Below are 57,671 nucleotides of genomic sequence, written 5' to 3'. Positions count from 1 at the left end.
GCAACGGTCGCGATCAATTATCGCAGCCGTCCGGAGGAAGCGGCGGAAGCGGTGCGGGCCGTCGAGGAGGCCGGCGGCGTGGCGCGTCCCTTTCAAGCCGATGTCGCCGATATGGCGGACATCCGCCGGCTGTTTGCCGAGGTCGATACGGCCTTCGGCGGCCTCGACATCGTGGTCGCCAATGCCGGGCTGCCGTTCATCGGCGTGCCGGTCGTCGACGTGAAGGAAGAGGATTTTGACCGAATTTTTGGTCTCAATGCCAAGGGCTCGTTCTTCGTGCTCCAGGAGGCGGCCAAGTGGGTGCGGGACGGCGGAAGGATTATCGACATCTCGACCTCGACCACCGCGTTCACGGCACAGGGCATGGGCCTGCACGCGGCCTCGAAGGCCGGATCGAAGCTGATCGTCGAGGTTCTGGCGATAGAGCTGGGTCACTGCGGGATTACCGTTAACTCGGTTATGCCCGGCGCAACCAACACCGAGTTCATCAAGGATGCGCCGCAGGAAGAGCGTGACCGGATTGCGGCCGGGTCGCCACTCGGACGCCTTGGCGAACCCGACGAGATCGCCGATGTCGTCGCCTTCCTAGCTTCCGACCAGGCACGCTGGCTGACGGGGCAGCATGTTCTGGCCAACGGTGGAGCACGGGTATGAGCAAGAGCTATGTCGCCGTCTATACCGCGACCCTTGCCGCAAGCTCGGAACGGATCTGGTCCGTCGTTCGCGATTTCGCAGCGGTCGCCTCGTGGAACCCGATTGCCCGTGAAAGCCGTCAGGTCGCCGACGGAGAACGGGAGCTGGTCACGACCGACGGGACGACCGTCCGCGAGCGGCTGATATCCAGTGATGACGGGGCGTGTCATCTCACCTACCAGATGGTGACGTTTCCGATCCCGGTCAGCGAGCAGACGAACCAGATCCAGGTTCGTCCCGGCGAGAGCGCCGATGAAGCCAGCATCCGCTTCGAGGCGTCGTTCGTCCCGGTGAATGGCGTCGATTCGGAGGTGGTGATGGGGATCAACCTCTCGGCGTTTGCGGCGGCATCTAGAGGGCTGGCCCATCATCTCGGGGTTGCGCTTGTCAGGGCGTCTCTCTAATGCTGGTCGTGGTCTCCTTGGAATTGGCCCATCAAAAACGGCCTTTGGCGGTCTTTGCGCCGATCTCGTAAAGGGACTGAACCCGTGCTCGACCTCAATGATTTCCGTACCTTCGTCCAGGTCGTCGACAGCGGCGGCCTTACAGCTGCAAGCCGCAGCACAGGCGTTGCAAAGTCGACCCTCAGCCATCGGCTGCAGCAGCTTGAAGCCGCCCTCGGCGTCCGGCTGATCAATCGAACGTCACGGGTGCAGACGCTGACCGAAGCGGGCACTCTCTTCTATCGCCACGCGCTTGTCATGCTTCAAAACGCCGACATCGCGGAGAACGCGGTGCGCCAGAGGCTGGAGGAGCCGACGGGGGTCATCAAGTTCACGACGGCGATCGCGACCTCAGTCTATGTCCTGCGGCAGATCATACCGCAGTTCGCAATCGACCACCCGAAAATCCAGCTCGTCCAGCACACGGGCGACGAGCAGACGGACATCATCGGCGGCGCCTTCGATCTCGCGATCCGGGCTCACGAGGGGCAGATGACCGATTCGGCCCTGGTGCAGCGGACGCTTTCTCCGGCGCCCTGGTTCATTTTCGCAGCACCGGGCTATGTTGAGCGTCGCGGCGAGCCAAAGACACCGGACGACCTATCGGAGCATGACCTTCTGGCGATGCACCGTGCCGGGCAGGCAACCGTGTGGAAGCTCAGCCATCCCGTGATCGGCGACCGGGTGCTTTCCGTCCAGCCACGAATGGCGGGCAACGACCTGATCATGCTGAAACAGGCTGCGGCAGACGGCATCGGGATCGCGGCGCTTCCCGGTTACATCTGCCGGGAAGACGTGGCTGAGGGCAGATTGCAAAGGGTCATGCCGGAATGGCTGGCCGGCAAGGCGGAGATCACCGCCGTCCTGCCGTTCCGGGATTACGTACTGCCATCGGTGCGCGCTTTTCTCGACTATCTCATCATCGAGCTGCCGAAAGTGGTCAATCCGGATTCTGATCCCGTTTGATCCGCCTTTTCGTCAGCATTCTCATTTGGAGCCTTTATGTTTGAACCTAAGCCGCTGCACTTCGTGACCCTTCTCGGAAGCCTGCGTCATAAATCCTACAATGCTGCAATCGCTCGCTCCCTGCCGTCTCTCGCCCCCGAGGGCGTGACCATCACGGCACTCGGCTCGGTCGGCACGTTCCCGCTCTACGACGAGGATGTGCAGGCGGCAGGGTTCCCCGCTGAGGTGACGGCGATGGGTGAGGCGATCCGTCTCGCCGACGGCGTAATCATCGTCACGCCCGAGTACAACTACTCGGTCCCGGGTGGCATCAAGAACGCGCTGGACTGGCTTTCACGGCTGCCGAACCAGCCGTTTGCCGGCAAGCCGGTGGCCATCCAGACGGCGTCAGCCGGCATGCTCGGCGGCGCCCGGGCTCAGTACCATCTCCGACAGATCCTCGTTTATCTGGATGCCGCCGTTCTCAACAAGCCGGAGGTCATGATCGGGTATGTGGCAGCCAAGGTGCACAGCGAAACGCTGGAACTGACCGATGCCGAAACCCGTCACTTCCTGGAAAAACAGGTTTCGGCCTTCGCGCACTTTGCGCAAAGGTACCGAGTCTCAGGCTGAACGCCGCCTGCAACGCGTGCGGATAACCGACGGACCAGGCGCCTTTTGGCTCAGTAGGTCGGAACCCGCATTTTCGTCGCCTTGTCCTCCGGCGGATACGGAAAGGCCGCCTCGGCAACCGTCGCTTTGAGAAACGACCTTTTGCTCAGGCCGAGAGGCGTGGCTTCACCTCGCGGCCGAGCATTTCGATCGACCGCAGCATCGCCGGCTGGTCGCTTGCCGCGGAGCTCATCTGGAACGTCAGCCGGTCGATGCCGCCGAGGTCCTCGGACGTCTGCCGGATCTTTGCCGCCACCGTATCGGGATCACCGACGAGGAACGCGCCGCCGGGCCGAACCAGGTTGTCGAACTGCGCGCGCGTCGACGGTGCCCAGCCACGCTCGAGGCCGATCTTGGTGAACATCGCCTGCCAGCCGGGGAAGAAGCGATCCTCCGCCTCGCGGTCCGTCTCGGCCACGAAGCCGAGCGCATGAATGCCGACGCGCAGTGCTTCGGGCGCGTGCCCGGCGCGTGCTCCGGCCTCCCGGTAGAAATTGACCAGCGATCGAAACCGCCGGAATTCCCCGCCGATGATCGCCACCATCAGCGGAAGACCAAGGATACCGGCACGGGCGAAGGATTGCGGCGTGCCGCCAACCCCAAGCCATATGGGCATCTTTGGCTGGGCAGGACGTGGGTAGACACCCTGGCCGTCGAGTGGCGCCCGAAACCGGCCGGACCATGTCACATTGGTCTCGTCGCGCAGGGCAAGCAGCAGTTCCAGCTTTTCCTCCGACAGGGCATCGTAGTCGTTGAGGTCGAGACCGAACAGCGGATAGGCCTCGATCGAGGATCCCCGACCGACGACGATTTCAGCCCGTCCCCGCGAGATGAGGTCCAGCGTCGCGAACTCCTGGAAGACGCGGACGGGGTCTGCGGCGCCAAGCACCGTTACCGCGCTGGTCAGCCGGATCGACTTCGTCCGCGCGGCGGCGGCGGCAAGGATGACGGCCGGTGCGCTGTCGAGATAGTCGCCGCGGTGGTGCTCCCCAATGCCGAACACGTCGAGGCCGGACGTATCGGCCATCTCGATCTCGTCGAGCAGGAAACCCATGCGATCCATGGCGCTGACACCCTTGACGGTTGCCGCAAAACTGTCAATTCCGATTTCCAAAACCATAGTTCCTTCATTTGCAGTCGATCGCCGGTGATGCGCTCGTTTTAAGTCATGGGCTCCGGCATCAGAAGGGACACGAGCAGGACGCTAAGTCCAGCACGTTGGACAGAGGCAAACGCCGCAAGCGCCATGTCAGAGGGATTTCGCGGCAGTCGCCGATAGCTCTTCCAGATCGAGGTCCCGCTCCAGGTCATGCAGCGTTTCGTCACTGATCTGGTGGGCGCGATGAAGGCGCACGAGTTCGGCCCGGCCGGCCCTTACCGCCTCGAGGACGAGGTCGTAGTGGGCCGTGATCTCGTCTACGAAAGTGTCTTCATCGTCCGCGTTCTGCAATGCCTGGTCGGCGCGCCGCTGGAAGCCCTCGAGCAATCGCGGGTGGGCAAGCGTTCCGTCGTCGGTATAGGCCTGCGACCGGACGGCGACGAGCTGGGCTGCTGCGACCGCCGCTTCCGCCTGTGCAAGGCTCAATGCCGGGCGCACGCCCCGATCAGACAGGTTCGCCGCGCGGATAACCAGCCCAAGCGTCGTCCCCTGGAGAAGAACAGTGACGAGAATGGCGGCGAAAGCTGCGACCAGCATGAGGTCGCGACCTGGCATTGTTTCGGGGACGGTCAGGGCAACAGCGAGGGTGACCACGCCACGCATGCCCGCCCAACTCATCACCGTCGCGGCCCTCGGGCCAAGCGGGTCGTCGATGGGAAATCCTATCCGGTTGAGCAGCGCAAGAACGGCGTCACAGCCGAAGATCCAGACGAAACGCGCCAGCGTCATCGCGACGATCACGCCCACGACCGGAACCGCCATGGTGGCAAGGACAGTCTCGAATCCCCCGACGCGTTCCAGCACGCCACGCAGCGAAAGACCGATGAGGATGAAGATCATGGCCTCCATCAGGAACACCATGACGTGCCAGAAGGCGCCGGCGCGGATGCGAACGCTCGCGGTAAAGACGACGTGCTGGTACCAGCCGAAAACCAGGCCCGCGGTGACTGTGGAGATGACGCCCGAGACGTGGACCGCTTCGCCAGCCAGATAGGCGGCCCAGCCGAGGATCAGGGAGGCAAGGATCATCAGGGTCTCGTCGCCCAGCCGCCGGAGGAGGAAGGTCCAGGCCCCACCCACGACGGCGCCGACCACGACGCCGCCAATCGCCAGGAAGCCGAACTCGAGGCTCGTATCCACGGCATCAAAACTTCCCGTCAGGGCTGCCGCGACAGCGAAGCGGAAAAGCACCAAGCCGCTGGCGTCGTTCAGGAGGCTTTCACCCTCGAGAAGCGTTGTCAGCCTGCGGGGAAGCTTCACGCGCTGCAGAACCGCCCGTGCCGAGACGGCATCCGGTGGCGAAACAACGGCGCCAAGGGCGAAACAGGCGGCCCAGGGCAGCGCCGGGACCAGCCAGTGAACAACAAGTCCCACCACCAGGGTGGTGAAGACGACCGCGCCGATGGCCAGCGACAGAATGCCGGCGCTGTGGCGGCGGAAGGCGGCAAGCGCGGTATAATAGGCCCCGTCCATCAGGAGCGGCGGCAGGAAAAGCACGAGAACCAGCTCGGGATCCAGCTCGATCACCGGCAGTCCGGGAAGGAAGGCCAGGGCCCCGCCGCCGACGAGAAGGGCGACAGACGGCGGAAGCTTGGCGCGTTCGGCAAACCAGTGCAGGGCGAGGATCGCGAGAAGCAGGGTGAAAACCAGTTCGAACGTTTCGGCCGGATGCATCTCTCTCTCCCCAAGGTGCCAATCTCTCTGATGGCGGCATACCTCCAGAGTATAGGGCCAGTCGCCCAAAATTTACGGTATGTAACAGATCAATGGATGTGCATTGCTGCTCCTGCACCCGTAGGTATTCGAACAGCTGCTTAAGGCAGTTACTCTGAGCATTTGCGACATAGCAAGAACGGCCGCCTGATCCCAACGCTGCTGATGAACCGACCATGTGGTTCGTCGCGGGCATGCAGACCAAAAGATAGGATGGGTCGCGATAGCGGGCCACACCTGATCAAGTTCGCGGTGCCTCAGGCGGGTTGGATGCCGGCTGACGTCCTGATCGATGGGCCGTCAGCCTTGTTGTGTGCAGTCGAGGGATCAGCGGGCGATGAAGCCGCCGTTGATGAAGAGGGTCTGCGCGGTGACCCAACTGCCGCCTGGGCTGACCAGGAACTCGATCAGCGGGGTGATCTCGTCGATTTCGCCGAGCCGGTTCTGCGGGCTCATGCCGGAGAGGAAGGCCTTCGATTCCGCGCTTTCCACCGGGTAGAAGAAGGAGGTGTTGAGCGGGCCGGGTGCTACGGTGTTGACGGTGATGCCTCGGTGGCCGATCTCCTTGGCAAGCGCGCGCGTGAAGTGTTCGAGCGGCGCCTTGGAGCCCGCATAGATCGCGTATAGCCCGGTCGTTGCCGCCTGCAGCGTCGTGCCGATGTTGATGATACGGCCGTTGTCGGCGATCCTTTTTGCGGCTTCCTGCATGCAGAAGAACGCCGCCTTGCTGTTGATTGCGAAGCTCTGGTCGAAGTCGGCCTCGGTGATCTCGACAAAGGGCTTCTTGACCACCTTGCCGACCGTGTTCACGACGATGTCGAGCTGGCCGAACGTCTTGTCGACCGCGTCGAACAATCTCGCGACATCGGCGACTTGGGTCAGGTCGGCGCTGAACAGAAGGGGCTCGGCACCGTGATGCTTGATCTCGGCGGCAGTTTCTTCCGCTTCGCCGCGGGAGGCCTCGCCGTGATAGTGGACGGCAACGCCGCGGCAGCCGTTGCGCGCCAGCATGACGGCATAGGCCCGACCCTGGTTGCGCGTTGCACCCATCACCACTGCAACCTGGCCGTCGTTATTTTTGATCATGTCGCTGGTCGTCATTGTCTTTCTCCTTGTTGATGACCAAGGAATAGGCGACATGGAGGGGGTGCGGCTTTCAGGATACGCGCATCGTTGTTAGTAAATCCGCACGCTGGACGGGAAACAGCCATGTCAGATGCCATTCCGCCCGAAGCACCGCATGTCGCCACTGCCGACACGCCGGTGCCGAACTGGGGTCGGCTCGTCCGGTCGGAATTCGGGACGGCGGCGTGGAACCGGCGGAACGCAGGCGAGATCAGCCAGTCGATCCCCCATCATCTCGTGCTCTTGTCGTTCAAGCCCTTCAGCAACCGCGAGTCACGCCTTGGCGGGACGCGGATCCGCACCGCCTCGGCTGCGAGCGGATGCTGTGAAATCGTTCCGGCAGGCGCAGATTACTGGGCGCGCTGGCATGAGCCCAAGGAAGTGGCGGCATTCTCGCTGTCGCAACCATGGCTCGACGGTCTCGCCCAGTCCGACCTCAACCTGCCGGCCGCAACCGTCGTCGCGGATGCCTTGCCGGTCGTCGACCGCCGCGTCGGACTGCTGGGCGGCATGCTGCGTGAAGAGCTGCGTTCAGGCACGCATGGCACGATGGCCGGCCTCGAGCTTGATTCGCTCCTCAACCTGCTTGGCATCCACCTCATCCGGCAATATGGCGTAGCCCGGCCCCAGAGGGATCTGGGTGGGCTGTCTGACCGGCAGTTCCGGCAGGTGCGCGATCACATGCAGGCGCATATGACACTCGGTGTCAGGCTCGAGGACCTGGCCTCGCTGGTCGGGCTTTCGTCGAGCCAGCTGCTTCGCTCGTTCAGGCGTCGAACGGGAACGAGCCCGCACCAGTACTTCACCCGACTTCGCCTCGACGAGGCCCGTGCACTGATCGTCAACGGACCGCTGCCCCTGGCAGAGATCGCACTTACCTGCGGCTTCTCCAGCCAAAGCCACCTGACGGCCATCATGCGCCGGGAAGACGGCCTCACCCCCGGCGCGCTGCGGGTGTGATGAGGTCCGGATTAGTGAGATTTCCGACGGTCTCATGCTTTGCAATTCAGCCGGTGAACGGCCGAAGTTCGCGGCGCAGGTTCTAACGATCTCGGGCAAGCCAGCGGGAAGGTCGCGTTGATCGGCTCCAGCGCGGGCGACATCGGGACCAAAGGATATGGCGTCTACGGAGCCACAACGACTGATGTGCGCTCCTTCACCCGCACCTGGGCCAACGGGTTTGCTCCGAAAGGCATCCGTGTCAACGTCGTAAGCCGTGGCCCAAACGATACGGCCTTGATGGCCGCAGCCCCGCAAGAGATCCGGGATGCGCTTCTCCGGTATGATCCCGCTAGGGCGCATGGGCCGGCCAGACGGGGTTGCCGCCGCCGTCCTACCGGGAGCGTGGATCAAGCGCGTCGCGCAGACCGTCGCCGAGCAGATTGAACGACAGCACGGTCATGAAGATTGCCATGCCAGGCCATAGCGCCATCCAGGGAGCGTTGCTCATAAACCGCTGGGCGGAATTCAGCATGGAGCCCCAGGATGGTGCCGGCGGCTGCAAGCCGAGGCCGAGGAAGGACATGCTGGCTTCGGCGATAATCGCGGATGCGATCGTCAGGGTCGCCTGTACCATCAACTGGGGAAGGATATTCGGCAGGATATGGCGAACCGCGATCCGCCAACGTGGATTGCCGACGGCACTTGCCGCTTCGATATACTCTTCGGCCCGGATCGAAAGAACCTGACCGCGGGTCAGTCGGATAAAGAGCGGCATGGCGGTGATGCCGATTGCGAGCATCGCGTTCGTCAGGCTTGGACCGAGAAAGGCGGCCAGTGCGATTGCAAGGATCAGGAACGGACAGGCGAGCATGGCATCCGTAAACCGGCTGATAAAGCCATCGACCACGCCGCCGAGAAAACCTGCCGCAAGCCCGAGGGGCACGCCGATTGCCATCGCGATCCCGACCGAGGTGAGTCCTGCCAGCAACGAAGCGCGGGTGCCCCAGATGATGCGGGAAAGTATGTCGCGGCCAGCCTCGTCCGTGCCGAACAGATGCGCCATTGACGGTGCCTTGCGAACCGCCGTCCAGCTCTGGGCTGCCGGGTCGTAGGGTGCAAGCAGGGGGGCAAGAATGGCGACGGCCACCACGAACAGCACCACGAAAAGGCCGACGAGCGCACTCTTGCGCTTCGACAGGCGTCGCCACAGGCGACCATGGAAAAAGTTCGTGACGGGGCTGATCTTGGGGGAGACAGCAGGTTTGGTCGTTGCGATCGTTGGCACGGTCAGCCTCTCAGTCTCGGGTTAACAAGGATATACCCGATGTCGGCCAGCAGGTTGAGGGTGATGTAGAACAGCGAGGTGACAAGCACCACGCCTTGGACCACAGGATAATCGCGGGTGAAGACCGCATCGACGATCAGCTTCCCGAAGCCGGGGATCGTAAAGATCTGTTCCGTCAGCACGGCGCCGGATAGCAGGGCGCCGAACTCCAGCGCACCGAGCGTGATGATAGGCGTCAGCGCGTTACGCATTGCGTGCTTAAATACGACGACCCACTCGCTTAGACCTTTGGCCCGGGCGGTGCGGACATAGTCGCTTTCCAGCGCCTGCAGCATGGCGCCGCGGGTATGGCGCATGATGACGCCGGCAATCCCGGTGCCCAGAACGAAGGCGGGCATGATCGTCGTCATAAGGTTCATCTTCAGGTCTTCCCACGGGCTGACGAAGCCGGAGGCGGGAAGCCAGCCAAGGTACACCGAGAAGAACATGATCAGCATGATGCCAAGCCAGAAATTCGGCAGCGAGATGCCGGCCAGCGAGACGACATTGGTGGCGTAATCGACCGGAGTGTTCTGGCGCAGCGCCGAAATTACACCTCCGGTAATGCCAAACACCAAAGCAAGGACAATTCCCATCACGGCGAGCTGCAGTGTCACGGGCAGCTTCAGAAGGATAAGTTCGAGAACCGGGCGATTATGGCGCATGGATTGCCCAAGGTCACCGGTCAGGACGCCCTTCACCCAGTAGAGATATTGCACGAGCAAGGGCTGATCGAGATGATACTGGGCGCGGATTGCGGCAAGCGTCGCTTCATCCGGACTTTCTCCCGCAAGCACAAGCGCCGGGTCACCAGGAAGCAGATGCTGGAGCGAGAAGATGATCAGCGACAGCAAGACGATGGTCGGAATGAGCTGCAGCAGACGACGTGCAAGAAGCGAGGTCAAGGGTTTAGCCTCCGGTCACGGTTGAGGAGGGCGTGGTCGTCATCCGGGCTGCAGCCATCGCTTCGAAGGCTGCAAAAAGCTTTTCCAGCTTCGGATCGCGAGGTTCGCGGGTGATCTCGGCCGTATCGAGTTCGGGTAGCTCTCGCCAGAAGGCGCACGCATTCGCATGGCCGCTTGCCTCAACATCGAGCTCCATGCTGACCGCCCTGCATTCGGGTCGCGCGTGGGGACACCGCGTATGCAGCCTGCAACCTTGCGGAGGCGACATCGGGCTTGGCAGATCGCCATGCAGGCGCGCTTCCTTCGAACGCTGCTGGCTGGGCGGGGCGGCGACCGGTATGGCAGACAGCAACGCCCGGGTATAGGGATGGCGCGGGGTCGCGAAAATTTCGTCCGACGTCCCGATCTCGACGATCTTGCCGAGATACATGACCGCAACGCGGTCGGCGATGTGTTTCACGACGCTCAGATCGTGCGAAATGAAGATGAACGCCAGACCCAATCGGTTCTGCAGGCTCTTCAGAAGGTTCAGGACCTGCGCCTGGATCGACACGTCGAGGGCAGACACGGCCTCGTCGCAGATGATTGCCTTCGGTTCGGAGGCAAGCGCACGCGCAATCACCACGCGCTGACGCTGGCCGCCGGAGAATTCATGCGGATATCGGCTGGCCTGCTCTGGACGAAGGCCGACCATTTCGAGCAGTTCCGCAACGCGTCGAGCGCGCTCGTTTGGCGGCACGATATCGTGCAGCATCAGCGGTTCGCCGATTGTCTGGGCAATCGTCATGCGCGGATTGAGCGAAGCGTAAGGGTCCTGGAAGATCAACTGCACATGCCGGCGCTGGCGGCGCATCGCCGCATGGCTGATGTTGGTGATATCCTGACCATCGATCAGGACCTGACCGTCGGTCGGCTGGATGAGGCGCATCAACAACCGGCCGAGCGTCGACTTCCCGCAACCGGATTCGCCGACGATTGCCAGCGTCTCGCCGGGCATCAGTGACAACGACACGTCGTCGACAGCGCCGACGGACGCCAAGGGCCGGCCGAAGACGCTGCGTTTGACGACGAAATTCTTGCCAAGGTGACGCGCCTCGATGATCGGCGTCTTGGCTTTCAAGAGGGCTTCAGTCATGGGACGAGGTCCTGCAATGGCGCACGCCAGCAGCGGCTGAGGTGACCTGGGGATATTTCCATCAGGGTGGGCATCTCGGCGCATTTGTCGATGCTGAACGGACATCGCGCCCGAAACCGGCAGCCGGACGGTGGGTTGGCCATGTCCGGGACCGTGCCGGTGATGGCGACAAGCTGTTCTCGCTTCTCGTCCAGACGCGGCAACGAACCGAGAAGACCAACGGTGTAAGGATGCTGGGGAAAGGTGAAGAGGTCTTCGACCGAGCATTGCTCGACAACCTGACCGGCATACATGACGATCACGTCGTCGCAGGATTCCGCGACAACGCCAAGATCATGGGTGATGAGAACGATGGCAGTTCCGGTCTTCTGCCGCAGTTCCCCCATCAGTTCGAGGACCTGGGCCTGGATCGTCACGTCCAGCGCCGTCGTGGGTTCGTCGGCGATCAACAGTTCCGGCTCGCAGGCAAGCGCCATGGCAATCATCACGCGCTGGCGCATGCCACCGGAGAGATTGTGCGGATACTGGCGGTAACGCGTTTCCGGTGATGGGATACGCACCAGCTTCAGCATGGCGATGCCGCGCTCTGTCGCCTCTTTCTTCGAAATCTGGCGGTGACGCAGTATGACTTCGTTGATTTGCTCGCCGACCGTATAGGACGGATTGAGAGAGGTCATAGGCTCTTGGAAGATCATTCCCATCCGGTTGCCGCGCAGGCTGCGCATACCGCTCGTCGTTTCCTCGAGCAACTCGCGACAGGCGAAATTGATGCTGCCGGACACGCGTGCTGTGTGTTCGGGGAGGAGGCGCATGACGGCCAGGGAGGTCACGCTCTTGCCGCTGCCGGACTCGCCGACGATCGCGAGCGTGCGCCCTTTTCGAACGTCAAAACTCACGCCGTCGACGGCAGTGACGGTACGCGTGTCGTCTTCAAAGACGACACGCAGATCATCGACCCGCAGCACCAAGGCCGCGTGGTCGTCAGCCCGATCCGATCGGGCTGACTTGTCTTGGATGAGATCAGATGAGGTGCTCATTACAGCCTTAAGCCATCAATTCTTCCGGCTCACACCACTCAGGCGGATGATGCCATCCGGAGCGGGCGCAAGGCCGGTGATGTTGGAATTGTGCGCGAAGATCCACTGCGAATGATACATGTAGACGATCGGAAGGTCCTGCTGGAGGATCGCGATTGCCTTGCTGTATTCTGCCTTGCGGGTCTCGACGTCTCCCGATGCGCGGGCTTTCGCCAGGATCGCGTCGAGTTCCTCGTTGCAGTAATGCGCGTCATTGGTCGGAGCACCGCAGGACAGCATCGGCGTGATGTTGAGGTCTGGATCGACGCGTCCGCTCCAGCCGACGAGATGCGATTGGAACTTGCCCTGGCGAGCAACGTCGAGCAGTGTCATCAGCTCAGTCGGCTTGATCGAGACGTTAATTCCGACTTCGGCAACCATCGCTTGGATGAGCTGGGCAACCTGCTGACGTTCGGCATCGGTGGGCACCAGAAGTTCAAGATCGACGGATTCGACGCCGGCTTCCTGCATCTTCTTTTTGGCAGCGTCCAGATCCCGCTGCGGAATTGGGAAGTTCTTATCGTAGTACTGATTGGAAGGCGGGAACGGCTGGTTGCCGATGCTCGCCTGACCATCGAATACGACATCGCTGATGGCCTGGCGGTCGATTGCAAGGCTGAACGCCTCGCGGATTGCTGCCTTCTTGCCGGCATCGAGGTTAGCCCCCTCGCCACCAATGCTGAATGTCACGCCGTAATATCCAAGTCCGACGACCGGCTCCACGGCCAACGATGAATCCGCCTTCACGGCTTCGACTTCGGTCGCAGCGAGCCGTTCGATCAGATCGAGCTGGCCGGAACGAAGGTTGAGCAGCCGCACGTTCGAGTCGGGCATGCCGCGATAAACGAGCCGATCGAAGTGGTATTTGTCGGCGTTGTAGTATTTTGGGAATTTCGCAAGGACAATGCGGTCCTGGATCACGCGTTCGGCGAAGGTGTAGGGGCCTGAACAGACGGGAGCATCGGTGAACTTCTCACCGAGCTTTTCAGCTGCAGTCGGGCTAACGATCATCCCGGCACGGTCGCTGAGAGCTGCCAGCAGTGGTACCGATGGCTGTTTCAGGTTGATCTGGACGGTTGTCGGATCGACTACGTCGACGGTGCTGATGGAGCTGATTTCGGGTTTGCGGCGCGAGAACTTGGCATTGAGAGCCCGCTCGAGATTGTACTTGATTGCGGCGGCGTCGACCTTGGTTCCGTCGTGAAAGACGGCATCGTCGCGCAGTTTCAGCGTCAGTGTCTTGCTGTCGTCACCCCATTTCCAGCTGGCAGCCAGCATCGGGATGATCTCACCCTTCTCATCGATATCGACGATCTTGTCACACAGCGACTGAAGAACGTGGCGGCCAACGAAGCTCCAGTTGGTTGCGGGATCAAGCGTATCCGGATCGTCCTGCAGGCCGATATTGAGCGTCGATTGAGCAGCCGCCGGGGCGGCCGTTGCCTGAATGCCTGCAAGCGCCAGTGTGGCGGCCAGTGCGAGATAGTGTGGTTTCATCGCTATTCCCTCTCTTATTCGAAAAGTCTCATTCATCGTGCAACGGCGTAGCCCTGTACGCCCCGCGGATTGGCGCCGGCCTTTACGAGTTGCACGTCACCGTCCATTTCGCGGGCAACTGCCGACAGACGCCCTTCCGACCATGCGTCGCCCACTGTGATCTTGTGTCCGCGTGCTGCCAGATCCTCGCAGACCGTTTTGGAGAAGCGTGATTCAAGCGTCACCGCACCGAGGCTGATTTCTCGCGGCCAGAAGGAGCTCGGCAGGTGATCGGTATGGAATGACGGAGCGTCGATCGCCTCCTGCAGGTTCATTCCGTTGTGCAAGTGGCGCAGCAGCATGATCAACTGCCACTGGTCCTGCTGATCTCCGCCCGGAGTTCCCAACGCCATGTAGGGCTTGCCATCGCGGAAGACGGTGGTGGGCGTTAAGGTCGTGCGGGGTCTTGTCGATGGCATCAGCGACGAGTTGAGACCCTCCTCCAACCAGAACATCTGGCCGCGGGTCGTGAGGCTGAAGCCGAGACCTGGAATGACGGGGCTCGATTGGAACCACCCGCCGGACGGCGTGGCAGAAACCATGTTGCCCCATCGGTCGATAGTGCTGACTTGCACGGTATCGCCGCGCTGAGCACCCTCGCGGGTCAGCGCCGGTTCACCCTGCCGGTCGTTGGGCAACGGCTGCTCGCGCGCGACCGTCGGCTCGCCGCCGCCAAGCCCGGGCTGCATAATTGTACCCACAGCGCGCAGGGGCGGCAGGTTGGGGTTGCGACCGTCAGGCGAGCCTGGACGCACCTCAAGAGATGCAGAGCGACCAATCAGAGCGCGACGGATGTCGGCGTAATCTGCAGACAGGAGTGTCGCCATCGGCACGTCGACGCTATCGCCATACCAGGCATCGCGATCGGCCATCGCAATCTTCGCGGTTTCAACAACGAGATGCACGAACTCTGCGCCCATCGGGTCAAGGTCCGCGATGTCGGTTCCCTTGAGGATCTGCAACATCTGCAAGAGGACCGGCCCTTGAGACCAAGGTCCGCATTTGAACACTTCACAATCGCCGTAAGTTACCGACACCGGCTTCTCGATCGATGGCGTATAGTCTGCCATGTCCTGCGCTGTGATCAGGCCCTTGTGTCGTCGGCCTGAGACATCCCATACTTCCTGCGTTTCGCAGAACTGCTCGATCTGTTCGGCAACCGGTCCGCGATACCAGAAATCCAGGGCGGCATTGATCCTCGCCTCGCGGCTGCCGGCCGATTTCGTCTGATCGAGGATCAGTTGGTACATGTCGGCAATGTGCGGGTTACGAAAGAGCTTGCCCGACTGGGGCAGGGCACCGCTTGGCAGATAGACGGCGGCCGATGTTGGCCAGTGCGTCTGAAACAGCTCCTGCATCGATGCGATCGTGTTTGCGATGCGCGGCACCAGCGGGTGACCAGTCCTTGCATAGTAGATCGCCGGGGCAAGAACCTCCTCGAGTTCAGCCTGTCCGTAGTCCCGCAAAAGCGTCAGCCACGCGCCAAAAGCGCCCGGGATACAGGCTGCGAGAAGCCCTGTCCCGGGAATGATGTCCAGACCAAGTTCCTTGAAATACTGAATGGTCGCCCTCGCAGGAGATGGGCCCTGACCGGAAATGACAACCGGAGCATCGGCGCCCGCTGGGGTGACGATAATGGGAACTTCGCCGCCGGGGCCGTTCAGGTGCGGCTCCACCACCTGCAGTACGAAACCAGCTGCCACGGCCGCATCGAACGCCGTGTGCCCTTTTTCGAGAATAGACATACCAACGGTCGAAGCCAGCCAGTGGGTCGACGAAATTGCCCCAAAGGTGCCGCGCAGTTCCGGTCGAGTGGTAAATGTCATTTGCTTCACTCACTCCTCGTGTGAAGGCGGCAGCGGAGACAGGACCATTGTCTATCTCCACTCAAATTGCCTCCAACGTCCCTTTGGGATACAATCCCGTCCTCTGTGGACACATTGTATATTATTCGGGTGCATGGCAAGTCAGTTGTGTAATTTACTTTCGTCGCGATAGGATGGTGTGTGACCTTGTGGGGAAGGAAACCTATGCTGGATGGACGGACGCCACTGAAAAAAGCTCGTAGCGATGTTATCGCCGACCAGCTGGAAGAAGCTGTGATTACCGGGGAAATTGCTGCTGGATCGAGGCTCGACGAGAACTCTCTCGCGGTCCAGTTCCAGGTGTCTCGCACGCCCGTCCGTGAGGCTCTTCGCATCCTGTGCGGCCGGGGACTGGCCGAGCGGGAAGCATTTAAGGGCGTCATTGTCACCCAGATTTCTACGGAGCGCATCGACGAAATGTTCGAGGCCATGGCGGAACTGGAAGCGACATGCGGCAGGCTGTCGTCCCAGCGCATGACGATGCGCGAACGGGCTGAGCTGGAAGCCATGCATCGTGAGATGAACGGCCTCGCACAGGATGGAGACCACGTTGGCTACAACGCCGTCAACACGGAGTTTCACAGCCTGCTGTTTCAGGGTTGCCACAACAGGGATCTGATCAGTGCAGCGCAAACGCTGCGGTTGAAGCTTGCACCCTTCCGGAAATATCAGCTGAAGGACGTGGGGCGTCTGAAACGATCGTGTGACGAGCATCAGCAAATCGTTGACGCGGTTCTCGAGCAGGATGCGAAAGCCGCCGAAAACGCGCTGAGGCGGCATTTGGTGTCCGCTGCGCAGGAGGTTTTGGTCAGGCGTCAGCAGCAGAAGGTAAAGACCATCCAGGACAATGATCCGCTGGATAATAAGGAGGCTCATGATGACGCAGGATGATGAAAAACAGGCCATCCGCGACGTCATTGGCGTCATGCAGCAAGCGTGGAATACCGGCAACTTTCATGGCTACATGGCTGGCTTTGCCAACCCGGATGTCGTCTTTGTTTCCCGCGGCCGCGTCCAGAAGGATTGGCAGGCGACGCTCGACCATTACATCAGCGATTATGGCGGGTCCGAGGGTTCGCAAGGTCAGCTGACCTTTTCCAATATCCGCATCGAAATCCTGTGCGATGACGCAGCGCAGCTCATCAGCAACTACGAGCTGATCCGCCCAGCGGGAAATCAGACGGGAGTGAACACGCGGCTGATACGCAAGCGCGAAGGAAGGTGGCTGATCGCCCTCAACCACGTTTCGCAGGTCGAGATGTAATATATGGCGTATGCTTGTTCGCTCAGTCGACTTGTTGTCGCTACCGATCTGACATCAAGGGATAACAGGCAAGCTTTGCTATTGCCGACTGGGTTGCTGATCGTCAGGCGCGCGCCCATGGTAGCCGTCGGATCTAAACCTACGCAGCGGGATGGCTGATGCGCGTTTTTCTTGTTCGCCACGGCGAATCCCTCGGTAACCTCGACGAACGGGCTTACAGCCAGTTTGGCGATCACAACGTACCGCTGACGCAATGGGGACATCGCCAGGCCGCCGAAGCCGGGGCTGTGATCGCGGCCTATATGTCCGGCCTGACCGGGCGGGGGGTGCAAAAGCTGCGCGTATGGTACTCACCGTTCCTGCGGACACGGCAAAGCAAGGAGGCGCTCCTTGAAGCCTTGCCTGTCGAACGCATTGGCAAGGTGCGCGAGGACTATCTGTTGCGGGAGCAGGATTTCGGCCTCTTTACTGAAATCTATGACCACGCCGAGCGGAAGCAAAAGTTTCCCGACGAATTCGAGAAGTGGGCGAGACTGCGTAGCAACAGCGGTAAATTCTACGCCCGGCCGCCGGATGGCGAAAGCCGCGCCGATGTTGCACAGCGCATGCGGTTGTTCCTGCAGACGATCATGCACGAGGCCCGACACGGCCACGACAACGTGGTGATCGTCGGCCATGGTGTCACCAACCGGGCCTTCGAGATGAGTTTTCTGCAGCATCCTGTCGACTGGTTCGAACGTTCGGACAATCCCGGGAATGCTGACATCACTCTGATCGAGGGAACGCGCGAAATGGGATACACCTCGACGCTGTTGCACCAGGCGACCGACCGTCAGCCTGGTCAGAACGATCTGCGACAGGCGTATGGCGCAGAGCTAACGATCAGGCCAGAGCCGGAGGCCTGAAATGCCTTTTCCAAACTGGACCTCGTTTTCGACGACGATAGATATCAAGCTGGGTATGCGTATCCCGATAACACCCACCGAATGACCCTGCAGCTCGATAACCGGGCTCGCTTGTCGGGTACCGCGAGCGGTGGCTGGTTCCGTTCAACGTCCCGCACATCAGCGATGGTGACGTACTGAATGCCGGTGGCGGCAAATACCAGCTTACAATCGACTAATCGCTATTTTGGGCATTTGCCTTTGATATCAATTGTCATCGATGAGATTCTAGGCACGGTAACCAAGCCTCAATACGTTTTCTCTATCAGGTTCGGTATCGTCCTACCTTTGAGCCTTGGCAGTTTTCCTGCAGCTCATTCAGCAAGATATCGAGGCCTACGTGAGGTTTTTTGGAAATTTGAAAATAAGGACGCGGGTCGTTCTCGTAGCGTCGATCCCGACCATTGCGTTGATCGCTGCTGTCGTACAGGACAATATGAAGCGCCTTGAGCAGGCTTCGGAAGCGCAATCTGTCGCCGAAATTTCTTCGATGGCGCCCGTTATTGGCTCAGCCATCCATGAAATCCAGAAGGAGCGCGGTGCTTCCGCTGGTTTCGTCGGTGCCAAGGGCCTCGGTGAGTTCGGGTCGCTCCTGGAGAAGCAGCGTCTCGCAGCGGATGCAGCACTCGCCAGTTTCAAGGCCTTGAACCTGACGACCAGCGAAGCTCCGGGTGGCCCTGAATTGCAGCAGCTTGCGCTCTCGGCCCAAGCCAAGCTCGACCAGCTCAAGACAATGCGTGACGAGGTTACGGCGTTAAAGGCAGGCGTGCCTGATATTGCGTCCTATTTCGAGGATACGATAGGTAGCCTCATCAAACTGATCGGATCCATGAGTTCGCTCACCAGCGACAGCACGATCTCAAACCGGATTGTTGCCTACTCGGCTCTTCTGCAGGGTAAGGAACGCGCTGGTCAGGAACGCATGATCGGCACTGCAGCATTCGCGGCCGGTAGTTTCTCGCCGGAAGGATATCAGCAGTTCGTGAAGTTTGGCGTCATGCAGAACGTCTACTTTGCGGATTTCAACAGCTATGCAGGCGCACCGCAGCGTGCCGCGCTTCAGACGGCCCTTGCGAGTGATGCCGGTCAGCTTGTCGAGAAGCAGCGCAGCGTCGCGCTGAAGGCTCCGTTCGGCGGACAGATGGGTGGAATTTCCGGTGAAGACTGGTATAAGGCTTCGACCAACCGCATCAACGCGCTGAAGACAGTGGAAGACCAGACCGGTCTGGAGCTAAAGGATTATGCGTCCGCTTCGGCTGCGGTTCAGCACAGGAATTTCCTGATTTCGGTCTTCACCTCGCTGGGCGTTCTGGCGGTCGTTGCTGTTCTCGCGACCATCGTCACCCGCTCCATCACCCGTCCCGTCACGCGGATCGTGCAGACGATGCGTGAGCTCGCGGCCGGCAACGCACAGGCTGAAATCGATGCCATTGCAGATCGAAGCGAAATCGGCGACATGGTCAAGTCTGTTGCCGTCTTCAAGCAGAACGCGCAGGACACCTTGCGCATGGAAGCGGAAGCGCAGGCTAACCGTTCGATGTCCGAACGTCAGCGCCTCGAGCAGCACGAGCGTCAGGCGGAAGAAGCAGCCGAAGTGCAGTTCGCAGTCGATACGCTCGCCGTTGGCCTCGGTGCCATGGCGAATGGCAAGCTGAACCATCGGATCGACCAGGCGTTTGCAGAACGCCTCGACAAGATCCGCGTCGACTTTAACGGTGCGATCGAGCGTCTCGAAGATGCGATCGTGGACGTCAGCGGCAACGCGCAGGCGATCTCGGCCGGTTCGAACCAGATCCGCTCCGCGGCTGACGACCTGGCAAGGCGCACCGAACAGCAGGCAGCATCTGTCGAGGAGACCGCAGCAGCCCTTGAGCAGATCACCACCACGGTTGCCGACACGACGCGTCGCGCAGAAGAAGCAGGTCGCCTGGTCAGTGAAACGCGCAAGAACGCCGAGCACTCGGGCCTCGTGGTGACGAACGCAATCAACGCAATGAATGCGATCGAAGCGTCATCCAACGAGATCTCCACCATCATCGGCGTCATCGACGAAATCGCGTTCCAGACCAATCTTCTGGCACTGAATGCGGGCGTGGAAGCGGCCCGGGCAGGTGACGCCGGCAAGGGCTTTGCAGTCGTCGCACAGGAAGTTCGCGAACTTGCGCAACGGTCCGCAAGCGCCGCCAAGGACATCAAGAGCCTGATCGCCAAATCCGGTGAACATGTCAGAAGCGGCGTTTCCCTTGTCGGCGAAACGGGCGAGGCGCTTGGGCAGATCGTCGATCAGGTCAAGGCAATCAGCGTGAACGTCCTCTCGATCGTGGAAGCCTCGCGCGAACAGTCTACGGGTATCAAGGAAATCAACCATGCCGTCTCGTTGATGGATCAGGGGACGCAGCAGAATGCCGCTATGGTGGAAGAATCCACCGCAGCGAGCCATTCTCTCGCGAGAGAAGCCGAAACGCTCTTCCAGCTCGTTGGTATGTTCGAGACAGGATCAGTGGCAGGTGGCATTCACCACTCGCATCAATCCGGCGACGCTCCAGCTCCTTCGAACCGGTTGATGACCCGAGTGACCTCGTCCTTCTCCAGACGCGTGGCATAAGCTTCACGGCATCCCGGCTAACCTCCCAAAGCACACGCAGAGAGTGAACCGTAAAAGCCGCCGAAGAAATCCTTTCGGCGGCTTTTGTATGAGGCTGATCCGTGCTGGTTGGTGAAAAGAAGCTTCCAGCTGTCACGACATCTTTCGCTTGATCTGCAGCCGCCAAGACACCCCCAGCCACGTGCTCGTGTCATCGTGGCCGCGATGGACGAAGTGACAGTGAGAGACGCGTTCCTCAAACATCTTCTCATGCTCGCGCAAGATTTCGGCCAACGTCGCCAATCTTCAGCGAGATGCCGTCCCGTCGAAGGTTTCTCGCATCGCCTTGAGGATCACGACCGCGGAGGCAGCGCCCGGGTCGATATGGCCAAGCGAGCGTTCGCCCAGTCTTGCGGCGCGACCACGAAGCGCGATCATGGATTGCGTTGCTTTGGCGCCCAATTCTCCCGCTTCGCAGGCCGAGGACCAAATGTGTCCGGGTTCGCCGGATCTCGCCTCCGCCGCATCGGCTGCCGGCATCCAGGCATCGAGCATGGTCTTGTCTCCGCGCATTCCTTTGCCCCGCTGCTGAATGCCGGTTGTGATGGCTCTCAGCATCGCGACCTGGCCAGCGGCATCGAGAGGTCGATGTGCGTTCATACGATCGGATGCATGGAGAAAGCCGGTCGCATAGAGCGGGCCCGTGGATGCGCCTACCGCATCGAGAAACGTGGTCGCAGCAGCCGTCATGACTTCGGCGGCAGTCATGCTGTCGAGATCGCTCCGCGACAATTCACTCGCAACAGCGCTGAAGCCAAGCGACATCGTGATGCCGTGATCGGCGTCTCCGATCGCCTCATCAAGCTCGGTCAGGTAATCCTTCTCCTTGGCCACCGCATCGGAGATCTTGTTGAACATTCGGCTGAGTAAGCGCGCATCGTTTCCGTGCACCATGTCCCTCCAACTGTTGCACTGTGCCATTGAAAGCCTGCCTTACCCTATTTTCAACGCCGCAGTGTCGCAGGGATGATGGAGCAGAGTAGACAGATCGTCATCGAGATGAAGGATTGAGATCGAGGCGCCGACCATATCCAATGATGTGCAGTAGTGGCCAATCCAGTTTGCTTCGATCTCGATGCCCTTGGCCTTCAGCCTCTGCTCGACACGCCTGAACAGAATATAGAGCTCCATCAATGGCGTTGCACCGAAGGAGTTGACCAGTACGGCGACACGGCTGCCTGCGATCGCCCCCATCTCGTGAAATATGCGATCGATAATCTTGTCCGCAATCGCGTCGGCATTCTCGATCTTCTCGCGACTGACACCCCGTTCGCCATGGATGCCGATCCCGAACTCCATCTCGTCTTCCCCGATCTCGAAACTCGGACGGCGCGTCTGCGGCATAGAGCCGGCTTCGAGTGCGACACCCAGCGTGAATGTGCGGGAGTTGGCCTTGCGTGTCAGTGCTTCGCACGCGTCGAGGGAGTGACCGCGGTCGCAGGCTGCACCGGCGATCTTGAAGGTAAAGAAATTGCCGGCGACACCACGTCGGCCGTCCCGGTCTTCCATGGAGGACGACGCGACATCATCGGTGGTCAGGACCGTGCGCACCGCGATGCCCTCGGCCTCGGCCATTTCTGCCGCCATCTCAAAGTTCATGACGTCCCCGGCATAGTTGCCGTAGACGAAAAGCACACCGGCATCACCCGAAGCGGCCCGGGCGCAATGCAGGATCGGCATCGGCGGCGGGGAGGAAAAGACATTGCCGACGGCGACCGCATCCGCCAGCCCCTTTCCCACATAGCCGAGAAAGCAGGGTTCATGACCGGAGCCGCCGCCGATGACAAGACCGACCTTGCCGGGCCGCGGACCTTCCCTGGCTATCAACGCCCGGTTGGATTTTCCGGCGGGCATCAGATGTTTCTGATGCGCCCGAACGACGCCTTCCAGCATTTCCTCAACCACATGATCCGGATCATTGAGGAACTTCTTCACGCGATTGCGCGTCCGCGTCCCTGTCCCTTGGCTAGACGGGCTTTCCGAGCGAGGGCGCTGCGCAAGCATCTGGTCGATCACGGTCACGCCGTCGGCATTCAGAATACCCCGTCCGGTCGCCGCATCGGTGATCAGCACGTTGACATAGCCGCCGCGCAGGGCAGCGAGGATCGCTGGCACCTTGTCGAATCCTCCGGCCGCAGCAACGCGGAGGCCGACCGATTTGAGCATGTCGAGTGACATGCCGATCAGGCGCTCGTCCAGCGGCCCTGCCACCGGACGCCCCTGGCCGTCGATGAAGCGGCCAGAGACGGCGCCGACGGCGCCCTTCGCGAGATAATCCTGCAGCGCCACGTCTTCGAAAAAGCCGCTTGTGTGAATGGTCGAATTCGGCCTCAGTGACGAGATGCCAAAAAGTGCCTTGTTGGCACGCGACAGCATGCCGAACTGATCGGCCACCAGCGGCTCTTCCAACAGAGCGTCACGCATCGTTCGAGACGAGAGGATGGCGGGGGCGGATATGTTGACGAGCCTGCCGCCAACGGCCCCGGCGACAGCCGCTGCGCAAAGCTCCGGCGTATAGGAAAAGCTTGCCCGTGTTCCGCCCGCCGCCTGAATGACCGTGACATCCTGCAATCCGGGAACATGGGCAGCTTCGCCGATCGCAAGCATTGTGCGCCCCCAGGAAACGGCGACTGTATCGCCCGACTTGATCAGACGCTGCAATGCCTGGCCGCCGGCAGCACCGATCCGTTCGATCAGCGATTTGCCGGTTTCTTCGCTGGGGACGACAAGACAGTCGACGAGCCCGAAATGCCGCTTGAGTTCGCGCGCGATGGTCAGTGACGCAAGCCGGGCGGGTTCGATGGCGATGTTGACGATGCCGCGCTCACGCGCCTCTGCGAGATAGTTGTTCACCGTGGCGCGCGACACACCCATCGTGGCAGCAATATCGCCTTGGGTAAGACCATCCTCGTAATAGAGCCAGCAGGCCCAGACGAGGGGGTCGTCGCCATATCTCAGAGACATGCCCTCGCGGGCGTGTTCGACATCGTTGGTGCCGATCATCGCCTTGCCGGACTGCTGTGTCTTCACTGGTGTCAATCCGAAACGTGCTCCGACAGTCGATACGGGGCCGAGCTATCCGGGCCGCCGGAATTTTTTAGGACAATTTATCGATGTTGGCTTCTTATTTCTGGAATTCGACGGCGACCTGCCCGAAAAGGCAGGTCGCCCGGTCCTGGGGGAGGTTTGCTGAGTTCAGGGCGCCTGCAACTTGCCTGACACGCCCTTCGCGATTTCCTTGAGGATTAAGGCGCATGACGTGGCACCGGCATCGAGAACGCCAAGCGAGCGTTCGCCGAGACGGCTGGCGCGCCCGATCTTCGCGACGAGGTCGATGGTGGAATCACGTCCCTTGTCGGCGGCTTCGGTCATCGCCGCCAGCGCGTCAGCAAAGGACTGTCCGCCTGCGACCGTGCTGTCGAACGCTTCGATGGCCGGCACGAACGCGTCGATCAGCGTCTTGTCGCCAACCTTGGCAGAACCGATCGACTGAATGCCGGCAAGGCCCATATGAAGCATTGTCGAGAAGAGGCGAGCGTCAACGACATCCTTGCCTTCGAGCGTTTCTGCGAACTCGGTGAACATCACGCCGTAAAGCGGACCCATAGAGCCGCCAATCTCCGTCATCAACACAGTGCCGAGCGTATCGAAGGCTTCGGCCAGCGACACGTCTTGGGTCTTGAGGCGCTCGGACGTCATGCCGAAGCCCTTGGCCATGTTGACGCCGTGGTCACCATCACCGATCTTGCCGTCGATCTCACTGAGATAGGCGCGGTTTTCGATGATGCGGTCGGCGATCGCAATCACGATATCGCCCGCGTGGGCATTGAGGAAAGTCTGCATCGCCAGGTCCTTAAAGCAGCATGGTGCAGCGCGTCTCGAGATCGAGAAGCGGCTTAGTTTCGTCGTCGAGCGCCATGACCGTCAGGGTCGCTCCCACCATTTCGAGCGACGTGAAATAGTTGCCGATGAAGGTCTTGTAGACCTTCAGGCCACGTGCGGAAATCTCGGTTTCGATCGTATCGTTGAGGATGTAGAGTTCGTTGAGCGGCGTCGCGCCGAGGCCTGACACGAGCACGGCGACTTCGACGCCGGCCGGCAGGTCATGATCGTCGAGCACGATCTTCACCATGTCCCTTGCAACGTCTTCGGCTTTTTTGAGCGGTTCGACCCGCACCCCAGGCTCGCCATGGTGGCCGATGCCGACTTCCATCGTGCCGGGCTCGATCTGGAAATTGGGATGGCCGACGGCGGGAAGTGTGCAGGGGCCAAGGCCGACCCCGATCGACCGGCAGTTGTCGATCGCCTTCTGCGCGACGGCGCGAACCTCCTCGAGCGAACCGCCCTGGCTGGCCTTGGCGCTGCCGATCTTCCACATGAAGATCTCACCGGCGACCCCGCGGCGCTTCTCCCGCTCGGACAGGGGAGCCGAGCAGACGTCGTCGTTGGCGACGACCGTCAAAACCTCGATTCCTTCCTTGGTGGCAAGCTTGGTTGCCATCTTCACGTTCATGTTGTCGCCGGCATAATTGCCGTAAAGGCACACCACTCCTGCGCCTCCATTCGCCTCGCGGAATGCGTCAGAGAAGCTCTTGGCCGTCGGCGAGGAGAAGAGTTCGCCAACGGCGACCGCATCCAGCATGTTCTTGCCGGTGTAGCCCATGAAGGCGGGTTCATGACCCGAACCGCCGCCGGTGACGATGCCGACCTTGCCTTTGACGGGGGCATTCTTCGCCACGACGACACGTGGGTTTTCCGCAAGCCGGACGATATCGGAATGGGCCTTGACGAAGCCCTTGACCGTATCTTCGACGACAAGATCAGGATTATTGACGAAACGCTGCATGGTTTGTCCTCAGAGAATTGTGTAACCGCCGTCGATCAGGAGATCGGCGCCGTTGATCATGTCCGCACCATTGGAGACAAGAAAGACTGCCGCTGCGGCGATTTCCTGCGGGTAGGCGAAACGGCCGATCGGGATACGCTTCTTCGCATTTTCACCCTTTTCGCCGGCCCAAGCCTTCTTTCCGAGTTCCGTCAGCACGACTGTTGGCGAAATGGTATTCACGCAGATACCGTATTTTCCCCACTCGGCCGCGAAGGTCTTCGACATGCCGATGACGCCGAATTTGGAGGCGCAGTAGGCGACGTGCTCCTCGATTGCGACGGTGCCCGCCTGCGAGGCGAGATTGACGATCTTGCCGCCCTTGCCAGCGGCGATCATCGCCCTTCCGACTGCCTGCGTGAAGAGAAAAGTGCCCTTCAGGTTGATGTCGATCGTCTTATCCCAGTAATCGAGCGACAGATCCTCGGCCGGAGCGAGGAAGACGACCCCCGCGCTGCTGACGGCTATATCGATGTGGCCGAAGGTGTCGAGGACGCCCGCGATCGCCTTCTCGACGGAAGATGCCTGCGAGACATCGCAGACGAAGGATTTCGATGCGCCACCGAGTTCGGCCGCTTTTGCTGCGGCCAGTTCGGCATTGAGGTCAAGCACGGCGACGGTCGCGCCCTTTTCGGTCAGCGCGTCGCAGACGGCAGCGCCGATGCCGGATGCGGCGCCGGTGACGACGGCAATCTTGCCGTTCAGGGGGAAATTCAGGTCGATCTGGGGAGCGGTATCACTCATGTCTTCAAGCCTTTGCGACGGAGACGGGAGGGGCGGCGGTCACCGCCCCTCCCTTGGATCGAAAACGAAAAGTATCAGTTACGGGACTCGAGCAGCTTGTCGGCGTTTTCTTTCGTGACAGGCGTCCAAGGCACGAGGTAGTCCTTCTCGGCGCCATCCGCCCACTTCATGTCCGGATACTGGGTCCAGATCTTCGATTCGGGCTTGTAGTCCTTGTTGGCGGCCTTGATGGCGACGTCGAGAGCGCCCTGAGCCTGGGCGTTGGCGTCCTGCAGGATGGAAGCCATCTCGCCGCGCTTCACCGAGTTGATCGCATCCGTCACGCCATCGACGCCGGCAATCGCGAAGTCTTCAACCTTCAGACCTGCAGCCTTGATTGCCTCGATCGCACCGAGTGCCATTTCGTCGTTCTGGCCGATGATGCCATTGATCTGGCCCGGATGGGATGTCAGCCAGTTTTCCATCAGGGTCTGAGCTTCGGCGCGCGACCAGTTGCCGGTCTGCTTTTCGAGAACCTTTACGTCCGGGCAGGCAGCGAGTGCCTTTTCATTGCCTTCCAGGCGCTGGATCTGGCCGGACTGGCCGATCGGGCCTTCGATGATGACGAGATTGCCCTTGCAGCCCATCTTGTCCAAGACTGCCTTGGCTTCGAGCTCGCCGGCTTCCACGTCGTTCGAGCCGACATAGGATGTGAGGAGATCGGAATTGACGCGGGCATTGGAGCCGACAACGGGGATGCCGGCATCATGGGCCATCTGCACAGCGGTCGCGCCGGCCTCGATATCCATCGGCACGAAGATGATCGCGTCGAATTTCTGTGTGATCATCGTGTTGAACTGTTCCTGCTGGACCAGCGCGTCATATCGGCCATCGAACACCGTGACATCGACCTTGCCGCTCTTGACGGCCGGATGTTCCTTCAGAGCCGCCGACCAGATCTGCATGAATTCAGCATTGAGACCATAGGTGGTCGCGCCAATCTTGAGCTTCTTGTCCTGCGCCATTGCGGGTGCCGAAAGCATCGCCGCACTGGCGACGAGAGCAAGCAAAAGTTTCTTCATTTTCTTCTCCTCCACGGAATGTCCGGTCGCCGTTTTGACGCGCGGTACATGTCGGACCGTTTCGCGATCCGAATTGTTCTGGGGTCAGGCCCCTTGATTGCGTTTTTGATCCAGCATGACCGCACCGACGATCAGCGCCCCTTTGAGGACCTGCTGGTAGTAAGATTCGATGCCGAGCAGATCGAGACCGTTGTTCATGACGCCGATAATGAGCGCGCCGATCAGGGTTCCCGTGACGCGACCGACACCACCCGAGAGGCTGGTACCGCCGATGACCACGGCCGCGATGGCGTCGAGCTCGTAGGCAACACCGGCCTGCGGCAGGCCGGAGCCCGTGCGAGCGGCAAGGATCATACCGGCAAGACCCGCAAGTGCTCCCGAGATGCAGTACACGGCGAACTTGATGCGGGTGACGTTGATGCCTGAAGTCACGGCGGCATGCGGGTTGCCGCCGACGGCGTAGATATAGCGGCCAAAGCGCGTGCGGTTGAGAACCCACCAAGAGGCAATGAAGACGACGGCGAGAACGACGACCGGCATCGGGATGCCGATAATGTTGCCGGTTCCAAGCCAGCGAAAATCCGGGATAAGCGCCGGGACAGGTCTGCCGCCGCCATAGATCAGCGTCATGCCGCGTGCCGCCGACAGCATGCCGAGGGTGGCAACGAAGGCGGGGACGGAGAAGCGCGAGACGATTACACCGACGACCATGCCGCATGCGAGACCGACGAGAATGCCCGCCGCGAACGCGACGAATGCCGGATAGGGGCCGCCCGCAACGCCGGCGGTCGCTGAAGTCGTCGCAAGGCTCGCGGCCACCATACCAGCGAGCGCTACGACCGAGCCGACGGAGAGGTCGATGCCCCGGGTCAGGATGACGAATGTCATGCCGATCGCCAGCACCCCATTGATAGATGTCTGTAGAAGCACGTTCGAGATATTGCCGGCGGTGAGGAAGTACTCGTTGGAGACCGACAGGATGAATGCCAGGAGCAGGAAGGCGAGAAAGATGCCGTATTCCTGGATGAGCAACTTGCGGTTATCCGAACCGAACCATGCGGCTGCCGGCTTGTTTTCTGTGGCGGACACTGTTCTTACCTCTTCCCATGCCGATCGAATCTTGAAAATGCGCGTCTGGCCCAGTGACCCGGGCCCGTCACGTAGAAAGGTGCACCAACGCCTGCGCGTCTGTCTCCGCGCGCGGATAGATGCCAGTCGAGCGACCGTTGCGCATGACGAGGATGCGGTCGGACATGCCCAGCACTTCGTCGATTTCCGATGAAATCATCACTACGGTTCCACCGGCCTCGGCGAATTCGCAGATGATGCGATAGATCTCGCGCTTGGCGCCGACATCGACGCCACGCGTCGGTTCATCGAGCAGAAGCACCTTGGGATTGCGCAGGAACCACTTGCCCAGGACGACCTTTTGCTGATTGCCGCCTGACAGGCCCGAGACCGGCATCGTGTCGCGGGCCGCCTTGATCGCAAATCTTTCGATCATGTTCCGGCTGGCAGCCTGCTCGCCGCGGCGACGCATGACGAAATTGGGGCTGAGTTCCGGCAGGCTGGCAAGCGCAATGTTGCCTCTGACGCTATCGGTCAGATTGAGCCCGGTCAGCTTGCGGTCCTCGGTAACGAAAGCGAGCCCGTGCTCCATCGCGTCAGCCGGCTTGCTGACCTTGACCGGCGCGCCATCGATCCTGATTTCGCCGCTATCGAGACGATCGAGACCAAAGATGCAGTTGAAAATTTCCGACCGGCCGGATCCCATAAGTCCGTAGATCCCGAAGATCTCACCCTTGCAAACCGAAAACGAAATGTCGTCGATCTTGCCGGCGGCTGTCAGCCCCGTAACCTGTAGGCCATCCGTTTCCGTCGGCGTGTTGGTCTTGATATATTCCTCGCCCAGTTCCCGACCGACGATCATCTTGATCAGGCTCGGCCTGTCGATATCAGCCAAGTCACCCGAGCCGATATAGGAGCCGTCGCGGAACACCGTGTAGGCATCCGCGATCTGGAAGATTTCTGACAGGCGGTGCGAGACGTAGACGATACCCTTGCCGGCGGCCTTCAGCCGTTCGATCGTTTTGAAGAGCTGCTGCGCTTCCTTTTCGCCGATTGCCGATGTCGGCTCGTCCATGAAGATGACTTCCGCATCGTGGCTGAGCGCCTTGGCGATCTCGACCAGTTGCATCTGCGCAACCGAAAGGTTCATCATGAACTGAGTGGGACGGATCTGGAATTCGAGCTGATCCAGCAACCGCTGGGCGTTACGGTTCATCGTCTTGAAGTCGACGCCGCCGAAGCGCCCGGAGGGTTCGCGACCAAGATAGATGTTTTCCGCCACGGTCATATGAGGGACAGGGCTCAGTTCCTGTTCGATGATCGCGATGCCGGAGGCGAGCGCTTCGGCTGGGCCTGAAAAATCGACGTCCTGACCGCGACGGCGAATGGAGCCGGCATCGCGCTTGTAAATGCCCATGAGGATTTTGAGGAAGGTCGACTTTCCGGCGCCGTTGCCGCCACACAGCGCGTGCACCGAGCCCGGCTTCAGCTGAAAGCGACCCTCACGCAATGCGGCAACGCCGCCGAAGGACTTCTTCAGTCCTTCCACCTCAAGCAGATATTCCACGCTAATTTCCTCCGATGATCCTTCCGCCCGATGAGCGTCGGACCAATCACTGTCTGGGTTAACCGCCCTCCAGCGGCCAGCACGTGACATTTGTCAGATAGTTTTCGACAAATGTCAACATGCCTTCATTGTAGGCTGAAGGTGTCCCTATGGTGAGCAAAAATCCTGTTTTTATCGTTTTAAAACAGACGGATGGACTGCTTGGTGGGGAGAGCGAGACCTTGGGGGCGAAGGGGCGATACGCGCAAGAAAGAAGCGATAGCTGCTGAAAATCTCACCAAACAGCACTTTTCTTTTTCAAACCGGTCGCTATTCCTAGGTCAACCGATGCGCCGAATTTGGCGCCCATCGAGCAAAAGGATCCGATGATGAAAGCCTTGGTACTGGAAGAAAAGGGCGTTCTCGCCCTTCGAGACATTGACCTGCCGCTGGCGGTCGGAGCTTCGGAACTGAAGATCAAGATTCACACGGTTGGCGTCTGCGGCAGCGACGTACACTACTACACGCACGGCGCAATCGGACCGTACGTGCTGCGTGAGCCAATGGTTCTGGGACATGAGGCGGCAGGCACGGTGATCGAGGTCGGCTCGGCCGTTTCCGGTTTCAAGGTTGGAGACCGGGTGTGCATGGAACCGGGAATACCGGACCTCTCGTCGCGCGCATCCAAGCTCGGCATCTATAACGTCGATCCCAGCGTCCGGTTCTGGGCAACGCCGCCGATCCATGGCGTTTTGACATCCGAAGTTGTCCATCCCGCGGCGTTCACCTACAAGCTTCCCGACAACGTGTCCTTCGCCGAAGGCGCGATGGTGGAGCCATTTGCCATTGGCATGCAGGCTGCAGCGCGTGCCCGCATCGCCCCCGGCGATGTTGCGGCGGTGATCGGAAGCGGCCCGATCGGGATCATGGTCGCTCTGGCGGCGCTCGCTGGTGGGTGCAGCCGCGTGTTCATTTCCGATTTCAGCGCACCGAAACTCGCCATCGCTGCCCAGTATTCCGGTATCACCCCTGTCAATATCGGGGAGGAAAGCTTCGCCGAGGTCATCGCACGGGAAACCGACGGCTGGGGCGCCGATGTTGTTTTCGAAGCCAGCGGCAGCCCGAAGGCCTATGACGGGATATTCGACCTCGTTCGCCCGGGTGGAGCTATCGTGATGGTCGGCCTGCCGGTGGACAAGGTTTCGTTCGACGTTGCAGGCGCGATCTCGAAGGAAATCCGGATAGAGACGGTCTTCCGCTACGCCAATATCTTCGACCGGGCGCTGCAGCTGATCGCATCCGGCAAGGTGGACCTTAATCCGCTGATCACCGAGACTTTCGATTTCGACAAGAGCATTGAGGCCTTTGAGAGGGCAGCAGCCGGTAACCCGTCAGACGTCAAGCTGCAGATCCTTCTGGGTGACGCCGCGGTTTAGGAAAATCCGATCAGTTCTTTAGACCGGTGGCCGGGAAAGCATGGGATCGTCACGCGAAATCATGCCGTCCCGGCTGCGGCTTTTGCGATGTGACGGTAGGACCACCGGGACATCTCAACGATAGACCTGTCTCTTCGGTGCCAACCGATCGTGAGTGCGGAGGCCGGCCTTAAAGCCGACCTCCGGTTCTGTTACTTGCCCGAGGCCTGGGCAGAGTACATGTAGCTGTCATAGCTGTATTCGGCGACGCGGAACCACTCGAAGGACTCGTCCCTGAACTTCTTCCAGCCTGGATAGATCTTTGCCCATGCCGGATGCTTGGCGCTATATTCCGCGTAGAGTTCGAACGTCGTCTTGTAGGCGGCATCCATGACATCGCGTGGCAGCGGTCGCAGTTTGACGCCCTTGCCGACAAGCGAGCGGATCGCTGCAGTGTTCTTCACATCGTAGAGTGCCTGCATGTTGATGTTCGCCGCCTTGCAGGCGGCATCGAGTGCGGCCTTGTAGGCGGGAGGCAGACCCTCATACTGTGCCTTGTTGATGAAGAAGTGGATCGTCAGACCACCTTCCCAATAGGCCGGGTAGTAGTAGTTCGGCGCAATCTGGTAGAACCCGAGGCGTTCGTCGTCATAGGGACCGATCCACTCGGCCGCGTCGATTGTTCCGCGCTCGAGAGCCGGATAGATATCGCCCCCCGGTAGCTGCTGCGGCACCACGCCGAGCCGAGACATCACTTCGCCGGCGACACCGGCGATGCGCATCTTGACGCCCTTGAGGTCGGCGACGCCCTTGATCTCCTTGCGGAACCATCCACCCATCTGGGCACCGGTGGCCCCGCCGGGGATGCCAACCACGCCATAGGCAGAGAGAAACTCGTTATAAGCCTCATTGCCGCCGCCGTGGTAAAGCCAGGCGTTCTGCTGACGACCATTGAGACCGAAGGGGATGGTCGAGCCGATCGCAAATGTCGGATCCTTGCCGGTGAAATAGTATCCGCAGGTATGAGCGATTTCGACGGTGTTCGCCTTCACCGCATCGATCGCCTGCGGTCCGGGTACGAGTTCGCCGGCCTGAAACACCTGAATTTGGAATTTCCCGTCGGTGATCTTCGACAGTGTCTCCGCCATGACGGTTGCGCCGCCGTAAATCGTGTCGAGGTTGTTCGGGAAGCCCGATGTCAGGCGCCATTTGATGCTCGGCAGTTCTTGGGCAACCGCCGGTGCGGCGAGTGCGGTCGCGGCGACTGTTGCAGCCCCTCCGACTGCGCCTTTCGTCAGGAAATTGCGTCTGTTGATGGTTTCCGTCATTGCGTTTCCTCCTCCTCAGGTTCGGCAGTATCGAACGCACGCTGTGCGATCAAAGCGTGTGTCTAGTTTTTCGGTGCGCCGAAGCTTGGCGTCGGGGAACCGAAATCTGGTGCAGGGATATCGACGGCCGGGGCGGCGGGATCGCCGGAAGACTGCTCCGGTGCGCCGAAAGGCTGGGTCGGTGTTCCAAACGGGTTAGCGCCATCGGCACCCGGCATCGGTACGTTGAGCTCAATCGTCGATGGATCGACGACGGCAGATCCTGATTTGTAGTGAGTAACGAGACCCGGAAAGACGATGACGACGACGACCATGACGAGCTGGATCGCCAGGTAGGGCAGGGAGCCCATGTAGATCTGGCCGGATGTGACCGGCTGGATTGTCGCACCGGTGATGCGATCCTTGTAGGCCCGTGTCGGAGCGACGGAGCGTAGGTAAAACAGCGAGAACCCGAACGGCGGATGCATGAACGAGGTCTGCATGTTGATCGCCAGCATCACGCCGAACCAAATCAGGTCGATGCCGAGCGCATCGGCAACCGGTGCCAGCAGCGGGATGATGATGAAGGCCAGCTCGAAATAATCGAGAAAGAAGGCCAGGAAGAATACGAGCAGATTGGCAACGATCAGGAACCCGATCTCGCCGCCCGGGATCGACGTCATCAGGTGCTCGACCCAGACGTGACCATCGACACCGTAGAAAGTCAGCGAAAACACACGCGCGCCGAGCAAGATGAAGATCACGAAGGAGGACAGTTGCGCCGTCGCGTAAAGGGCCGACTTCACCATTGCCAGCGTAAGCTTGCGATTGAAGGCTGCAAGAAGCAGAGCACCGACCGCGCCCATCGCGCCGCCTTCGGTCGGCGTCGCAAGGCCGATAAAGATTGTGCCGAGAACGAGAAAGATCAGCACGAGCGGCGGCACGAGCGAGGTGATGACCTTGGCCACAAGCTTCCAGCCACGAAGCGATCGCGCCTCGATGGGAAGAGCCGGCACGCTTGCCGGACGCAGGAAGGACATCAGGATGATGTAGCCGGTATAGGCGGCAACCAGCATGAGACCGGGCACGAGTGCGCCCTTGTACATGTCGCCGACCGACCGGCCGAGCTGGTCGGCCAGAATGATCAGCACGAGGCTGGGCGGAATAATCTGGGCAAGCGTTCCCGACGCTGCGATCGTGCCGGCCGCGACCCGTCGGTCGTAACCATATCGCAGCATGATCGGCAGCGAGATCAGGCCCATCGAGATGACGGAGGCCGCAACGACGCCTGTGGTGGCTGCAAGGATGGCGCCCACGAAGATGACCGCGAAGGCGAGCCCGCCGCGGATCGGGCCGAACAGCTGGCCGATCGTATCGAGCAGATCCTCGGCCATTCCGCTTCGTTCGAGAATCAGCCCCATGAAGGTGAAGAAAGGAATGGCGAGCAGCGTCTCGTTCGACATCTGCCCGAAGATGCGGTCAGGGATCGCTCCGAACAGGTTGATGGGCAAAAGGCCCATTTCGATGCCGATGAAACCGAAGACAAAGCCGACAAAGGCGAGTGCGAAGGCAACCGGATAACCAAGCAGCAACACGACGATCAGTGATAGAAACATGATCGGCGCGAGATTTTCCGCAAAGAATGCAAACATATGAGCGTATCCTGCTACGAATTAGAGCGCTTGCGCTTCGGCGTCGGCGAGAGCGACGGCGTCGGGCATCGCACCGCTGAGGATCGCTAGCCGTTTAATCAGTTCCGACAGTCCCTGGAGTGCCAGCAGTCCGAACCCAATCGGGATCATGGCCCAGACTGGCCACAGCACCAGGCCACCGGTATTGTTGGAGACCTCTCCGCTCACATATTTGGCGATGACGATCGGCCAGGACAGGTAGATGGTGACGAGGCAGAACGGCATCAGGAAGAAGATTGTCCCGAACACCTCGATCCAAAGCTGCGCCCGTCTGGGGAGCTGACCATAGACCAGATCGACCTTGACGTGCTCGCTACTCAGCAATGTCCAGGCCGCCGCCAACAGGAAGGCTGCGGAGAAAAGGTACCATTGCGCCTCGAGCCAGGCATTTGAGCTCAGATTGAAGACTTTTCGGGTCACTGCGTTGATGGCGCTGATCAGCACTGCCGCCAACAAAAGCCATGAAACGGCTTTACCGAAAAGCGTGTTCATCGCGTCGATAGCGCGCGACACGGCGAGTAGACCAGACATTACAAACCCTCCCAGGCAAGCTGCCCGAAGGCAGCTGTCCCATGCACTACTATCGCCGCAAATCACACGCGACAAGAGCATTATGACAAGAGGCCAATCTAGCGGTCTGGGAAAAGGCTTCGATACACGTTGCTATGGGCTGGAACAGACAGTGACGCAGGGAGCGCAAACGTCCCCGCTGATTCTCGATTTCGACGCTTATTCTTTTCGCATGCAGGGTGAACGCGTGACGCGCATGACGAGCGATTTTTGTCGTTAATTCATTGACTTTGAGAAAAGAGACCTGGTTGCATCCGCCGTCGCTTCGGGCGACAATCGACGGCTAGCGCACCGACGGCAAGCAAACGGGCGCCTAGGGCGCCCGTCGCAATACAGATCCGGAGCGGCCTTATTCGGCCACAACCGTCTTTCCGCCTTCCCACTTGTAGACGGAAAAGCTCTGCGAGCTGAGATCGCCGGTTTCACCGTAGGTCAGTTCGCCAATGGCAGTTTTGATACCGGTGCCATCCTTGAGCGCGGCAGCAACTGCCTCAGCGTCGTCGGTGCTGCCAGCCTTGGCGATGCCGGCGGCGATGACCTCGACGGCTGCATAGGCGTTGAGGGTAAAGGCTTCGGCGGGGATCTTTTTTGCAATGAGCGCATCGGCCGCGGCCTTGCTGTCGGTATTCTTCAGCGCGTCGGCAGCGTTGGTGAAGATCGTGCCGTTGGCTGCGTCGCCGCCGGTGGTGATGAACTCGCTGTTGGAAAGGCCGTCACCCGCGATCAGCTGCACATTCATGCCGGCATCCTTCATCTGGCGCACCAGAAGGCCTGCTTCTGGGTGATAGCCGCCGAAATAGAGGACTTCGGTGCCTTCCGACTTCAGGCGTGTCACCAGCGCGCTAAAATCCTTGTCGCCCGCCGTCAGCGCGTCGTTGAAGACTTCCGTGATGCCGGCCGCATTCAGCGATGCCTTGAAGGCATCGGCGAGACCCTTGCCATACTGCCCCTTGTCGTTGAGGATGGCGATCTTCTTGTCCTTGAATTTCTCGACCACGAATTTCGCGGCAACGTCCGCCTGCTGGTCGTCCCGGCCGCAGGTGCGAAACACGGTGGAAAGGCCACGCGCGGTCAGTTCCGGCGAAGTGGCTGTCGGGGTAACCATCAGTGCACCGTTTTCGGCAAACGCGACCGAGGCGGGGATAGAGACGCCCGATGTGACAGGGCCAACCACGAAACGGATATCGTCGGCAATCAGCTGATTGGCGGCAGATACGCCCTGTTTGGGTTCGCCGGCATCGTCGACAATTTTCAGCACGAGCTTCTCGCCGTTGACGCCGCCCTTCTTGTTGATTTCCTCGACCGCGGTTTCAGCGCCGTTCTTGATCTGCGCGCCGATCGCAGCAACCGGGCCGGTCAGCGGCGCGATGAGGCCGACCGTGATGTCGGCGTAGGCAAGCGGGGCGAATGCGAGTGTGGCAGCGAGTGCCGCAGTGATTGTCTTCAATGTCATGTCAGTCTCCTGGGATGCGGACCTCCCGACCCGCGTGCTAATGGTGCGCCGAACCCGCTCAAACCGTCGGCAATGCCATGACTGGTGGAAGAGGGAGGGCGCGTCCGGTCCGCGCGTGGCCATATTGAGCTTCTCCGTGCGTCCAACAATTTTCCTAGAAATATTGGGCCGGTGACGCAAGAAGATAACGGGAAGCAGTGACCTCTTGATTGAATAATTCACGGCTTCTTGTGGGGACGTGATGGGCCGCTGCAGCCGTCCCCTTTCATACCGGCAACTCACACGACGGAACCAACCCAGATTCGGGCAGCCGTCCATGGCGCCCGCCGGCGATCAGGCGGATACGTGTCTTTCTCCACACTGCGCCGCGGTTCGAAGACGACGACGGTGGGCATATTGCTGATAGTGGCGACTCAGATGCTGAAAGCGGCTCCGATCAGCGCCCTTGTGTAATCGGCTTTCGGGGCGTCAAAGATCGCGTCCGTATCGCCTTCCTCAACAATCTTTCCGTTGTTCATGACGATCACATGATCCGCGATGGCCCTGACCACGGCAAGGTCGTGGCTGATGAAGACGTAGGAAAGGTTGTGGTCGGACTGCAGCTTGCGCAACAGGTCGATCACCTGTCCCTGCACGGACCGGTCGAGTGCCGAGGTCGGTTCGTCGAGGATAACCACACGCGGCTTGAGGATCATCGCGCGGGCAATCGCGATGCGCTGGCGCTGACCGCCGGAAAATTCGTGCGGGTAGCGATTGCGCGCCTGGGGATCGAGCCCGACTTCGGTCAGGGCGGCGATCGCGCGCCGGTCTCGATCCGCCTTGTCTAGCGAAGGCTCGTGGACGAGCAGACCTTCGGTGATGATCTCGCCGACTGTCTGACGCGGCGAGAGAGACCCAAAGGGATCCTGGAAGACGAGCTGCATCTCCTTGCGCAGGGACCGCATCTGCCGACGGTCGAAGCCGGAGATGTCGGTCTTGTCGAAGCGGTAATGACCATTGCTGTGGAGAAGCCGGAGCAGCGCGCGCCCAAGCGTCGATTTCCCCGAGCCGGACTCACCAACGATACCGATCGTCTGGCCCTGCCTGAGCTTGACGGTGACGCCGTCGACGGCCCGGAAACTCTTTGGACCCTTCGAAAAAAGTCCGCGGCCGATCGGAAAATCGACCGTGACATCGCGTCCCTCCAGGATGATCGGCGCGTTTTCCGCCGGCGGTTGCTTGCGACCCTGCGGTTCGGCATCGATCAGCATGCGGGTATAGGCGGAAGTCGGAGCCTCGAAGATCTGTGATGTGGCTCCCTGTTCCACCACTTCGCCGCGCCGCATGACGACGACACGTTCGGCAAAATGCCGGACAATGCCGAGATCGTGGGTGATCAGCACAATCGCCATGCCGAAACGCTCCTGGAGCGAGCGCAGCAGCTTCAATATTTGCGCCTGGACCGTCACATCAAGCGCCGTCGTCGGCTCGTCGGCGATCAGGACGTCGGGTTCGTTGGCAAGCGCCATGGCGATCATGACGCGCTGCCGCTGGCCGCCGGACAGTTCATGCGGGTAACTGTCAATGCGGCGGGCGGGATCGGGAATGCCGACCAGTTCCAAGAGTTCCAGCACGCGGCTGCGGGCCGCTTTCCGGCTGCCGCCGCGGTGGTAGACGATCGGTTCGGCGATCTGGCGGCCGATCGTGTAAAGCGGATCGAGCGAGGTCATCGGCTCCTGAAAGATCATCGTGATCTTGGCACCGCGGATCTTGTTGAGCTCGTTATTTCGCAGTCCGACCAGTTCCTTGCCCCGATAGGCGGCGGAGCCAGTGACGGTGCCGTTTCCAGCGAGCAGGCCCATAATGCCCATCATCGTCTGGCTCTTGCCGGAGCCGCTTTCGCCGACGACGGCGAGCGTCTCGCCGGCACGGACATCGAAGCCGATGCCCTTGACCGCATTGACCGTGCCATCCGGCGTCGTAAAATTCACTTTCAGGTCGCGGATCGAGAGAATGGTGTCTTTTTGATCGGTCATGTCAACGATCCTTCGGGTCGAGCGCGTCGCGCAGGCCGTCGCCGATAAAGTTCAACGAAAACAGCGTTGCCACGAAGAAGATGGAGGGAAAGATCAGGAGCCAGGGTGCCGACTGGATATTGTTGGCGCCTTCCGAAATCAGAGCCCCCCAGCTGGTCAGTGGCGCCTGAACCCCGAGCCCGAGGAAAGACAGAAAGCTTTCCAGGAGGATTACCTTTGGAACCACGACGGTGACGAAGACGATCACCGGTCCGATCGTGTTCGGGATGATATGCCGGCGGATAATTTGCCAGTCGCTCAGGCCGAGCGCTTGGGCAGCGCCCACGAATTCCCGGCGCTTCAGCGCCAGCGTCTGGCCTCGCACGATGCGCGCCATGTCGAGCCATTCCACAGCGCCGATCACCAGGAAGATCAGGATGAAGGAACGACCGAAGAAGACGACCAGGACGACGACAAGAAAGACGAATGGCAGAGAATAGAGGATCTCGACGAAGCGCATCATGACATTGTCGACACGGCCGCCAAGATAACCCGCGGTCGCGCCGTAGAGCACGCCGATGCCAAGCGAGACGAGGCTGGCCAGCACGCCGACGGCAATCGAGATCTGGCCGCCGAGCATGACACGGGCAAGCAGGTCGCGGCCGTTCGGATCCGTGCCGAACAGGAAGTATTCCCGGCTGACATTCCCTTCGACTTTGAGAACGCGCCCGTCTTTTTCGGTCGCCACTACCTTGGTGTCGTCGAACTCGTTGGCACGGTCGAAATAACGCGTCGTGCGTGGATCGATCGGATCCTCGGCGCTGATGGTCGCGGAAAAGATCTGGCCCGTCACCTCGAACGCGTCGAGGTTGACGCGGGCGCGCGTCGCGACGCCTTGCATGGCGCCCTCCAGCGACGCCTCGTCTGGCCGCGGCTCGAGACTTGGCGCCACCGTCACATAGGAAGAAAAGACCTGGTCATAGCTATGCGGCACAAAAAGTGGGCCGAGATAGGAAAAGAGCGCGATCAGAACGAGCATCACGCAGCCGCCCATCGCCGCCTTGTTGCGACGGAAGCGGATGGCGGCAAGCTGGAAAAGACTGCGGCTTGTGCTCTGGGGCGGGGTGGAAGCCGGATCGGTGGCGATATCAGTCATGACGGACCCTCGGATCGAGCAGGCCGTAGAGAAGGTCGACCAGGAGATTGAAGACGATAACAAAGATGGCGATCAGAACGACGGTGCCCATGACCAGCGTATAGTCACGATTCAGCGCGCCGAGCACGAAATAACGGCCGACGCCCGGAATGGTGAAGATGGTCTCGACGACGGCCGAGCCGGTCATCAATGCGGCGGCACAGGGTGCGAGATAGGAGACGACCGGCAGCATGGCGCCGCGCATGGCATGCGTGATGACGACGATCCTTGCCGGAAGGCCATAAGCGCGCGCGGTGCGGATATGGTCGGCATGCAGCGCCTCGATCATCGATCCGCGCGTCAGCCTGGCGAAAACGGCAAGCTGCGGCAGCGCTAGCGCGATCATCGGCAGGAGCAGGAACGAGAACGAACCATCGCCCCAGCCACCGGCCGGCAACAGCGCAAGAAGAATTGCGAAAATAAGCGTCAAAACCGGGCCGACAACGAAATTCGGGATCGTCGTACCCATCGTCGCAAGCGTCATGATGGAAAAATCGAGCACGCTATTCTGGCGCAGAGCCGCGATCGTGCCGAGCGTCACGCCGCCAATCAGGGCCAGAAGCAGAGCGTAGAAACCGAGTTCAATGGAGTAGGGAAGGCCTTTTCCGATCAGTTCCGCGACGGTGTTGTCCTTGTAGATATAGCTTGGACCGAAATCACCCTGTACGGCATTGCCGATATAGGTGAGATATTGACGCCATAACGGCTGGTCTAGCTGGTAGGTCCGCATGATGTTTTCCATCGTTGCGGGTGGCAGCGGACGTTCCAGGTTAAAGGGACCGCCCGGAGCAAAACGCATCAGGAAGAAGGAGATCGTCACGACGATGAAAAGCGTCGGGACGGCGCTCGCGAGGCGGCGCAGGATAAAAGACAGCATGCAGTAGTCTCCTGCGGGATGGCGTCCGAAACGCTGTCGGACGCCATCCCGTGTCGATTATTCGGAAACGCTCAGGAAGCGGCTCAGGTGTTCATTGGCAGCATTGTCCTGCCAGCCCTTGATGCGGTCCGAAACAAGCCACAGATCGGCCTGGGTCAGGAAGGGAGCAATCGGCTGGTCGCGCATCAGGATTGTTTCCGCCTCATGCATGATCTTCGATCGCGCAGCCGGATCCGTTTCCGCATACGACTTCTTCATCAGATCGTCGAATTCCTTGCTCTCGTAATGCCCGTAATTGAAGGTCTTGTTGGTCGAGAGGTTCAGGGCGAGGAAGTTTTCCGGATCGGCATAATCGGCAACCCAGCCGGCACGTGCCACGTTGAACTTGCCGCCTTCCTGGAGATAGGCGTAGTGCGAGGAGACATCGAGATTGCTCATCGTCACCTTGGCACCGAACGTGTTTTTCCACATGTCGGCAACGGCGGTGGCGACACGTTCGTGGTTCGGGTTGGTGTTGTAGCGGACCTCGATATTGAGCGGCTTGCCGCCTTCACCGTAACCGGCTTCCTTCATCAGTTCGATCGCCTTGTCTTCGCGGTCGAGCTGGGAAAGTTCTGCGAAATCGGCCTTGGCGGGTTCGCCATAGTTCGCCATGCCCGGCGGCACCAGCGAATAGGCGGGAAGCTGCGACCCGCTATAGATCTTCTTGGCCAGGAAATCGCGGTCGACGGCCATGGACAGGGCCTGGCGGACACGAACGTCGTTGAAGGGAGCCTCGCGGCCATCGAAGACGTAATAATAGGTTGCAAGCGTCGGCGACACGTGCACCTGGTCCTTGTAGGCCGAGCGCAGCCGCTCGATCTGGTCGGCGGAGAAGTTATAGACGAGATCCATTTCCTTCGCCTCGAAGCGGCGGACGGATGCGGCCTGGTCGTCGATCGGGTAGAAGATCACCTTGTCGAGCTTGACGTTGGCGGCATCCCAGAAATTGGGGTTCTTTTGGACAACGAGGCTGTCGTTCGGCACGTGGCTGACGAGCTGGAAGGCCCCGTTCGACACCATCGTGCCTGGCTTGACGAAATCGGCGCCGTTCTTCTCAAGGCTTGCCTTGGAGACAGGCAGGGCAGTCTGGTGAGCAAGAAGTTCAAGGAAGAAGGGGGTCGGGCGCTCGAGGGTGATCTCGAACGTCTTGTCATCGACGGCCTTGATGCCGAGTTCCTTCGGATCGGCCTTGCCGGTGTTGACCATTTCCGCGTTCTTGATCGGGTAGAGGATGTTCGCATATTTCGCGGCGGTCTTCGGATCTTCCACGCGCTTGAACGAGAATTCGAAATCCTGCGCCGTGACGGGCGAGCCATCGGACCACTTGGCATTCTCACGCAGCTTAAACGTGTATGTCAGTCCGTCTTCGGAGACTTTCCACGACTCCGCTGCACCCGGTACAATCTTGCCCGCCGCGTCGTAGATCGTCAGACCCTCATAAAGATCCTTCAGAATGAAGGCTTCGATATTGATCGAGGTCTGGGCCTGATCGAGCGTTTGCGGTTCGCCGGAATTGCCACGATGAAGCACCGTTTCAGCAAATGCCGGTGCCCCAGCCAGCAGAGTTGATCCGAGCAAAGCGACCGCTGCCGCACGCATGAGACGAGATGACATACCGTTATCCTCCTGGTTTTCCGTCCGATTGGGCGAGTGAATGCCAGAAATATCGGAACCGCAAGGCTTTTTTGCTCTCGACTCAAATGCGGAGTGTATATCCGCGCGCCTCGACTAACCTCATAATTGCAGGGTCCTGCAGGGGCAATAGCCGGGGTATCCTGACCTGGCATCCGCGCCAGACCGTGAATCGAGAAAGCAGCGACATTTTACGTTCAGGTAAACCGAGCAGCGAATACCATGGTGTCGCGATCAGGGTGCTTGGAGTAATTTTATTGCAGGAGCACAAATGAAAGCGGTTTCCACCGATCTATCTCGATACAATCAGGGAGGGCATGGTTGGGCATCATCGGACTGCCATATGCGCCTCTCGCAATATGACGATCCGGCACCCCATCAGCGGCTCTCAAACATCGGGGACGGTGTAACGTCGGCTATCACGGGCAACGAGCCGATGAGGCAAAGCGTCACGAATCTGCACGCTCCGCGGCTCATCCCTTCAACAAAGCGCTTCGGCCAAGCATGCGGGAGGTCGCGCCTAGTGGCGCTTTCTTCTGGAGATCTTGTTGCCGTGTGGACCGCTGACGACCGGCGTCCTGTCACGATTTTCGGTGACCAGGGTTCGCCACCGGTCGAGACGATCGCCTGCAAGTTCGCCGCTTGCGACTGCAGCCTGAACGGCACATCCGGGTTCGTGGACATGGCTGCAATCGCGAAACCGGCACTGCGATGCCAGTTCGGCGATATCGGAAAAGAAGACATCGATACCGTCGGCAACATCACTTACATACAGCGTCCGGATCCCGGGTGTATCGATCACCCATCCGCCACCCGGTAGCGCGTGCAGCGATCGTGCCGTCGTGGTGTGTCTGCCCTGCGAGTCGTATTCCCGGATCGTGCCGGTCTTCTGTGTGTCCGACTGAGACCCGACGAGCGAGTTGACCAGGGTTGATTTCCCAACGCCCGACGATCCCACGAGCGCGCAGGTCTGTCCCTCGCCGCACCACGGCGCCAGGAGTTCGCGTGCCTCTACCGAGCGTCCGTTCAGGAGGATAACGGGCAGGCCAGGCTGCAGTCCCTGCGCCTGGACCCGGAAGACGTCAGCGTCTTCGGTCGTGTCCGCCTTTGTCAGGACGATCACCGGGTTGCTCCCGGCTTGTTCGGCCAGGATCAGATACCGTTCCAACCTTGAAAGGTTGAATTCGGCGTTGCAGGACGTCACGATGAACAGGGTATCGACGTTGGCAGCAACCAGTTGCGGGATCGTGTCGTTCCCCGCACGTCGTTGAAAGAGAGTTTTCCGTTCGAGACGGCGAACCAGCATGCCGCTGATCGGGTCGGCGAGGATCCAATCGCCGACCGCGAAATCGGCTGTGTTGGCGTTGGCTGGGAGCTCGAGGGCGGCCGGACCATCGGCATCAATAGCCTCCACGCGCGACCGGTGGACGGAGGCAATGCGCCGCGGCGCGAGTTCGTCTTCATCGGATGTGAGCTGATCCGAAAAGAAGTCCGACCAACCAAGTCGTTTAAGCGCTGTCATGTGAAGGGGGTCGATCAAAGGAAGGTCGCAATCTTTGGAGCTGTTAGGGTTGGACGGGGCCTGTTGGCTTCGGTTTCCCTTGGCTGCGCGAGAAGTTTGGCCGAAAAGAGTCTATGAGCGTCGGTGCGTCGCGGACGGAGGCAAGTTCTTTTGGACGCTGGCATACACAACCATCCTCTTCAGACTGTATGCGCGGGGCAGTTGGCGGACAAGCCCTAACGAACCTCGTCGTGCGGGACGGGTCTGCAGAGCAGGTCAAAACTAAAGGTTGACTTGGCGGCCCTTCGTCTCTATCTTTGGTTTATCGATCTTTTGCTTGCTGAACTTTGGTTACCGCGCGATTGGCACCGCGCTCTGAACGAACTTCCCTCTCAAAATCAATCGTTACACTCATCCGTTCGGCTTCGGTCCTACGGTCACTCAACATTGCTTTGAAAGGGTTCATCATGACCACAGGCACAGTAAAATGGTTTAATTCCACCAAGGGTTTCGGCTTCATCGAGCCTGACAACGGCGGCGCTGACGCGTTCGTCCACATCTCTGCCGTCGAGCGCGCGGGAATGCGCGAAATCGTAGAAGGCCAGAAGCTTGGCTACGAACTCGAGCGCGACGCGAAGTCGGGCAAGATGTCGGCCTGCAACCTTCAGGCTGCCTAATCGTACCTGGTTTCGTCCTTGACCACGGATGTACTGGCACCGACGACACCAAGTTATCTGAGAGGCCGGGCTTATAGCCTGGCCTTTTTTGTTGGCTCGCTCAAAGCAGGCTCAACCACAGGAAAATCCATGACACAGACCCATTCGAAATCCAGACAGCAGGCCGAGATTGCCTTCGGCAACACGCAGACGCAGTTCTTTGCCCGAAATCACGCCGTCGCGGAAATGGACTCCCTCGTTGCGGCGCGCGAGACGAAAACACAAAGGCTGCGGCAGGCACGCCTCGCGAAGGATGCCGACGACATCGCCAAGGCATCCGCAGGCCTGATCGCAATGCGCGCCCGCAAGTCCGACCTTTAAGGATGCCATCTTGATGGACCAGAACACCGAGTGGACATCCGGTCAGCTGCGACGCGCGATCAAGGCGGCAGGCGTGGCGCTGTGGACCTGGAACGTCGATACGGACGCGTTCACGATGGACCAGCGTGGATATGCACTATGGGATTTGGAGGTCGATGGCGTCCTGTCCTTTGAGGACCTGTCGGCCAAGGTCCATCCGGCCGACCGCGATCGTGTGAGGGCAGCGTTCTCGGCAACACGTGCCGTCGTTGGACCTTACGAGATCGACTTCAGGATCATGAGCGATGTTGAAGTTCGCTGGATCTCAGCACGCGGTCAGGGGAGCGATGAGGATATTCTGGCTCGGCAGATGACCGGCATCTTTCTCGATGTCACAGGCCGCAAGCAGGCTGAAGAAGGGCATGAGCTTCTCGCCGGAGAAATGAGCCACCGGGTCAAGAACCTGCTCGCCATCGCGTCAGGGCTGACGCAGATGACATCCCGGTCCTCGAGTTCGATCGCCGATATGACCTCACAGCTCACTCTAAGGCTAACCGCTCTCGGCCGTGCTCACGACCTTGTCCGGCCTTTACCTGGCGGGCAGGGCAAGGCCGCTCTTCTCGGTGACCTGATCACGATCTTGCTCTCCCCCTATGACGAGACGGCGGCGTTTGCTGGCCGTATTCGGGTAGCAGTTCCAAGGATGGGCGTGGGAGAGGCGGCAGCCACAGGCCTCTCGCTGGTGATCCACGAACTCGCCACGAATTCACTGAAATACGGCGCCCTGTCAGTCGGCACCGGAACACTGGATGTGTCCGGATCGGTCGAGGAGAACAATCTGATGGTGACCTGGATCGAGCAGGGCGGGCCCGAGGTTGTCTTCCCACAGGGCCCGGCCGGCTACGGTAGCAGAATGCTGGACCGTACCATGTCCGCTCACCTTGGAGGAACGATCTCCTATAACTGGACACCGGACGGAGCGCTGGTCACGCTTATCATCGATACGAGCCGGCTTGCCTCTTGACCGCTTGGAAAAGGCCTCGGCCGCAAGCCTTCGCCGGAAAACCGACGAGCTAACGCGCAGCTGTTTTGTCGTTGAACGTCTGCGCGGTCGCCTCGGTTGCCGGTCAATAAGTTAGCGTCCGCTTGTAACCGAAACATGGGTAGATGAAGCGCGCTGATCAGCGCTTTTCGACATCGACTCGAAGCGCGCAACGATCAGATCAAGGTCATACGGCTTGGAGAAGAATTGTGCCGAAGATGGCAGATCGATCTCACCGGGCGTGATGCGACCGGAGGCAACCACGATCCCTGCGTGGGGGAAGCGAGCCGCGACTTCGTGGGCAAGGTCCACACCCGTGAGAAGGCCGGGCATCTGGATATCCGTGAACAAGAAGTGAATGGTCCCGTCATCGATCTTGTCCAGGGCCTCGTCCACCGTGCCGGCTTCTATGACCTCGAACCCCGCATCCTCCAGGGCGTCTGTGACCGTCATCCGGATCAACACCTCGTCGTCCACCACGAGTACTTTGCGCATGTCCCACTCCCTGCATGTGGCCCTACAACAGACCGACGCGGTTATCGTTCCAAAAAACGCAGTGGGTATCAGACAACTGCATTGGCCTTTCCGGCTAGTGCGTTGGATTGCAGTGGCAGTGGCAGCTTTCGGTGAGTAGCACGGAGATGGCAGTATCCTTTGGTCTGCTTCGGGTGTGGGGACAATCTTTTGTAGCCGATGGGCGATCGGCGGCGCTTTCAACACCACGGCTGTGACCGAAGCGGCCACCCAGGGAAAAGACGCAAACATGTTGGTCGTTGCGCTGCCGGCCGACGGCCAAAAGACAGAAATGCACCCTACCGGACATCTGAACACACGGTTGTGTTCAGATGTCCGGTGTGGTCTGGCGCACGTACGTCGCGCGCCTTGCTGCAACGCGCAGGATTCATGTCACGAGACCGGTACCGGCTTCACGAAGCCGGTGTCAGGATCTTCTCGGCCATGTACGGGCGTGATTTCGCGGCTGAGAACGATCTTCTCAACGCGCTTGATCTAGACGTAATGTCATTGGATGAATTAAAGACCCTTTGCCAAAACGGGTTTGCACCCTCGGCCGCGTGACCATCGTAAGCCTTCGATCTATGCTTCACCGTCCGGCAAATGGACCGAGCAGCTTTAGGTCGAGGCAGGGGAGGTAGGAGCGTCAACGCGCTTCTCCTGTCCCATACCCGAATTTCTCCAAGCCGCGACGCGGATGCGTCGGAGGCAAACAAGGTTGCATTCACAATGAGCAACGCGTTCCTCGCACATCTCTCCACCGAACTTGCGGGTCTGAGGTCTTCGGGTCTCTACAAGACCGAGCGGGTGATCGTTTCCAAACAGGCCGGCGAGATCGAAGTCGCATCTGGTCGCAAGGTTTTGAATTTTTGCGCCAACAATTACCTTGGCCTTGCCGACAACGCCGAACTGGTGGAGGCCGGCAAGAACGCGCTGGATCGTTACGGCTACGGCATGGCATCTGTGCGTTTCATCTGCGGGACGCAGGAAGAGCACAAGCAGCTCGAAGACCGGATTTCGAAGTTTCTGGGATTGGAGGATACGATCCTCTATTCGTCCTGCTTTGATGCCAATGGTGGATTGTTCGAGACGCTTCTCGGCGAGGAGGACGCGATCATATCGGACGCACTCAACCACGCTTCGATCATCGACGGAGTGCGCCTCTCCAAGGCGAAACGCTTCCGCTACGCCAATAACGACATGGCGGCGCTGGAGGAGGAACTGAAAAAGGCCGAAGGCAGCCGGTTCAAGATGATCGCCACAGACGGCGTGTTTTCGATGGACGGCATCATCGCCAATCTTGCGGGCGTCTGCGACCTTGCCGAGAAATATGGCGCCATGGTCATGGTCGATGACAGCCACGCCGTTGGCTTCGTCGGCAAGCACGGTCGTGGCTCGGCGGAACATTGCGGCGTCGAGGGCAGGGTGGATATCATCACCGGCACGCTCGGCAAGGCGCTTGGCGGTGCATCGGGCGGCTACACGTCCGGCAAGAAGGAAGTGGTCGACTGGCTGCGCCAGCGCTCGCGTCCCTATCTGTTTTCCAACACCCTCGTTCCGGTGATTGCGAGCGCCTCGCTGAAGGTGTTTGACCTGATCGACAATGGTGACGCATTGCGCGCCCGGCTAGAAGCCAATTCCCGCCTCTTCCGCGATGAAATGAGCAAGCTTGGGTTCACGTTGGCGGGCGAGGGGCATCCGATCATTCCCGTCATGCTCGGCGATGCGTCGCTGGCGCAGGACATGGCGGCGAGGATGCTGGAAAAGGGTGTCTACGTCGTCGGCTTCGCCTTCCCGGTCGTACCGAAAGGCCAGGCGCGTATCCGTACCCAGATGTCGGCGGCGCATAGTGAGGACGATGTGCGCCGGGCCATTGCGGCGTTCGAAGAGGTCGGCAGGGAACTGCGCGTGATCGAGTAGACGCCCGGCCCGAACCGATCCAACTCATTGACAGGAATTTTTCGATGACCAACATGATGCGCGCCCTCGTCAAGTCGACAGCCGAAACCGGTCTCTGGATGGAGCATATCCCTGTTCCGGACCCCGGCCCCAACGACGTGCTGATCCGGGTGAAGAAGTCCGCGATATGCGGCACCGACGTTCATATCTGGAACTGGGACAGTTGGGCCCAAAAAACCATTCCGGTGCCGATGGTCGTCGGCCACGAGTTTTGTGGTGAGATCGCGCAGGTGGGCTCTGCGGTCACCAAGGTCCAGGTCGGCGCGCGCGTCTCCGGCGAGGGGCATATCGTTTGCGGCAAGTGCCGCAACTGCCGCGCGGGGCGCGGACACCTTTGCCGCAACACGTTGGGCGTGGGTGTCCACCGGCCCGGATCTTTTGCCGAATTCGTCTGCATTCCCGAAGACAATGTCGTGCCGATCCCGGATGATGTGCCGGACGAGATTGCCGCGATCTTCGATCCGTTCGGCAACGCCGTGCACACCGCTCTCTCCTTCGATCTGGTCGGCGAGGACGTCCTGGTGACCGGAGCCGGTCCGATCGGCATCATGGGTGCGATGGTTGCCAAGCGCTCCGGCGCCCGCAAGGTCGTGATCACCGACATCAACCCGGTGCGTCTGGCACTCGCCGAAAAGCTCGGCATCGACCACGTCGTCGATGCGTCCAAGGAAAACCTGTCGGACGTGATGAAGCGCATCGGTATGACCGAGGGCTTCGATGTCGGTTTGGAAATGTCGGGCGCGGCCCCCGCATTCCGCGACATGATCGACAAGATGAACAATGGCGGCAAGATTGCGATTCTCGGCATCGCGCCGACCGGGTTCGAGATCGACTGGAACAAAGTGATCTTCAAGATGCTCAATCTCAAAGGCATCTACGGGCGGGAAATGTTCGAGACCTGGTACAAGATGATCGCCTTCGTGCAGGGCGGCCTCGACCTTTCGCCTCTTATTACCCATCGCATTGGCATCGACTCCTTCAGAGACGGGTTCGAGGCCATGCGCTCCGGCAATTCCGGAAAGGTCGTCATGGACTGGTGAAGCCAACATGAGGTCCAACAAAAAGCCGACCGATGGGGCAATACCATGTCGATCAAGACTATAGGGCAGGCGAAGCTCTTCTGCTTAGGCCCTTTCGGATTATGACCATCTTGCCGGAACAGGGAGCAAAGGAAAACTGGAACCGTCGGATGGTCTTTCTGGCGCTTCCCATCATTCTCGCAAATCTGGCTCAGCCGATCCTGTCACTTGTCGATACGATGGTGGCGGGACATCTCCCGGGGTCTTTCTTTCTCGGCGGGGTCGCGCTGAGCGGCGTGCTGTTCAATTTCCTTTTCTGGAGTTTCAGTTTTCTGCGCATGGCAACGACCGGTCTGGTCTCCCAGGCGTGGGGTGCCAAAGATAGCACGCTCATGCGCATGCATCTGTTTCGGGCGCTGCTTATCGCCGCTGCCGGCGGTGCCGTGATCATCCTGCTGCAAAAGCCGATCATCGAGATCGGACTCGGATTCCTCGGCGGCAGTGAAGCGGTCTACCGGAGCGCGTCGGATTATGCATTCGCCAGAATCTGGTCAGCGCCTGCGACGCTCGGAAATTTTGTCCTTCTCGGCTACCTTCTCGGTTGCCAGCGCGTGATGATCTCACTGGCGCTACAAGTCGCCCTTAATATCGTCAACTTGCTCGCAACTCTCACGCTGGTTCTTGTTTTCGACTGGGGTGTCGCCGGGATAGGGGCGGGGACCGCCCTTGCCGAATGGGTGGCCTTGATCGCAGGCCTCTTCATCATCAAGCCATTCGGTGCGCATCCCGCAGTGCGGATGAAAGAGCTGCTGGACGGGTTGGCGCTTCGACGGCTGGTCGCGGTAAACCGGGACATCTTTCTGCGAAGCTTCTTCCTTCTGCTCTGTTTCGGCTGGTTTGCCCGCAGCGGTGCCAAGGAAGGCGACACGATCCTCGCCGCCAATGCCATCCTTCTCAACCTCCACGGCTTTACATCCTATGGGTTGGACGGGTTTGCGAATGCCACTGAAACCCTTGTCGGTTCAGTCATCGGTGCGCGGCAAAAAAAGGCGCTCGCCCAGGTGATCAAGGCCGCGTTTGTGTGGTCGGGTCTGGTGGCGTTTCTGTTTTCGGTCGTTTACGCCTTCGCTGGCTCATCGATCGTCTCGCTCCTCACCGATCAGGAAGATGTTCGTACCGCCGCCATTGCCCTGCTTCCCTTCCTGATCGCGTTGCCGCTCGTTTCCGTGACCAGCTTCATGCTTGATGGCATCATGATCGGAGCCATGCGCGCCCGCGATATGCGCAACAGCATGATCATCTCCACCTCCATCTTCATCGCCACCGCTTATGGTCTGCAGCAGGTCTGGGGAAATGAAGGTTTGTGGACAGCGATGATGATCCTGATGATAGCGCGTGCGGTAACGCTCGGCTTGAAACTGAAAGAGACATTTGCGCAGGTGTAGCGGCAATTTGCACAGCGTTCAAAGCGGCGAAAACGACAAGGGGCGCAGTACGGTGTGCTGTCCTTCATACCCACCGACGAACCTCAACGGATCAGCGTGACGTGGAAGCAGGGCAAGAGGACCTTCTGTCGAACCGGAAAACGGCTCGAGCAGCGCGACCGCATCAGGCGGCGCATGCCCGGTCACCAATCCTGCACAGTCAGGGGCAAATAAGGGCGTGCCTGCGGGCCGTGGGCCATGCTGCCTGTGACGGTCGGCGACGGCCGTGTCGAAAACGGGTGATCCGCGCCCAAGCGTCGCCAGATAGTTGTGCTGCTGCAACACCATCGGGAAAGCCTGGGGGATGAAGCCGTTTACCCAAGCCTCTTCATTCGAGAGTGCGGCGCGGCATGCTTCGCGTTCAGCCCAGTCCGCATAGGTCCAGAGATGGTGGATCACGTTCAGAGGGCCGGTTTCCGCCTGCCAGTAGCCGAGAAGTGGCAGGTGCCGTGTCACAAGTGGAAGCCCGAGGTCTGCAAGCAGCGCGAGGTACTCGCCGGTTGCGCCCGGCTTTAGCTGATAGGTTCGCCATTCGTGGATCATCACCGTCTCCCATCGCGTCAGTCTGGCACGCCGGACCGCCCGCGAACATGGATAAGGTCTGCAAGAGATTGGACAATTGAGCCTATCAGCTGTCGTGTCGTGCCGCCTGTTTGCGATAGGTCCCCGGAGAGATCCCGACACGCTGGGTAAAGAAGCGGTTGAAATAGGCGGGGTCGTCGAAACCGGTCATATGGGCCACCTGCGCGACGCTACTCTCGGTATAGACGAGGTAGCGCTTGGCTTCCATCAACAGCCGCTCGTAGAGCAGGTCCGACGCGGTCTTGCCGGCGCGCGCCTTGCAGGCAGCATTGAGCCGCGCCTGCGTCGCCGCCAGCTCTTTCGCGTAGAAGGTCAAGGATCGCTCCGTCCGGAAGTGGCGCTCCAAAAGGGCCCTGTAGCGCAAAAGCAGATCATAACCCCGGTCTGGCGTGGATATACCGGTCTCGTCGTGGGTGATGTTAAGCCTCAGCACGATCACGAGCAGCCGCATGTAGTGCGCCATCATCGATATGCGCCGGCCGGGTGCCGACCAGATGAATTCCCGATGCAGCCAGTGAAACGTATCGACGACGGCCGGAATGCTGACGCCGGTTCCTTCGATCGGGTAGACTGCCGGTCTCGATGCGGCTGTTTCGAGCCGCGGGTCCGAGCTTGACGCTGCCTTCAGGCAACCGAGTGCGGCCGTCACCACGTATCCGTCAGTCCCCGGATCAAAATCGATCTGGTGAACAATTCCGGCTGGAACGACCATGATCGCAGGCGCGGGTATGAATGAGATTTGATCCTCCATGCGGATCGTTCCACCCCCCTCTCTAACGAGCAGAACCTGCATGTGGTCCGGGTGGGCATGCGGACGAATTCTCCAATCGTTTGGCCCGCTGCGGTCACGCAAGGGTTCGATATGCAGGAAGTCCAGATCGACGTCGGCACCCTGATCGCCATAGAGATAGTAAAGCGGAATGCCGCCTGCGGCCAAGCTTCCCATGTGTCCTCCTCATTATCTCCCTGGCAAATAGTGCAACAATTGCGCGACGGCGTCCATTGGTCATCCCCGGTATGCGGGTTAGCAAGATCTCCATCAAACGCGACCGGGAGAAGCGGATGGAGCCGAAGAGGGAGGAGGGGCACGTCTGTGACGTGCTGGTCGTCGGATCGGGCGCGGGAGGGCTTGCCACCGCGATCACGGCGAGGAAACACGGCCTTTCCGTGATCGTGATCGAGAAGGAGCCTGTGTTCGGAGGCACGACGGCGTTTTCGGGTGGCGTGCTGTGGATACCTGGAAACCGGCACGGGAAATCGAACAACCCGAGCGATACGCGCGACGCGGCGCGCCGTTACCTCAAGGCCGAGACCGGGAACTGGTTCGACGCGCAAACGATCGACGCGTTTCTCGAGGCCGGTCCGAAAATGCTCGACTGGTTCGAACGCGAGACGGTGGTGAAATTCGTCCCCACGCTTTACCCGGACTATCACCCGACGGTAGATGGCGGCGTCGATGTCGGGCGCTCGGTGCTGGCGGCGCCTTTCGACAGCAGCGTGCTCGGCAGCGATCTTGCGCGGCTGCGGCCGCCGCTCGGCTCGATCACGTTCATGGGCATGATGTTCAACTCGTCCAATGCCGATATCAGGCATTTCTTCAACGCCACCAAATCGCTGACCTCGTTTTCCTACGTGATGAAACGCCTTGTCGCGCATGCCGGCGAGGTTGTGCGTCACGGCCGCGGCGTCCAGGTCACGAGCGGCAACGCGCTGGCAGCGCGGCTGGCCGCGGCCTGTCTCGATCTCGACATTCCGATCCTGACCGAGACGCCGGCGCTGCGGCTGACCAAGGACGGTGGTCGTATCACCGGCGTCGAGGTCGGTGGCGCGTCACCCGGCCTTATCATCGCCCGGCGGGGCGTAGTCCTTGCCTGCGGAGGATATGCGCAGGATCTCGCGAGGCGAGCCGGGATCTACGCCCATCTCAAGGCAGGCGGTGAGCATTTTTCGCCGGTACCGGAGGGCAATAAAGGTGACGGCATCCGTCTCGGCGAGGAGGCAGGCGGCGCATTCGATGCCGGATTCGCCCAGCCGGCCGCGTGGATGCCGATCAGCCGTGTGCCCGGCAAAGGCTATTTTCCGCATCTGCTCGATCGCTACAAGCCGGGCATGATCGCCGTTCTGTCCAATGGCCGGCGATTTACCAATGAGAGTGAGAGCTACCACGATGTCGGCGCTGCCATGGTTGCGGCGGGCGAGGGGGGCGCGTGGCTGATCTGCGATCATCGGGCGATCCGCAAGTATGGTCTTGGCCACGCAAAGCCGGCGCCGGTGCCACTCCGGCCGTGGCTGCGAAACGGCTACCTCAAGAAGGGAAAGACACTTGCCGATCTTGCCAAGGCCTGCGCGATCGACGCGACGGGTCTGGTGGCGACCGTGGCCGAATTCAACCGGGGCGCCAGGCAAGGCCTAGACGAACAGTTCCATCGCGGCGAGACCACCTTCAACCGGTACCTCGCCGATCCCGACCACAAGCCCAACCCTTCGGTTGCGCCTGTGGAGCAAGGGCCGTTCTACGCCGTCCGGCTGGAAATCGGCGACCTCGGAACGTTCGACGGACTGAAAACCACAGTGGAGGGCGCGGTCGTCGATCGGGATGGCCGGGTGATCGATGGCCTGTTTGCGGTTGGTAACGACCGGGCTTCGATCATGGGCGGCAATTATCCCGGTGCCGGGATCACGCTCGGCCCGGCAATGACATTCGGCTGGATCACCGGGCGCTATCTCGCAGGGATCGCACCGGCGGCGACGGGGGAGGGAGACGCGGCATGAGCTGGCTTGGACTGGAGGGAAAGACGGCCGTCATCACCGGCGCCGGAGGCGGCATCGGTCAGGGGCTGGCGCGCGCCTTCGCTGCGGAAGGTGTGCGGGTCGTGCTGCTCGACCGTGACGAGGCGCAGACGGCGTCGCTCGCTGCCGAACTGGGTATGGGTAGTTTCTCGCTCAAGTGTGATGTGTCGCGGGCAGACGACGTTGCCGCAGCGGCGGAGGCGGTCGAGGCGCAGGGAGGCGCTGATATCCTCATCAACAACGCCGGAATTCTGCGGCCCGGCCCGCTCGAAAGCGTCTCCGAGGCCGACTGGTCGGCGATGCTTTCCGTCAACCTTACGGGTTATCTCGTCACCGCTCAGGCGTTCGGTCGCGGCATGATGTCCCGCGGACAAGGTGCCTTGGTGCATGTCGCGAGCATTTCGGGCAGCTACCCTCAACCTGCAAGCGGCGCCTATTCCGCGTCGAAGGCGGCAATCCTGATGCTGTCGCGCCAGCTTGCCTACGAATGGGGACCCAAAGGCATCCGCTCGAACACGTTGAGCCCGGGACTGGTGCGCACGGCGCTTTCCGAAACCTTCTACGCCGATCCGCAGGTCAAAGCGCGACGCGAAGCCATGGTCCCCGTCGGCCGTATCGCAAGCCCCAAAGACCTGGCAGATACAGCCTTGTTTCTCGCCTCGCCGCGCGCATCCTACATCACGGGACAAGACATCCTCGTCGATGGGGGGCTGTCGCAATCGCTGATGGGACTGGTACCGAGGCCTGGTTATGCGTGAAGCCCTCGTCACCGGCGGCGCCGACGGGATCGGCCTGGCAATTGCCCGAGCGCTTGCTCAAAGCGGCCACCGCGTCACCATCGCCGATATCGACGGCGATAAGGCTGCTGAGCGGGCGGTCGAATTGGGCGATGTCCATCGCGGCATGGCCTGCGATGTGACCGACGAGGCGCAGGTGGAAGCGGTCGCGGGTTCAGCGCCGTTCGATGTGCTGGTCAACAATGCCGGGATCGGCGACAGCCACCTGCCAACGCTGGAGCAGGGGATAGAGGCGTTCCGTCGCGTCCTCGACGTGCATTTGGCCGGCACGTTTCTGATGTCGCGGGAAGTAGCGCGTGGCATGGTCGCGCGTAGCGATGGCGCAATCGTCAATTTGTCCTCGATCGCGGGACTGACGGGCCTTCCCAAGCGCAATGCCTATGGCGCTGCCAAGGCGGGGATCGTTGCCATGACGCGGGCGATGGCCTGCGAGTGGGCTGGACGTGGTGTGCGGGTCAATGCCGTTGCGCCGGCTTTCGTGCAGACGGCGCTCGTGGAAAAGCTGGCGACCGCGGGCCGGATCGATCTGCCAACGCTTCGCCGCCGCACGCCGATCGGGCGACTGATCATGGCCGAGGAGGTGGCGGCCGCCGTCAATTTTCTAGCCTCTCCAGCGGCATCGGCGATCACCGGCGTGGTGCTGCCGGTCGACGGCGGCTGGACCGCGTTCGGTGATTTCGGCGACGCGTCCCATTAGCAACGCGTCGCTCCAAGGACTATCTTGACCGTCGGGATCGATCAGGCGGCATCCTCGATGTGACCGCCGAGGAACAGCTGGCCGACACGCGGGTCATTGAGCAGCTTTTCCGACCTGTCGAACATCCGCGTCTGGCCGAGTTCCAGCACCAGGCCATAATCGGACATGGCGAGTGCCGCCTTGGCATTCTGTTCAACCATCAGGATCGTCACGCCCTGGTCGCGCAGGCGGATCAGCGTCTGGAACACTTCCTGCACCAGATTGGGCGACAGGCCGATCGAGGGTTCGTCGATCAGGATCAGCTTCGGGTCGAGCAGCAGGGCGCGGGCGATCTCAAGCTGTTTCTGCTGGCCACCGGAGAGCTCGATGGCCTTCTGGTCCTTGCGCTGGCGCAGCATCGGGAACTGGTCCATCACCTGTTCCATCCGCATTTTCACCCGCGCCTGATCTTTGGCGGTGATGCCGCCGAGTTCGAGATTGTGCAGCACGGACAGTTGCGGCACCACATTGCGGCCCTGCGGCACGTAGGTGACGCCGCGGGCAATCATGTCGGCCGGGCGCTTTCGCGTCACGTCCTCGCCTTCCAGGTGGATGGAGCCGGAATTGATGTTGAGCAACCCGAAGATCGCCTTGAACACCGTGGATTTGCCAGCCCCGTTCGGACCGATCACCGTGGTGATGGACGCTTTCGGTATGCTGAAGGACGTCCCGTTGAGGATGGTGATACGGCCGTAACCGCCATTGAGGTTTTTCAGTTCCAGCATGTCAGCCTCCCAGATAGGCGTCGATGACCAATTGGTTCGCCCGGATTTCAGCCGGTGTCCCCTCGGCGATGATCTCGCCCTGCGCCAGCACGATGACGCGGGTGCAGAGCGACATGACGAATTCCATATTGTGTTCGATGACCACGAAGGTCGTGGCATGTTCCCGGTTGTAGGTGATCAGCCGGTCCTTGAGGTGCCCAAGCATGGTCAGGTTGACGCCGCCTGCCGGTTCGTCGAGCAGCACGATCCCGGGTCCGGCCATGAAGGCCATGGCGGCATCGACAAGCTTTTGCTGGCCATAGGAGAGCGAGCCCGCCGGCGTGTCGCGGTAAGGCGTCAACCGGAAGAACTCGATCAGTTGTTCGGCCTTTTCCGTCAGTCCTGCGTCCGATTTGCCGAACAGGCGCGACAGCATCGAGCCTTCATGCTCCTGGCCGGCAACAATGATATTGTCGAGCACCGTCATGTTGGGGAAGACCGAGAGTTGCTGGAATGTGCGTCCGACACCCAACAGCGAAAGGTCTGCAGGCCTTACGCCATCGGTGGACTTGCCGTTGATCTTGCAGTGCCCCTCGGTCGGCTTCGACTGGCCAAGAATGCAATTGAACAGCGTCGATTTGCCCGATCCGTTCGGGCCGATCAATCCGAGGATCTCGCCTTTATGCACATCGAAGCTGACCTGGTGGACGGCTCGGATGCCGCCGAACTGCTTCGAGATGTTGTGAACCGAAAGAATGACCTCCTGGGTCGCCGCATTCATAGCTGGACTCCCTCTTTGAGATCCCGGCGGGCTTCATGCCTCGGCCGGAACTTCTCGGTCAATTTTTGACCGGCGCCGATCAGGCCGGTTGGCGAAAACACCATCAGGACGATCACCAGCGTCGAGTAGATGATCAGGTAATAGCCCTCGGTGAACCGCAGCAGTTCCGGCAGGAGGATCACCACGGCGGCACCCAGCATCGGGCCGAAGAAGAAGCCGGAGCCGCCGACCACCACTATCAGCAGGATTTTCAGCGAATGGATCAAGCCGAAGCTGCTGGGCTCGATGAACTGCACCAGCGGGGCCTGCAGCGCGCCTGCAAGACCGCCAAAGGCCGAGCCGATGGCAAAGGCGAGCAGGGTCTGACGACGAACCTTGAGGCCAAGGCTTTCGGCACGGATCGGATTTTCGCGCAGCGCCTTGAAGGCTCGCCCCCAGGGAGAGCGCAGGATCCACCACATGGCGCCGGCCGAAACGATGAAACAGACCAGCGTGAAATAGTAGAAGGCGATGTTGCTGTCGGTGGTGATGCCGAAGAATGACGGGCGGGGCATGCCGACAAGGCCGAACGAACCGCCGGTGATCTCTTCCTCGTTGCGCAGCACGAGGAACAACAGCGTGTTGAAGGCAAGCGTGACGAAGGCGAGGAAGTGGTGCTGAACCCGCAGCGCGGGGTAGCCGAGCAGCAAGCCGACCGCGAAGCATGCTGCGATCGACACGATCACGGCCAGTCCCCAGTGAATGCCGTTGAGTGTCATCAGCGCGGTGATGTAGGCGCCGATGCCCATGAAGGCGGCCTGCGCCAGGCTGACTTGGCCCGCGTAACCGAGCGTCAGGTTGAGGCCCATGGCAGTGATCGAGAAAATCAGCCACGAGGCCAGC

At 60.5% G+C, this 57,671-nt stretch carries 52 protein-coding genes (2 of these 52 cut by a window edge); 20 read left to right on the top strand and 32 right to left on the bottom strand.

Features of this window, described 5'->3' with window-relative positions; translation table 11 throughout:
* From ASF70_RS06240 to ASF70_RS06225, 4 genes are all read left to right on the top strand, one after another.
* Positions 1-654, top strand: the 3' portion of a protein-coding gene (locus tag ASF70_RS06240; protein WP_062578309.1) for an SDR family oxidoreductase. 90 nt of this gene lie to the left of the window's left edge; only the last 654 of its 744 coding nucleotides appear in the window; the start codon falls outside the window, past its left edge; its stop codon occupies positions 652-654.
* Positions 651-1,097 (top strand): SRPBCC family protein, encoded by a 447-nt coding sequence (locus ASF70_RS06235; protein WP_062578307.1) that lies wholly within the window; start codon positions 651-653, stop codon positions 1,095-1,097. Before ASF70_RS06240 ends, ASF70_RS06235 begins: the two co-directional genes overlap by 4 nt.
* 84 nt (positions 1,098-1,181) lie before the next feature.
* The gene (locus tag ASF70_RS06230) at positions 1,182-2,102 is read left to right on the top strand and encodes a LysR substrate-binding domain-containing protein (RefSeq protein ID WP_062578305.1); all 921 of its coding nucleotides are present in this window, start codon (positions 1,182-1,184) and stop codon (positions 2,100-2,102) included.
* Between the two features lie 36 nt (positions 2,103-2,138).
* Positions 2,139-2,714 (top strand): NADPH-dependent FMN reductase, encoded by a 576-nt coding sequence (locus ASF70_RS06225; RefSeq protein ID WP_062578303.1) that lies wholly within the window; start codon positions 2,139-2,141, stop codon positions 2,712-2,714.
* Between the two features lie 145 nt (positions 2,715-2,859).
* Here ASF70_RS06225 and ASF70_RS06220 read toward each other — a convergent pair whose 3' ends face one another.
* The 3 genes from ASF70_RS06220 to ASF70_RS06210 form a co-directional block, all read right to left on the bottom strand.
* Positions 2,860-3,867, bottom strand: coding sequence for an Atu2307/SP_0267 family LLM class monooxygenase (locus tag ASF70_RS06220; RefSeq protein WP_062578457.1), 1,008 nt, complete (start codon positions 3,865-3,867; stop codon positions 2,860-2,862).
* Between the two features lie 135 nt (positions 3,868-4,002).
* Positions 4,003-5,586, bottom strand: coding sequence for a Na+/H+ antiporter (locus ASF70_RS06215; protein ID WP_062578301.1), 1,584 nt, complete (start codon positions 5,584-5,586; stop codon positions 4,003-4,005).
* 366 nt (positions 5,587-5,952) lie between these two features.
* Positions 5,953-6,726 (bottom strand): SDR family oxidoreductase, encoded by a 774-nt coding sequence (locus ASF70_RS06210; protein ID WP_200943518.1) that lies wholly within the window; start codon positions 6,724-6,726, stop codon positions 5,953-5,955.
* Between the two features lie 108 nt (positions 6,727-6,834).
* Here ASF70_RS06210 and ASF70_RS06205 point away from each other — a divergent pair, with 108 nt between their 5' ends.
* Positions 6,835-7,710 carry an AraC family transcriptional regulator gene (locus ASF70_RS06205; RefSeq protein WP_062578299.1) on the top strand — a complete coding sequence of 292 codons (876 nt, stop codon included), beginning with the start codon at positions 6,835-6,837 and terminating at the stop codon, positions 7,708-7,710.
* 117 nt (positions 7,711-7,827) lie between these two features.
* A complete protein-coding gene (locus ASF70_RS23555; protein ID WP_244473976.1) occupies positions 7,828-8,136 on the top strand; it encodes an SDR family oxidoreductase in 309 nt (102 codons plus the stop codon).
* Here the strand turns inward: ASF70_RS23555 and ASF70_RS06200 are convergent.
* Genes ASF70_RS06200 through ASF70_RS06175 form a run of 6 tightly spaced genes read right to left on the bottom strand, consistent with a single transcriptional unit; the run spans position 8,084 to position 15,494 of the window.
* A complete protein-coding gene (locus ASF70_RS06200) occupies positions 8,084-8,935 on the bottom strand; it encodes an ABC transporter permease (protein ID WP_062578453.1) in 852 nt (283 codons plus the stop codon). The genes ASF70_RS23555 and ASF70_RS06200 overlap by 53 nt on opposite strands.
* 44 nt (positions 8,936-8,979) lie before the next feature.
* Complete coding sequence (locus ASF70_RS06195; protein WP_062459249.1) at positions 8,980-9,921, bottom strand: ABC transporter permease; 942 nt, start codon at positions 9,919-9,921, stop codon at positions 8,980-8,982.
* A gap of 4 nt (positions 9,922-9,925) precedes the next feature.
* On the bottom strand, positions 9,926-11,056 hold the full coding sequence (locus ASF70_RS06190) for a dipeptide ABC transporter ATP-binding protein (protein ID WP_062578297.1): 1,131 nt from the start codon (positions 11,054-11,056) through the stop codon (positions 9,926-9,928).
* The gene (locus tag ASF70_RS06185) at positions 11,053-12,093 is read right to left on the bottom strand and encodes an ABC transporter ATP-binding protein (RefSeq protein WP_082471792.1); all 1,041 of its coding nucleotides are present in this window, start codon (positions 12,091-12,093) and stop codon (positions 11,053-11,055) included. Before ASF70_RS06185 ends, ASF70_RS06190 begins: the two co-directional genes overlap by 4 nt.
* A 15-nt stretch (positions 12,094-12,108) precedes the next feature.
* A complete protein-coding gene (locus ASF70_RS06180; RefSeq protein WP_062578295.1) occupies positions 12,109-13,629 on the bottom strand; it encodes an ABC transporter substrate-binding protein in 1,521 nt (506 codons plus the stop codon).
* Positions 13,630-13,661: 32 nt separating this feature from the next.
* Positions 13,662-15,494 carry a gamma-glutamyltransferase family protein gene (locus tag ASF70_RS06175; RefSeq protein ID WP_062578294.1) on the bottom strand — a complete coding sequence of 611 codons (1,833 nt, stop codon included), beginning with the start codon at positions 15,492-15,494 and terminating at the stop codon, positions 13,662-13,664.
* Between the two features lie 180 nt (positions 15,495-15,674).
* On the opposite strand from ASF70_RS06175, the gene ASF70_RS06170 reads away from it, so the two are divergent.
* The 4 genes from ASF70_RS06170 (at position 15,675) to ASF70_RS24720 (ending at position 20,346) form a co-directional block, all read left to right on the top strand.
* Positions 15,675-16,424, top strand: a complete 750-nt coding sequence (locus tag ASF70_RS06170; RefSeq protein ID WP_244473975.1) for a GntR family transcriptional regulator — start codon at positions 15,675-15,677, stop codon at positions 16,422-16,424.
* Positions 16,411-16,797: an SgcJ/EcaC family oxidoreductase gene (locus tag ASF70_RS06165; protein WP_244473974.1), complete on the top strand. Its 387-nt coding sequence runs from the start codon at positions 16,411-16,413 to the stop codon at positions 16,795-16,797. The genes ASF70_RS06170 and ASF70_RS06165 overlap by 14 nt, the downstream gene beginning before the upstream one ends.
* Before the next feature lie 158 nt (positions 16,798-16,955).
* A complete protein-coding gene (locus ASF70_RS06160) occupies positions 16,956-17,702 on the top strand; it encodes a phosphoglycerate mutase family protein (RefSeq protein ID WP_062578291.1) in 747 nt (248 codons plus the stop codon).
* Positions 17,703-18,177: 475 nt separating this feature from the next.
* Positions 18,178-20,346, top strand: a complete 2,169-nt coding sequence (locus ASF70_RS24720; RefSeq protein WP_280136586.1) for a methyl-accepting chemotaxis protein — start codon at positions 18,178-18,180, stop codon at positions 20,344-20,346.
* Positions 20,347-20,631: 285 nt separating this feature from the next.
* Here ASF70_RS24720 and dhaL (ASF70_RS06150) read toward each other — a convergent pair whose 3' ends face one another.
* From dhaL (ASF70_RS06150) to ASF70_RS06110, 8 genes are all read right to left on the bottom strand, one after another.
* The gene (gene dhaL, locus ASF70_RS06150) at positions 20,632-21,276 is read right to left on the bottom strand and encodes a dihydroxyacetone kinase subunit DhaL (protein WP_156461791.1); all 645 of its coding nucleotides are present in this window, start codon (positions 21,274-21,276) and stop codon (positions 20,632-20,634) included.
* A 42-nt stretch (positions 21,277-21,318) separates the two neighbouring features.
* The gene (locus tag ASF70_RS23550) at positions 21,319-23,388 is read right to left on the bottom strand and encodes a bifunctional sugar-binding transcriptional regulator/dihydroxyacetone kinase subunit DhaK (protein ID WP_244473985.1); all 2,070 of its coding nucleotides are present in this window, start codon (positions 23,386-23,388) and stop codon (positions 21,319-21,321) included.
* Positions 23,389-23,580: 192 nt separating this feature from the next.
* Positions 23,581-24,228: a dihydroxyacetone kinase subunit DhaL gene (gene dhaL, locus ASF70_RS06135; RefSeq protein ID WP_062578284.1), complete on the bottom strand. Its 648-nt coding sequence runs from the start codon at positions 24,226-24,228 to the stop codon at positions 23,581-23,583.
* 10 nt (positions 24,229-24,238) lie between these two features.
* Positions 24,239-25,231: a dihydroxyacetone kinase subunit DhaK gene (locus ASF70_RS06130; RefSeq protein ID WP_062578282.1), complete on the bottom strand. Its 993-nt coding sequence runs from the start codon at positions 25,229-25,231 to the stop codon at positions 24,239-24,241.
* 9 nt (positions 25,232-25,240) lie between these two features.
* Positions 25,241-26,014 (bottom strand): SDR family oxidoreductase, encoded by a 774-nt coding sequence (locus tag ASF70_RS06125; RefSeq protein ID WP_062578280.1) that lies wholly within the window; start codon positions 26,012-26,014, stop codon positions 25,241-25,243.
* 74 nt (positions 26,015-26,088) lie between these two features.
* On the bottom strand, positions 26,089-27,075 hold the full coding sequence (locus tag ASF70_RS06120) for a substrate-binding domain-containing protein (RefSeq protein ID WP_062578278.1): 987 nt from the start codon (positions 27,073-27,075) through the stop codon (positions 26,089-26,091).
* A gap of 84 nt (positions 27,076-27,159) precedes the next feature.
* On the bottom strand, positions 27,160-28,164 hold the full coding sequence (locus ASF70_RS06115; RefSeq protein WP_062578276.1) for a sugar ABC transporter permease: 1,005 nt from the start codon (positions 28,162-28,164) through the stop codon (positions 27,160-27,162).
* 67 nt (positions 28,165-28,231) lie between these two features.
* A complete protein-coding gene (locus ASF70_RS06110; RefSeq protein WP_062578274.1) occupies positions 28,232-29,710 on the bottom strand; it encodes a sugar ABC transporter ATP-binding protein in 1,479 nt (492 codons plus the stop codon).
* Positions 29,711-30,078: 368 nt separating this feature from the next.
* Between ASF70_RS06110 and ASF70_RS06105 the strand changes: the two genes are divergently transcribed.
* On the top strand, positions 30,079-31,125 hold the full coding sequence (locus ASF70_RS06105; protein WP_200943516.1) for an NAD(P)-dependent alcohol dehydrogenase: 1,047 nt from the start codon (positions 30,079-30,081) through the stop codon (positions 31,123-31,125).
* A 191-nt stretch (positions 31,126-31,316) separates the two neighbouring features.
* Here the strand turns inward: ASF70_RS06105 and ASF70_RS06100 are convergent, their stop codons facing one another.
* The 9 genes from ASF70_RS06100 to rsgA all read right to left on the bottom strand — a co-directional run bounded on the left by ASF70_RS06100 (position 31,317) and on the right by rsgA (position 43,387).
* Positions 31,317-32,432 carry a TRAP transporter substrate-binding protein gene (locus ASF70_RS06100; protein WP_062578270.1) on the bottom strand — a complete coding sequence of 372 codons (1,116 nt, stop codon included), beginning with the start codon at positions 32,430-32,432 and terminating at the stop codon, positions 31,317-31,319.
* Positions 32,433-32,494: 62 nt separating this feature from the next.
* Entirely contained in the window at positions 32,495-34,063 is a 1,569-nt protein-coding gene (locus ASF70_RS06095) for a TRAP transporter large permease subunit (RefSeq protein ID WP_062578269.1), read from the bottom strand.
* A 21-nt stretch (positions 34,064-34,084) separates the two neighbouring features.
* Positions 34,085-34,633: a TRAP transporter small permease subunit gene (locus tag ASF70_RS06090; RefSeq protein ID WP_062459277.1), complete on the bottom strand. Its 549-nt coding sequence runs from the start codon at positions 34,631-34,633 to the stop codon at positions 34,085-34,087.
* Positions 34,634-35,021: 388 nt separating this feature from the next.
* Positions 35,022-36,125 (bottom strand): branched-chain amino acid ABC transporter substrate-binding protein, encoded by a 1,104-nt coding sequence (locus tag ASF70_RS06085; RefSeq protein ID WP_062578266.1) that lies wholly within the window; start codon positions 36,123-36,125, stop codon positions 35,022-35,024.
* 413 nt (positions 36,126-36,538) lie between these two features.
* Positions 36,539-38,140, bottom strand: coding sequence for an ABC transporter ATP-binding protein (locus ASF70_RS06080; protein ID WP_062578265.1), 1,602 nt, complete (start codon positions 38,138-38,140; stop codon positions 36,539-36,541).
* 1 nt (position 38,141) lies between these two features.
* Positions 38,142-39,275: an ABC transporter permease subunit gene (locus ASF70_RS06075; RefSeq protein ID WP_062459285.1), complete on the bottom strand. Its 1,134-nt coding sequence runs from the start codon at positions 39,273-39,275 to the stop codon at positions 38,142-38,144.
* Positions 39,268-40,191, bottom strand: a complete 924-nt coding sequence (gene oppB / locus ASF70_RS06070) for an oligopeptide ABC transporter permease OppB (RefSeq protein ID WP_062459288.1) — start codon at positions 40,189-40,191, stop codon at positions 39,268-39,270. Before oppB ends, ASF70_RS06075 begins: the two co-directional genes overlap by 8 nt.
* Before the next feature lie 57 nt (positions 40,192-40,248).
* Positions 40,249-41,832 (bottom strand): peptide ABC transporter substrate-binding protein, encoded by a 1,584-nt coding sequence (locus ASF70_RS06065; RefSeq protein ID WP_244473984.1) that lies wholly within the window; start codon positions 41,830-41,832, stop codon positions 40,249-40,251.
* Positions 41,833-42,385: 553 nt separating this feature from the next.
* Positions 42,386-43,387, bottom strand: coding sequence for a ribosome small subunit-dependent GTPase A (gene rsgA / locus ASF70_RS06060; RefSeq protein WP_062578261.1), 1,002 nt, complete (start codon positions 43,385-43,387; stop codon positions 42,386-42,388).
* A gap of 446 nt (positions 43,388-43,833) precedes the next feature.
* On the opposite strand from rsgA, the gene ASF70_RS06055 reads away from it, so the two are divergent.
* The 3 genes from ASF70_RS06055 to ASF70_RS06045 all read left to right on the top strand — a co-directional run bounded on the left by ASF70_RS06055 (position 43,834) and on the right by ASF70_RS06045 (position 45,406).
* On the top strand, positions 43,834-44,043 hold the full coding sequence (locus tag ASF70_RS06055; protein ID WP_062459297.1) for a cold-shock protein: 210 nt from the start codon (positions 43,834-43,836) through the stop codon (positions 44,041-44,043).
* A gap of 129 nt (positions 44,044-44,172) precedes the next feature.
* Positions 44,173-44,403 carry a hypothetical protein gene (locus ASF70_RS06050; protein WP_062459299.1) on the top strand — a complete coding sequence of 77 codons (231 nt, stop codon included), beginning with the start codon at positions 44,173-44,175 and terminating at the stop codon, positions 44,401-44,403.
* A 13-nt stretch (positions 44,404-44,416) separates the two neighbouring features.
* The gene (locus tag ASF70_RS06045) at positions 44,417-45,406 is read left to right on the top strand and encodes a sensor histidine kinase (protein ID WP_113166133.1); all 990 of its coding nucleotides are present in this window, start codon (positions 44,417-44,419) and stop codon (positions 45,404-45,406) included.
* A gap of 111 nt (positions 45,407-45,517) precedes the next feature.
* Here ASF70_RS06045 and ASF70_RS23925 read toward each other — a convergent pair whose 3' ends face one another.
* Entirely contained in the window at positions 45,518-45,919 is a 402-nt protein-coding gene (locus ASF70_RS23925; protein ID WP_062578258.1) for a response regulator, read from the bottom strand.
* 747 nt (positions 45,920-46,666) lie between these two features.
* Here ASF70_RS23925 and ASF70_RS06035 point away from each other — a divergent pair.
* The 3 genes from ASF70_RS06035 (at position 46,667) to ASF70_RS06025 (ending at position 50,360) form a co-directional block, all read left to right on the top strand.
* Entirely contained in the window at positions 46,667-47,857 is a 1,191-nt protein-coding gene (locus tag ASF70_RS06035) for a glycine C-acetyltransferase (RefSeq protein WP_062578256.1), read from the top strand.
* 44 nt (positions 47,858-47,901) lie between these two features.
* Positions 47,902-48,936 (top strand): L-threonine 3-dehydrogenase, encoded by a 1,035-nt coding sequence (gene tdh / locus ASF70_RS06030; protein WP_062459312.1) that lies wholly within the window; start codon positions 47,902-47,904, stop codon positions 48,934-48,936.
* A gap of 101 nt (positions 48,937-49,037) precedes the next feature.
* The gene (locus ASF70_RS06025) at positions 49,038-50,360 is read left to right on the top strand and encodes an MATE family efflux transporter (protein ID WP_062578254.1); all 1,323 of its coding nucleotides are present in this window, start codon (positions 49,038-49,040) and stop codon (positions 50,358-50,360) included.
* An 18-nt stretch (positions 50,361-50,378) separates the two neighbouring features.
* Here the strand turns inward: ASF70_RS06025 and ASF70_RS06020 are convergent, their stop codons facing one another.
* Together ASF70_RS06020 and ASF70_RS06015 are read right to left on the bottom strand one after the other, a co-directional pair.
* On the bottom strand, positions 50,379-50,942 hold the full coding sequence (locus ASF70_RS06020; protein WP_062578252.1) for an NIPSNAP family protein: 564 nt from the start codon (positions 50,940-50,942) through the stop codon (positions 50,379-50,381).
* Between the two features lie 85 nt (positions 50,943-51,027).
* On the bottom strand, positions 51,028-51,927 hold the full coding sequence (locus tag ASF70_RS06015) for a helix-turn-helix domain-containing protein (protein ID WP_062578250.1): 900 nt from the start codon (positions 51,925-51,927) through the stop codon (positions 51,028-51,030).
* Between the two features lie 116 nt (positions 51,928-52,043).
* On the opposite strand from ASF70_RS06015, the gene ASF70_RS06010 reads away from it, so the two are divergent.
* Genes ASF70_RS06010 through ASF70_RS06000 form a run of 3 tightly spaced genes read left to right on the top strand, consistent with a single transcriptional unit; the run spans position 52,044 to position 55,265 of the window.
* The gene (locus ASF70_RS06010) at positions 52,044-53,753 is read left to right on the top strand and encodes an FAD-dependent oxidoreductase (protein ID WP_062578248.1); all 1,710 of its coding nucleotides are present in this window, start codon (positions 52,044-52,046) and stop codon (positions 53,751-53,753) included.
* Complete coding sequence (locus ASF70_RS06005; RefSeq protein ID WP_062578246.1) at positions 53,750-54,529, top strand: glucose 1-dehydrogenase; 780 nt, start codon at positions 53,750-53,752, stop codon at positions 54,527-54,529. Before ASF70_RS06010 ends, ASF70_RS06005 begins: the two co-directional genes overlap by 4 nt.
* Positions 54,522-55,265, top strand: a complete 744-nt coding sequence (locus ASF70_RS06000; RefSeq protein WP_062578244.1) for an SDR family oxidoreductase — start codon at positions 54,522-54,524, stop codon at positions 55,263-55,265. The genes ASF70_RS06005 and ASF70_RS06000 overlap by 8 nt, the downstream gene beginning before the upstream one ends.
* Before the next feature lie 41 nt (positions 55,266-55,306).
* Here the strand turns inward: ASF70_RS06000 and ASF70_RS05995 are convergent, their stop codons facing one another.
* The 3 genes in view from ASF70_RS05995 to ASF70_RS05985 are tightly spaced (at most 1 nt apart) and all read right to left on the bottom strand, a layout consistent with a single transcriptional unit that may run on beyond the window.
* Positions 55,307-56,029 (bottom strand): ABC transporter ATP-binding protein, encoded by a 723-nt coding sequence (locus tag ASF70_RS05995; RefSeq protein WP_062578241.1) that lies wholly within the window; start codon positions 56,027-56,029, stop codon positions 55,307-55,309.
* 1 nt (position 56,030) lies between these two features.
* Entirely contained in the window at positions 56,031-56,789 is a 759-nt protein-coding gene (locus ASF70_RS05990; RefSeq protein WP_062578239.1) for an ABC transporter ATP-binding protein, read from the bottom strand.
* On the bottom strand, positions 56,786-57,671 hold the 3' portion of the coding sequence (locus ASF70_RS05985; protein ID WP_062578237.1) for a branched-chain amino acid ABC transporter permease. 89 nt of this gene lie beyond the right edge of the window; 886 of the gene's 975 nt are visible here — the last part of the coding sequence; the start codon falls outside the window, past its right edge; its stop codon occupies positions 56,786-56,788. Before ASF70_RS05985 ends, ASF70_RS05990 begins: the two co-directional genes overlap by 4 nt.

This window comes from Rhizobium sp. Leaf321, assembly GCF_001423215.1.
Lineage (GTDB): Bacteria > Pseudomonadota > Alphaproteobacteria > Rhizobiales > Rhizobiaceae > Neorhizobium > Neorhizobium soli.
The sequence above is the reverse complement of the archived record's forward strand: the minus strand, read 5'-3'. Positions and strand labels throughout refer to the sequence as shown.

Bases quoted from the DNA above. Each gene is read 5' to 3' on its own strand.
- ASF70_RS06095 (WP_062578269.1), bottom strand. From the start codon at position 34,063: ATGTTTGCATTCTTTGCGGAAAATCTCGCGCCGATCATGTTTCTATCA.
- ASF70_RS06205 (WP_062578299.1), top strand. From the start codon at position 6,835: ATGTCAGATGCCATTCCGCCCGAAGCACCGCATGTCGCCACTGCCGAC.
- ASF70_RS06190 (WP_062578297.1), bottom strand. From the start codon at position 11,056: ATGACTGAAGCCCTCTTGAAAGCCAAGACGCCGATCATCGAGGCGCGT.
- ASF70_RS05995 (WP_062578241.1), bottom strand. From the start codon at position 56,029: ATGCTGGAACTGAAAAACCTCAATGGCGGTTACGGCCGTATCACCATC.
- ASF70_RS06025 (WP_062578254.1), top strand. From the start codon at position 49,038: ATGACCATCTTGCCGGAACAGGGAGCAAAGGAAAACTGGAACCGTCGG.
- ASF70_RS06120 (WP_062578278.1), bottom strand. From the start codon at position 27,075: ATGAAGAAACTTTTGCTTGCTCTCGTCGCCAGTGCGGCGATGCTTTCG.
- ASF70_RS06035 (WP_062578256.1), top strand. From the start codon at position 46,667: ATGAGCAACGCGTTCCTCGCACATCTCTCCACCGAACTTGCGGGTCTG.
- ASF70_RS06075 (WP_062459285.1), bottom strand. From the start codon at position 39,275: ATGACTGATATCGCCACCGATCCGGCTTCCACCCCGCCCCAGAGCACA.
- ASF70_RS06130 (WP_062578282.1), bottom strand. From the start codon at position 25,231: ATGCAGCGTTTCGTCAATAATCCTGATCTTGTCGTCGAAGATACGGTC.
- ASF70_RS06180 (WP_062578295.1), bottom strand. From the start codon at position 13,629: ATGAAACCACACTATCTCGCACTGGCCGCCACACTGGCGCTTGCAGGC.
- ASF70_RS06065 (WP_244473984.1), bottom strand. From the start codon at position 41,832: ATGCGTGCGGCAGCGGTCGCTTTGCTCGGATCAACTCTGCTGGCTGGG.
- ASF70_RS06225 (WP_062578303.1), top strand. From the start codon at position 2,139: ATGTTTGAACCTAAGCCGCTGCACTTCGTGACCCTTCTCGGAAGCCTG.
- ASF70_RS06055 (WP_062459297.1), top strand. From the start codon at position 43,834: ATGACCACAGGCACAGTAAAATGGTTTAATTCCACCAAGGGTTTCGGC.
- dhaL (WP_062578284.1), bottom strand. From the start codon at position 24,228: ATGCAGACTTTCCTCAATGCCCACGCGGGCGATATCGTGATTGCGATC.
- ASF70_RS06175 (WP_062578294.1), bottom strand. From the start codon at position 15,494: ATGACATTTACCACTCGACCGGAACTGCGCGGCACCTTTGGGGCAATT.
- oppB (WP_062459288.1), bottom strand. From the start codon at position 40,191: ATGCTGTCTTTTATCCTGCGCCGCCTCGCGAGCGCCGTCCCGACGCTT.
- ASF70_RS24720 (WP_280136586.1), top strand. From the start codon at position 18,178: ATGAAGCGCCTTGAGCAGGCTTCGGAAGCGCAATCTGTCGCCGAAATT.
- ASF70_RS06005 (WP_062578246.1), top strand. From the start codon at position 53,750: ATGAGCTGGCTTGGACTGGAGGGAAAGACGGCCGTCATCACCGGCGCC.
- ASF70_RS06090 (WP_062459277.1), bottom strand. From the start codon at position 34,633: ATGTCTGGTCTACTCGCCGTGTCGCGCGCTATCGACGCGATGAACACG.
- ASF70_RS06000 (WP_062578244.1), top strand. From the start codon at position 54,522: ATGCGTGAAGCCCTCGTCACCGGCGGCGCCGACGGGATCGGCCTGGCA.
- ASF70_RS06010 (WP_062578248.1), top strand. From the start codon at position 52,044: ATGGAGCCGAAGAGGGAGGAGGGGCACGTCTGTGACGTGCTGGTCGTC.
- ASF70_RS06165 (WP_244473974.1), top strand. From the start codon at position 16,411: ATGACGCAGGATGATGAAAAACAGGCCATCCGCGACGTCATTGGCGTC.
- tdh (WP_062459312.1), top strand. From the start codon at position 47,902: ATGACCAACATGATGCGCGCCCTCGTCAAGTCGACAGCCGAAACCGGT.
- ASF70_RS06235 (WP_062578307.1), top strand. From the start codon at position 651: ATGAGCAAGAGCTATGTCGCCGTCTATACCGCGACCCTTGCCGCAAGC.
- ASF70_RS06045 (WP_113166133.1), top strand. From the start codon at position 44,417: ATGGACCAGAACACCGAGTGGACATCCGGTCAGCTGCGACGCGCGATC.
- ASF70_RS06185 (WP_082471792.1), bottom strand. From the start codon at position 12,093: ATGAGCACCTCATCTGATCTCATCCAAGACAAGTCAGCCCGATCGGAT.
- ASF70_RS06100 (WP_062578270.1), bottom strand. From the start codon at position 32,432: ATGACGGAAACCATCAACAGACGCAATTTCCTGACGAAAGGCGCAGTC.
- ASF70_RS06215 (WP_062578301.1), bottom strand. From the start codon at position 5,586: ATGCATCCGGCCGAAACGTTCGAACTGGTTTTCACCCTGCTTCTCGCG.
- ASF70_RS06085 (WP_062578266.1), bottom strand. From the start codon at position 36,125: ATGACATTGAAGACAATCACTGCGGCACTCGCTGCCACACTCGCATTC.
- ASF70_RS06015 (WP_062578250.1), bottom strand. From the start codon at position 51,927: ATGGGAAGCTTGGCCGCAGGCGGCATTCCGCTTTACTATCTCTATGGC.
- rsgA (WP_062578261.1), bottom strand. From the start codon at position 43,387: ATGACAGCGCTTAAACGACTTGGTTGGTCGGACTTCTTTTCGGATCAG.
- ASF70_RS06050 (WP_062459299.1), top strand. From the start codon at position 44,173: ATGACACAGACCCATTCGAAATCCAGACAGCAGGCCGAGATTGCCTTC.
- ASF70_RS23550 (WP_244473985.1), bottom strand. From the start codon at position 23,388: ATGATCGGCACCAACGATGTCGAACACGCCCGCGAGGGCATGTCTCTG.
- ASF70_RS06210 (WP_200943518.1), bottom strand. From the start codon at position 6,726: ATGACGACCAGCGACATGATCAAAAATAACGACGGCCAGGTTGCAGTG.
- ASF70_RS06105 (WP_200943516.1), top strand. From the start codon at position 30,079: ATGAAAGCCTTGGTACTGGAAGAAAAGGGCGTTCTCGCCCTTCGAGAC.
- ASF70_RS06160 (WP_062578291.1), top strand. From the start codon at position 16,956: ATGCGCGTTTTTCTTGTTCGCCACGGCGAATCCCTCGGTAACCTCGAC.
- ASF70_RS06020 (WP_062578252.1), bottom strand. From the start codon at position 50,942: ATGATCCACGAATGGCGAACCTATCAGCTAAAGCCGGGCGCAACCGGC.
- ASF70_RS06125 (WP_062578280.1), bottom strand. From the start codon at position 26,014: ATGAGTGATACCGCTCCCCAGATCGACCTGAATTTCCCCCTGAACGGC.
- ASF70_RS06080 (WP_062578265.1), bottom strand. From the start codon at position 38,140: ATGACCGATCAAAAAGACACCATTCTCTCGATCCGCGACCTGAAAGTG.
- ASF70_RS05990 (WP_062578239.1), bottom strand. From the start codon at position 56,789: ATGAATGCGGCGACCCAGGAGGTCATTCTTTCGGTTCACAACATCTCG.
- ASF70_RS23925 (WP_062578258.1), bottom strand. From the start codon at position 45,919: ATGCGCAAAGTACTCGTGGTGGACGACGAGGTGTTGATCCGGATGACG.